Here is a 55,610-nt window from a genome sequence, read left to right as displayed (position 1 = left end):
AGGATAGAATCGATAGGGGACATCAGCATTGTTTCCTTTAGACAGGTTCTTCGCAAAAACAAGTCTAATGAATGCTGGTCGTCCCCCGTTTATGATGTAGAGCCAGACCAGTGCTTGATGTAATAGCGGTCATATTCGATCCGGCGCTGCATCTTGTCCACTGTGTCCGTTTCACCACGCAGGCCGTTGACCTGCGCCCATCCCGTGATGCCGGGCTTGATACTGTGCCTGAGCATGTAGCCAATAATCTGGTGGCGGTAAGCTTCGTTGTGCGCGACCGCGTGCGGGCGTGGTCCGACAAGGCTCATTGATCCGCCCAGCACATTGAACAGCTGCGGCAGCTCATCCAGCGAGGTCCGGCGCAGGAAAGCCCCCACTCGGGTCACACGCGGATCGTCACGCGTGGCCTGCGGGACATCCTGACGAGGTTCGCCAACATACATGGACCGGAACTTGAGAACGTTGATAGGCTGACCGCGCGCGCCGTAGCGCGCCTGCCGGAACAAAACAGGGCCGGGAGAATCCAGACGGATAGCGATGGCAACTGCCAGCATCACCGGTGAGAGCACCACCACCGCCAGGCCGGCGATCAGCAGATCGAGGGCGCGCTTGAAGATCCGCGCCATACCAAAGATCGGAGTGTCATGGATCGCAAGCAGTGGGATGCCAGCCAATTCTGAACCGGCTTGGGTGACGTCCGTGGTCCAACGCGTTTCTGGCGCCATGTAGATGGCCGCGGTCGAATCGTTTAAAGCGTTGAAGAGCTGCTGGCTCAATGGTTGATCGTAGTAGCCGTCAGGCTGAACGATCACCATATCGAATTCCGACGCGTGAATACGCGGCCAGGCTGCTTCGTGCGGACCCAGATAGGGTGGCACTTCGTCGTCTCCCGAAGCGCTGGGCACCGGTTCGGCCGCGTAATAGCCGACCACTTCAATGCCCAGGATGGGCGATCGGCGCAAGCGTTTGTACAAAACACTGGCCAAAGGGCCAAAGCCAAAGAACACGGCTTTGCGCCGATTCGATGGCAAATTATTGAAGCGAAAAATGGCTCTGCGGCCAAAAGCCAGACAGACCATCAGCAGGGGCAGGGTGGCCGCGCACCACCAGAGAATCAGTTTTCTCGCTTGGTATACATCAATGGCCTGATCTCTTAAGAAAACAACGCACAGTACAACGACAAACAACACCCGCAGCCAGCGCAGGATTCCCGCGCGCAGCATCCACCAGACATGTCGGGCCGACACGATCTGCCTGAAGCCGGTAAACGCAAAAAATGCGACGGCGCCTACGACAAGGTAGACCCATTGAAGAGAGCTCAACCCGATGCCTAGTTGGCTCGCACATAGGTAGAGGGGAAGCGTATTGCAGAGTGCACAAACCAGCCCCACCGAAAGCTTTATGGTGCTGACATGCAAATCCGGTTGGCCGGGGCGTAGCATCGAATCCAACAATTTGTCGAAGTTTGAGGCTCGATACCCAAATATCGCCCTCGAAGCCATCATTTTATTGCATTTTTCGACTTTTGAAACTGGACATTTCCAAGTGCAGACGGGTTCGTCTAGATAACCCGTCTGCATCCGCTTGCCGTGCGTCTTGCTACTGTTGTGGCTGAATGCCTGCCTTTTGAGCGAGCGCCTTCCATGTTTCTATGTCGGACTTCAATTGTTCCTGCGACGCCTTCGACGTATTGCCTACGGCCTCTAGGCCTTCCGCGCTTAGCCATTTTTCCATCTCGCGCGACTTCAAAATGGCGACGAAATGCTCATTTAATGATTTGACGGTGTCGGCGGGGGTCTTCGCGGGTACATACAGCCCATACCAGACCGCGGAGTCAAAATCCGGCACACCCGATTCGGCGACCGTGGTCATCCCCGGCCACAAATCACTGCGGTCCTTGGTGGTGATGGCCAACGCCCGGACCTTGCCTGATTCGGCGAATTTTTTGGCCGTCGACAGCGGGTCGATGACAACCTGGACCTCGCCGCCAATCAGTCCGGTGAGCGCGGCGCTGGCGCCTTTATAGGGCACGTGCGTCAGGGGGGCTTTGGAGGCGGACTTGAAAAGTTCGCTGGCGAAATGCACCGAGGTGCCAATGCCCGGCGTGCCGTAGTTGACCTTGTCGGGGTTGGCCTTGGCATACGCGACCAGCTCGCTCACCGTCTTGGCGGGAAGGTCATTGTTGACCAGCAAGGCGAACGGGCCACGCACAGCCGTTGTGACGGCGCTCAGGTCCGTGGTGACATCGTAGGGTAGCTTGGCCTTGATGGCCGGCTCGGTGGCGATGGCGCCGCTGTGCAGCAAAATGGTGGTGCCATCCGGATCCGAGCGCACGGTGGCATCCGTGCCGATGGTGCCCCCAGCGCCCGCGCGGTTCTCGACAATGACAGTGCGGCCCAGCCGCTGACTGAGCTGCTCGGCCAGCTTGCGCCCCAGAATGTCCGAGGTGCCACCAGCCGAGTAGGGCACGATGATGCGCATCTGTTTGCCATCCGGCAGCGACTGCGCATGCGCGCTGGCCGCGCACAACGTGAAACCAGCCAGGGAAAGCGCGACGGAACGATAGAACGGCTTCATGAGTTGTCTCCTGATATTGGTGCTTGTTCTACGGTGTTGCGGGGTGCGGCCTCACGCGGGCCGCGCGCGTCATCCGGGAATATGCAAAACGCCTGCCAAGCGATCCTGATCATCGTCACCGCGTACCCAGACCCGCCAGCCGCGCGGGGCAGGCGACTCGCTGGCCTCCAAGGTGCCGGGCGCGAGCTCGCCGCTGGCGTGCAGTGTCTCGCCGATGAAAACCGGTTTTAGAAATCGGATATCGAGATGGGACTGCGCGAGCCTTGTGGCGTCGAAGTTCTTGTGCAGGCATTGCCACAACAGGCATAGCGACATCGTGCCATGCGCGATCACGCGACCCATCGGCGTCTTCGCGGCGAATGCGCTGTCCAGGTGTAGCGGGTTGAAGTCATCCGTCAGCTCGGCATAGGTGCGTATGGCGTCGGCGGTGACGGACAGTCGGGCGGGCTGTAGCCGGTGAGAAGGAAAGGAGGTCATTACGCTGCCCATATCAAGGTCAGTTCGCCAGAGAAAACCGCGCGGCCATCGGCCCCTTCGCCGATTACGCCGAGCACGACGAAACGTCGGTCGCGTTTTAGCGTTTTGTCCAGACAACGCACGGCAAGCGTGACCGTCTCACCGGGCTTGGGTAAAGACTGCATATGCAGTTTCTGGCCTGCATGGATGTTGCCGGGTGGACGCGGCGCGACCACATGCAGATACGCGCGCATCATCATGATGGTCGCGATACTCGCCTGTTCAGCAAAGCCGCCCGCGCCGTCGGCCTCGGTATCGCCAAACAGAGTGCGCCATCGCTGGACCTGTGTCGCGTCGTAGGTTTCAGTACAGGTGCCTAGGGAGGCGCCGGGCGTGAAGTGCTCGAACAGGATGGGGTCCGCGACAGTTTCAGTCATCATGCCTCTCCCGTTCGGATGACGTGCTGCACGATCGGCAGCACCGACGCTTCGACATCGATGAAGCCGATTTGCACCTTGGCGTCGATGGCGATCGATTTGGCCGCTTCGGCAGTGGCATTGACCATCAAGCGAAACCCCTCGTCCATGTCCACGATCGCGATGACGTACGGCGCCATCGCCTTGAAAGCGGGTAACGGGGCGCGGTGCACAGTGGTGAGAGAGAGCACCTTGCCAATGCCGGCCGAGGCACGCCAATTCAGCGCGTCGCTTTGACAATGCTCGCAAAGCGCGCGTGGTACGCGTTGTACGCTGCCGCAAGCCGCGCAGGTTTGAAAGCGCAGCACGCCTTGCGCGCAGCCTTCCCAGAACGGACGGGTTTGGGCGTCGGGGCGGGGCAGGGGACGCGATGGGGGCAGCGACATGTCAGGCTCCTAGAACGAGGGAACAATGCGCCGACAAAATCCCGCCATCGCCATGGACGAAGGCCAGGCGCGCATCGGGGACTTGACGGTCTTGTGCATGACCGCGCAATTGATGCACCGCTTCGACCGCGTGAAACATGCCGCCGGCCGCGCCAGAGTGTCCATAGGACAGCAGTCCGCCGTGCGTATTGCAAGGCAGCGAGCCGCCCAGGCCCAGCTGTCCGGCTGCGGCGGCCAGACCTGCCTCGCCGCATTGGAAAAAGCCTATGGACTCCAGCTCCACCGCCAGCGTGATGGTGAAGGAGTCGTAGATCTGCGCCACATCGATATCGCGAGGCGACACGCCAGCGCGCGCGAACGCAGCGGCCGACGAGGCCTTGCAGCCGAAATCCACCAGGCTGGGCGCCATGACAATATGCTCGTGCGTATGGCCTTGGCCCGCGCCAAGGATTTCTACGGGCTTGTTCGCACAGTCGTGGCGCGCCTCGGCGCTGCTGACGACCAACGCCGCGCCGCCATCGGAAATCAAACAGCAGTCCAGCATGCGCAGCGGCTCGGCGATGGGTTTGGAGGCCAGTACATCCTCGACGGTCAAGGGCTTGCGCACGTGGGCCTTGGGGTGGCGGCCGGCATGGCGGCGGTGTTCCACCGCGATGGCAGCAAGCTGTTCTGGCGTGACGCCGTATTCGTGCATATAACGCTGGGCGACCAGCGCATAAGCCGCGGGCACGCTAATGCCAAAGGGACGTTCAAATTGGGGGTGACCGACTTCGGCCAATGCCGCCACCGCGCCATCGCGTGACATGCCTGTCAGACGGTTGTCACCCGTCACCACCAGCACATGCTTGCATTGCCCGCTGGCGACTAGCGCGGCGGCCTGCATGATCATGATGCACGCGCTCGCACCTCCTGCCTGGATGGCGAAGCAGGTACCCGGATGGATGCCCAGGTATTCGCAGAATACCGACGCCAGCATCAAGTGCGGCTCTGTGAATGAATAGGCGCACAACACGCCATCGATGTCGTTGAGCGACAAGCCGGCGTCTTGAATCGCGCCGATGGCCGCTTCGGCATGCAACGCCATGCAGCTGCTGCCCGGCAGCTCGCCAACCGCGGTGTCGTAAGCCCCGGTGATGTAGGCGTGCATGCTCATGGCTTGAACCCCATGCCGCGCGCGATCAGATTGCGCTGAATGTCGCTGGTGCCTTCGCCGATGACATACACCAGCGCATCGCGGTGGATGCGCCCGACGGGATACTCGGACATGATCCCGGCGCCCCCGAGAATGCGTATGGCCTGTTCGCTGACATGCACGGCCGCTTCGGTGGCGATCAGCTTGACCTTGGCCGCGGTGGCGCTATCCAGATTGCCCTGATCGACGCGCCATGCGCCGTAGTAAACCATCCATTTCGCGGCCTCCACTTCGGCGGCCATGTCGGCGAGTTTGTGGGCGACGGCCTGGTAGTCGCCAATGCGTTTATTGGCCACGATGCGATCCTGCGCGTAGCTTTGTGCCGCATCCAGCGCTGCGCGCGCCATGCCTAGCGCGTTGGCGGCGACACCAACACGGTTTTCGCTCAAGCACTCCAGAATCACGGGATAGGTGCCCGTGACTTCGCCTAGCAGGCAGTCGTCGGGCACGAATGCGTCCTCGATATGAATGAGCCCAGTTTCCGATGCGCGAATGCCTTCCTTGCGCAGTTTATGGATATCAAAACCAGCGTTCGGCAAATCCACAATAAAGAGGCTGATAGCCTGCGGTGTGAGGTCCGGAGAGGTGCGCGCCGCCACGAGCAGAAAGTCGGCGAAAGGCGCATTCGTGATGTAGAGCTTGCTGCCATTGAGTTTCCAGCCTCCATCTACCTTTTCCGCGCGTGTCTTCATGGCGCGGATGTTGGAGCCGCCATCGGGCTCGCTCAGGCCAAACCCTGAAATTTTTTCGCCGGCGAGGGCGGGGCCGAAATAGCGCGCTTTTTGCGCGGGAGTGCCGATCTTCCAGATCGGCCAGATGCCCAGATGCGAATGCGCCGACCAGCTGGTGGCGAATGCCTGACTCAGATAGCTGAGCTCTTCGCGGACGATGCAGTCGCTGACCTTGTCCAAGCCACTGCCACCATCGGCCTCGGGATACCGCACGCCGAAAAGCCCTAGTTCCCCCCAGCGCTTGAAGACGTCGCGAGGAAACGATTCTGTCTCCTCGGCCGTGGCGACTAGCGGCGCGAGTTCGTCCCTGCACAGCCGACGGACCGTGTCGCGCACGGCCTCATGCTCAGGGGAGAAGGCGAAATTCAGGCTCATCTGGCTGTCTCTAAAATATAAATAAAATTCTGTATAGCGAATTTAGCATCGTTAAATCACCCTGAATATAGGGTTTACGCTCGGTAAATTCCTGTGCATCGCATCATCAATGGAAATACAATTCGTTTATAAGAATAATTAACCGGACTGTTGCGCAGTAAACCAAAGGAGGTCCTGTGTCCGCTATTACTGCATCGCCCGATTTGTCTATGGCAGAGAACGCGCCGCAACCGAGGTCGCGGCTGGCCAGTATTCTCAACGCGCAAAGCGTTGCCGTTGTCGGCGCCAGCGCGGATGCATCCAAAATTTCCGGCAGACCCCTGGCTTACATGTTGCGCAGCGGCTATCGCGGCAAGCTGTATCCGGTGAACCCGTCGCGCAGCGAAGTGCAAGGGCTGACTTGCTATCCCTCGCTAGCCGCGATCGGGCAGCCCGTCGATCTAGCCATTATCGGCACCGCAAGCGCGCATGTCGAAGGTATCGTCCGTGAAGGCATCGCGGCCGGGGTCAAGGCGTTTGTGGTGTTTTCTTCAGGCTTTGCCGAACTCGGTACCGAAGGGCGCGCGATGCAGGAACGGCTAAGCGCACTCGCAAGAGAGCACGGCGTGGCCGTCGTGGGTCCCAATTGCCTGGGCGTCATCAACGGCCATACAGGCTTGATCGCCTCGTTTACCACCGCGCTGGAGACTACACCGCTACGTTCCGGACGGTTTTCTTTTGTGAGTCAGAGCGGGGCGCTGGGCGCGTATTGGTTAGACATCGTGCTGCGCTCGGGCATCGGCGCAGGTCAGTGGATCACCACGGGCAACGAAGGCGATGTAGACGCGGCCGAGGCGGTCGATTACCTCGTCACGGACCCGAATACGGAAGTCATCGGGGTGTATATCGAGGATATGCGCAGGCCCGAGGCCTTCCGCCAGGCTTTGCAGCGAGCGGCGCGCGCCGGCAAACCGGTGATTGCGATCAAGTCGGGGCGATCGCAAGCCGGCGCGGCTGCGGCGGCCTCGCATACGGGCGCACTGGCCGGGGATGACGCGTTGTACGACGCCTGCCTGAATCAATATGGCGCGTTGCGCGTCGATAGCCTGACCGAAATGATGGACGCGGCGCGCATATTCTTGCATCGCGCCACGCCCTTAGGTCGCCGACTGGCTGTCATGAGCGTGTCTGGCGGCGCGGGTGTGTTGATCGCCGATGCCTGCGAGTCGCTTGGGCTGAGTTTGCCGTCTTTGGAGGCCCCCACGGTGCAGGCGCTGACGCCAGTGCTGCCGGCTTTCGTGCACCCGGCCAATCCGCTGGACATCACCGGGAACGTATTGCAGGATACCGCCGTGATTGGCGGGGCCTTTCGGGCGCTGGCCGCCGATCCCGGCATCGACGGCATCGTGCTCTTTATCGGCATGATGCACAGCATCGCTGACGTCTTCGTACGCGAGCTGTCGGATGCGCGGCGCGATATACGTTGCCCTATCATCGTCGTGTGGGTCGGCGCACTCGATGAGAGCATTCAAGCGCTGGAATCCCATGGCATTCCGGTGTTCCTGGATATTCCTCAAGCCATGCGCGCGATTGCGCAATCCTTGCAAGCTCGCGAGGCGCAGCGCGCTGCGAGCGCGCTTCCGGCCATACCAGCGCCGGTTGCGCGGCGTGGGGCCGGGGAGGCGATATCCGAATGGGAGGGCAAGCAGTGGCTGGGGCAATGCGAGGCTATTGCCTTGCCGCGCGGGCGATTGTGGGTTGATGGCGAATTCCGCACAGCGGATGTCCCACCGTTACCGGTCGGAGCCGACGCGGCATCGTCCGTCCGCACTGCCGGCGCGGAGTCCAGCATGGAACTGCCGTATCCCCTCGTAGCGAAGTTGCAATCCCGGCAATTGCTGCATAAGAGCGATGCGGGTGGCGTCATCTTGCCGATCCGCGATGCCGCCGCATTGCAGACAGCGCTACAGCGGCTCGGCGACACGGGCAGAAACCTGGGTGTCCCAGTGCAGGGCGTCTTGGTAGAGGAGATGGTGCCCTTCGATCATGAATTGCTAGTGGGATTGCGGGTGGACGATCGCTTCGGGCCAGTTCTGACCTTGGCGCGAGGCGGGGTCGAGGCCGAGTTGTGGCCCGATGTGGTGACACGGCTGATGCCGCTATCGGCGACGGATATCGAAAAGATGCTGCGCGGGTTGCGCATTGCGCGCTTGCTTGACGGCTACCGGGGCAAGCCACCCGCCGACATCCCGGCCATCGCCCGGCGTATTGCGCAACTGTGCGATTGGTTCGTGCAGCAGCCGATAAAAGAATTGGAAATCAACCCGCTGGCGGTCAAAGGCAGCGACGTGTGGGCGCTGGATGCACTTGTTACGCCGTTCGCGGCATAGAACCGGGATGACGATGCGGCGCATGGCGTCTTATCGTCTGAAGCCAGGGCGGTAAAATCCGCGGCTCATGTCGTGCAGAATCAATGTCCCGGGTGGTGCCTAGCGCGCGCCCGGTCTGCCGGTTTCACATAGGCACAAGGTGTGATAGGTATGGCTGAAGCGCTCGTCGCGACGGAAAAAAGGGTAGGGGCCTTGAGCGCCGGATTGCGCATTCTGCGCCATCTGTCGAGCGCCCCCACGCCATTGGGCGTCACGCGCATCGCCCGCGATCTGGGTCTGAATTCCAGCACCTGCTTCAACCTTTTGAAAACGCTGGTTCAAGAGCGTCTGGTCACATTCGACGAGGATACGAAGACGTATCGAATGGGCCTGGGCTTGGTGGAACTGGCCAAGGGCTCATTAGAACAGGCTTCCTACGTCCGCCTGCTCAAGCCTCACTTGCAGGAATTGGCCAACCGTCACCGCGTCACGACCACACTATGGCAGCGCACCGTCAATGATCGGGTGGTCCTGGTGGACCTGGCCGAGAGCGGATCGACCATGCGGGTACATATGAGCATCGGGCAGCGTCTGCCCCTGTACATCGCTGCGCTGGGGCGCTGCATGGCCGCGTATTCGAACCTCACGCCTGCCGAACTTCGCACGCAGCTAAGCACATTGCGATGGGAGGATGGGCCGAGTTTCGAAGCTTATATGCGGGATGTGCAGCGCGTACGCGAGATCGGTTATGCGACCGATGAAGGACATTTCGTCAAAGGCATCACCACGGTTTCCTCGCCGATTCTGGATGAAAATCGAACCGCGGTGATGGCAATCAGCGCAGTCGGTGTGGCGGCGCGGTTTAGTCCCTCATCGATCCGCTCGCTGGGTGAGGATTTGCGCGAAAGGTGTCACGAAGCAAGCCTGTCGATTTCGGGTGGCAAGGTGGGCCTGCCCAGCTGGCAAAACGACTAAGCCTCGGTTGACCATCCTGGCAGGCTCAGTCAAGATAAATGACTTACGAATCATTATTCATTTAGATCTATGGCTACCCCCGGTCGTCCCAAAAAACAAGGTGAACCCCCGAACCCGGCGCCAACCGTGCCGGATTGGCGTGAAGGCGGCTCGCGTAATGAGCGGGCGCGGCTGATCCGCGAGGCGCTTTTTAACGCCGCTGGCGAGATCGTGGGCGAGCGCGGCTACCAGGACGCCTCCATCACGCTGATCACGCAGCGTGCGGGCGTGGCGCAGGGGACGTTCTACAACCATTTCGAATCGCGCCAGGATATCCTGGACAAGCTATTGCCCGCTTTGGGTAGCAGCATGCTGGAACACGTCGGCCATTGTTCACGCCAGGGCGAGACGTTGATCGAGCGCGAGGTGCTGGGTTTTCGGGGTTTTTTTTCTTTTCTGAAGACGCACCCGCATTTCTTTCGCATTCTGAACGAGGCGCCCAGCTTCGCGCCCAAGGCCTATCAAGCCCATCTTGAGATGGTGATGGAAGGCTACTTACGCTTTTTCCACAAGGGCCGCGAGCGTGGCGAGATCCGCGGATTCACCGAACAAGAGCTGGAAGTCGTAGCCTTTGTGCTGATGGGCGCCCGGTTATATCTGGGCCGCTATGCCACCACAGGAGACAGCCAAGACAGCGAAGTGCCGGACTGGGTGATCGAGGCGTATCGCAAGCTTATCACGCAGGGATTGTCTGGCTTAGGGCAAGCGACGGGTGCGTAAAGCGCGGGGGCGCGTGCGCCGCAGGCCAGAAGCGGATGCTTAGACGATCACGTGCTCGCGCGTGACGATAAAGGGCAGATGCCCATCGGGCAGAAAGCGGGCTTCATCGGCCCGTGTGCGTGCGTAGACCTCGGTCTGTGCGCCTTGCTTCATGTCCGCCGTGGAGTCGAACCAGGTGATGGCCAGGCCATCGTAACGTGGCGTTGAGCCGTCCGCGTATTCCGCCAAGCGAAGATGATTCTGTTCATACCGGCGCATGCCGGGGATGCCCGATGCAAGCGGGCCGTGGTGTTCGCGCCAATAGCGGCGAAACGCGGTGAGGTCCATGCCCGGGCGACAGTTGACGAACTCGACATTCTTGACGCCGTCCCGGGGAATCGCGCCATCGACGATGACATGGACGTCCACCGTCATGATGACGGTTTGGGCGGTATCTGTGAATTCGGCTAAGTCGCGCTGGGCGCGCTGTGCCACGTCCGAATTGCGCGCGGCCAGATAGGCATCTTCCGAATGAAACACCATTTCGCCGATGCCGTCATAGATGCGTTCGCCTTTGACATAGCCCTGTAGCAGCGTATGAGATTGAACATAGCAACGCAGCCCCGGCACTTGCGCGGCACGCGCGGCATGGTCATGCAGCCAGACGCGTTGAAAGTCTTGCACACTCATGCCAGGGCGGCGTTTAAGCAACGTGACTACCTTGAACATATACGCTCCTCGCGATCGCGTCCGTGAAGAAAAAAGACTAGCGCAGGTAAGTGCCGCCATTGACGTCTACCATCGTGCCGGCCAGATAAGAGGCGGCAGGCGAGCACAGAAACGCAAGCACACCGGCAATCTCTTCCGGTTGGCCCATGCGTTTCATTGGGTAGGCCTGAGCATCGTAGCCATGGCCCTCGGTCATGCCCGAGGACACCGGGCCCGGAGCCACACCGTTGACCGTCACGCCATGCGGCATGCCGCGTTGAGCAAACCATCGCACCAGCGCGTGCACTCCACCCTTGGAGGCGGCGTAGTGCGGCCCCGCGCGCAGTCCTCCAGTCCATCCGGCAATCGATCCACACAGCGCGATGCGCCCGTACCCGTGCTCCATCATTGCCGGCATAACCGCGCGCACCAGGTTGATGGGACCGAGCACATTGACCCGCATCACGCGCATGAACTCGACTTCGTTCCAGTCGGGGTCCATCCAGTCCTCGTCGTAAGGGCAGATGCCTGCCGTGTCGGCGAGCGCTTGAAAAGGACCATGCCGGCGCACCAAGTCGTCGACAGCAGCGCGGTCGCTGACGTCACATCGTTCTACGGCGTCCACGCCAGGGAGTCCGTGGGCGATGGCCTCCAGTCGGGCGGGTGGCGCGATGTCAGTCAGCGTCAGTCGCGCGCCGAAGGCGCCGCACAGGCGCGCGGTGGCTGCGCCGATCCCGCCGGCCGCACCGGAGATCAGTACGCGTGTGCCAGCAAGTGGCGGTGTGGAAATGTCCGACGCAGGGCAAGCAAGCATGGCGGGTCCAATCTGAAAATGGGAGGCTGGCAGCGTCCGTCTAGTTACACGGACAGATACCTGTGTTTGATGTCCTCGTTCTGATTCAGCTCGGCAATGCTGCCGCAAAACACGTCTTTGCCTTTATCGATAACTACCGCGCGGTCCGCCAAGCCCAGACAGAACTGCAGGTTCTGTTCGGCTAGAACGATGGTGGTGCCGCGCGCGCGTAAGGTTTGAATCAAGGCGCCGATTTTCTGCACCATGATGGGGGCGAGTCCTTCGCTCGGCTCATCCAGCAGCAAGACGCTGGGATTGCCCATCAGAGCGCGCCCCACCGTCAGCATTTGCTGTTCGCCGCCGGATAGCTGGCCGCCCAACCGGTGTCGCAGTGGCTGCAAGAGCGGCAACATGTCATAGACACGCTGGAGCGTCCATTCAGTCTGGCCATCCGCACTGGGCTTGATGGCGATTGTGAGATTGTCTTCCACCGTCAGATCGGGAAAGATCTGACGGTCTTCGGGCACGAAACCGATGCCCAGCCGCGCGATCGCGTGCGGCGCGCGGCCGCGGACTTGTTTGCCCAACAGCTCGATGCTGCCCGAGCGGGCCGCGACCACGCCGGCAATCGATTTCATGGTCGTGCTTTTGCCTGCGCCGTTGCGGCCCAGCAGCGCCAGGGTTTCCCCTCTGCGCACGTTCAAGCACATGTTGAACAACACCTGACTGCTGCCATAGCAGGCGTCGATGCCCTGCACATTCAGCACCGTGTCCACGGGGACCGGCGTAGCGTTTGGGTGGGGAGCGGTCATACTAGTACCTCCTGCGGCGTACCCAGATAGGCTTCGATGACCGCGGGATTGTTGCGGATGTCATCGGCCGTGCCTTGTGCCAGCACGCTGCCATAGGACAGCACATAGATGTTCTGCGAGATCCGGAATACGATTTCCATGTCGTGTTCGATCAGCACGACGGTCAATCCGCCTTGTTTCCACAGGCCATAGACGGTTTCGATCATCTGTTCCCGCTCTTCCGGGCCCATGCCGGCGACCGGCTCATCGAGCAGCAGTACTTTGGGCTTGAGCACCAGCGCCAGTGCGACGTCCAGCAGTTTCTGGTCGCCGTGAGACAGGTTACCGCTGACCACATTGGCCTTTTTCGTCAGCCCTAACTGCTCCATGACCTCATAGGCGCGGTCGCGCGTTTGCGCCAGCGGAAAACGGCCGGCGAGTTGCGTCGACTTGCCCAAAGGTGACATCAGCGCGCCGCGCAGCGATTCTTCGACTGTCAGTGTCTTAAAGAGTTTGGACACCTGAAAGGCGCGTCCGATACCGCGTTGCACGATCTCGCTGCTGGGTAGCCCGCAGATATCCTGGCCCTCGAGCAGAATACGACCAGCGTCCGGAGCAATGGCGCCTGAGATAAGGTTGAAAAAAGTGGTCTTGCCCGCGCCGTTAGGTCCGATGACGGCCGTCAATGACCCTTTCGGAAAATGGGCGCTAATGTCGGCTGTGGCGACGACACCGCCAAAGGATTTCTTCAGATGCTCGACTTTCAGCATGTGCCATCTCCTTCGTTTCGGGCAGCCGGCACGCCACCATAGGTTTGCCACGGGGCCCCCACCAGCCAGCCGGCATCGACGGCCAAATCCACACCGGTAATCGCCGAGGCCTGCGCGGACGCCAGAAACGCCACCGCATCGGCCACCTCGCGCGGTTCGACCATGCGGCCGAGCGCCGTGGGTTGCGCCAGTTCATCGACATTGCGATCACCGCGATCGATTGCCGCCTGCAAGGCCGGGGTGAGCGTATAGCCAGGAGACACGGCATTGACGCGCACGCCTGAGCGACCCCATTCCGTGGCCAGGCATTGCGTGATCGAAATGACGGCTGCTTTGGCCGGCGCATAGGCGTGCAATGGCACCGAACGTGAGCCTGTGATCGAGGCGATATTGACGATCGCGCCCTGACCGCGCGCGGCCATCCGCGCGCCGAACACGGCGCAGCATAGATACGTGCCGCGCTGATCCACGGCAATGACGCGGTCCCACAGTTCCATCCCGAGTTTTTCGGGCGTGAGCTTGGGCTGGATGATGCCAGCGCTATTGACCAACACATCGACGGGGCCCCGCTCGCTCTCGATGCGGTCGGCCAACGTACGCAGCGCGGCTTCGTCAGTGACATCGCACGCATAAAAGGCCGCCGCGGGCGCGAGGTCTGCGCGCCAGGACCCGGGCAGATCCGCCACGACTACCCGGTCGCCGCGTTCGAGCAATTTGCGCGCGCATGCCAGGCCGATGCCGCTCGCGCCGCCTGTGACAAGACTGACCGATGTTTCTCTCATGGCGAGACTCGCTTATTCCTGAGGTTACGCAAAAACTGCGCGACAAAATCGCTGATACCGCGTTTAAAGCCCAGGGCGAACACCAGCACGATGACGCCCAGCGCCAGGCCATGCAGCTCGGTGAATCGCGTCACCAGGTCGTTAAACAGCAGCAAAAGCGCAGCGCCCACCACCGGTCCAAGAAATACGTGGATGCCGCCCATCATGATCATGAATATTGCCTCGCCCGACATCGTCCAGTAGGCGAATTCGGGGTAGGCTCCCGAGACAAACAAGGCCATGATGCTGCCTGCGATGCCGGCGAATGCGGCGGCGATGATGAAGGCGTAAAGCTTTACCCTCCAAACATCAATCCCCAGGAACCGCGCCCGATCCGCGTTGTCGCGCACCATGCGCAAGGTATACCCAAAGGGTGATTGCAAGATCGCGCGCATCAACAGCAAACTGACTACGCCTACCACGCAAGCGAACCCATACAGTGAAGTGGTCTTGGATAGGTCGATGCCCAGGAACACTGGCCGCGGGATGCCCCCCATCAAGCCCTGGTCGCCCCCCGTGAGCCATATCCACGACAGAATCACGCTATGCAGCAGCATGGCGAAGGCAAGCGTGAGGAACGAGAAGTAGATTTCCTTCAGGCGCACACAGATGGCACCCACCACCAGCCCGAGCAGCGCGCAAAATACTACGGCGCCCAGCATCGCAAGCGGGATCGACGTGCCACCTTTTTGCATCAACAAGCCAAACGCGTACGCGCCGCCCCCGAAGAACATGGCATGCCCGAACGACACCAGCCCGCCGTAACCGATCAGGATATTGAGTGACGTGGCGAACACCCCGAAAGCAGCCAGCCGGATCAAGAAGTCCAGCGTCACACGTGACGTGGTTAACAAGGGGATTGCGAGCAGAATGCCTAAAGCCAGCACCGCCCACAGGATGTCTCGTCCGAATGTTTGATTTCGAATCATGCTCGTGGCTCCCGACCCATCAGCCCACTGGGTTTCAAGACGAGTATGAGGGCCATGGCGATAAACATGACGCCCTCGACAAAACTGGGGAATCCGATCGAGCCGAATGAACGCACTAGACCGATGAGCAGGGCGCCGACCAGCGCGCCGCTGACTGAACCCATGCCGCCGATCACGGTGACGATAAAAGATTCGATGAGGATCGAAAACCCCATGCCCGGCGACATCGAACGTACCGGCGCGGCAAGCGCACCGGCGACGCCGGCCAGTAAACCGCCGCAGGCGAAGACACCCGCGTAGATCAGGCCGGTGTTCAGTCCCAGCGCGGACGTCATCGTCGGGTTATGGGCGGCCGCGCGCACGATTTTCCCCGTGCGGGTTTTGGTCAGGACGGTCCAGAGCACCAGCGCAATCAGGGCAGCCGCCCCGATGAGCACCAGGTAGAACACCGGCACAATGCCGCCGCCAATGAATAGTGGCGGCGCTTGGAAGGCTTCCGGCATCCCCATGGACTGAAACTCAGCGCCCCAGATCAGTTTGACCGCATCGTCCAGTATCAAGATGAACGCATAGCAGACTAGCAGCTGCATCAGGACATCGGCGTTATACACGCGCCGCATGAAGAAGCGTTCGAAGATTAGCGCGAACAGGCCCACGCCAACGCCCGCGATCATTACCGCCGCCAGATAGCTGTCAGTCATGCGATAGCCCGTCAGTCCCAGGTAGGCACCCAACATGTAAAGGGAACCATGCGCGAAATTGATCACGCCCAAGACGCCGAATATCAACGTCAGGCCGGTAGCAACGAGAAAGAGCAGGGCGCCGACGATCAGGCCCGTGCTTGTCTGCGTGACGATGCAAGAAAGCGATGTCACGCATTCAAAGAGTTCATTGGGGTTCAAGCGAGTCTCCCGTGGGTGCAATGGCGCAACAGGCTGACCGGCCACACGCTAAGGCGCGACCGGTCTCTAGGCGTTTAACGGCTTAGCCCCAGCCCTTGCTCTTTTTCCACTCGTTTTCAAGCTCGATGATCTGCTTCCAGTCGCCCAGCACGGGATTTGGCATGTAGGGCTCTTTGTTTTGCAGCAGTCCCCAAGCATCGGCGTAGTCGATAATGGTCTGGTCCTCGGCGCGCATCGTTACCGTGCCATTCGTGCCAAAGGGCGTGTCGATGGTCAAGCCTCGCAGCGCATCGGCCAGCTTTGCGCCGTCGGCGCTATTGGCCTTCTTCATGGCGGCGGTCAGGAAGTTAATTCCCAGGGCGTTTTGCCATGCCCAATTCGTTGGCAGTTCCTTAAATTTCGCCTGATAGGCATCGGACCATGCCTTATTTGCCTCGGTATCAGGCACATTGCGCAGATAGCGGTTGCCGGAATGCAAGTCGGGCGGCACGTTCTTTACGACCGAGAGCACGGTGTAGTCGGCCATATTCACGGCAAAGAACTGACGGTCCTTGAATAAAGCATAAATGCTGCCCTGATCGATGAATGAGCTCAGGTCGCCGCCCCACAGGCACGAGTAGACCGCTTGCGGACGCCCTTGCAGCAGGCGCGTGATGCTTTCGCTGTAGTCAGCTTGGAACAGCTTGACCCAGACCTCGCCCGTGAGCTCGATGTCCTTGTTGAAATGCTTGGCGTATTGGAAGAATTCAGCCGTGGTGTCGCGGCCATAGGCGTAGTCGGGCGAGCAGCTCATCCAGCGTGTCAGGCCTTTCGCCTTTGCCACGTTCGCCGCATAAGCGCCACCGACGATCGCGTCGTGTATGCCCTGTCGCGCGCAGCGGAAGGCATTAGGTATCCGTAGCTTGGGATCGGCTGTCAGCGACGAGGTTTCCGAGTTGGTGTGGATGCAGAACACGCCCAAATCTCGGGCGACTTCGTGCACGGCAAACGCGCCCGATGAAGCCTCGGCGTCCAGCAGCAGCTCGCACCCGTCGCTATTGACCAGCTCGCGCGCCACGCGCGCGGCTTCTTGAGGCTGCCCCTTGGAGTCTCGCACGACCATTTCGATCTTGCGGCCGTTAAAGCCGCCCGCTGCGTTGAATTTGTCGATCTCCAGCATCACCGCGTTGCGCGAGGACAGACCCAGTTGAGCCACCCGTCCCGAAAGAATGGTCGGCATACCGACGCGGATGGGTTTGTTCTGCGCAAACGACATTGCCGGCACGCCGATGGCCGACATGCCGGCAAGCGCAGCGGCGCCCTGGATCCATTTACGGCGTTGCGGTAGGGCAGGCGCCTCTTTGTGTCGTTGAATCATGCTTGTCTCCTGTTTTTTTAAGGCGTCGACCCCCGGACGCCGCGGGCGTGATTCGAATCTGGGTTTATGAAGTGGATTGACTGAGTTGATCTCGCAACACGCGCTTGAGAACCTTGCCGGAAGGGTTGCGCGCGAGGGCGTCCGTGATGATCAGCTGTTTAGGAATCTTGAATCCACCCAGCTTGCCCCGGCAGTGCGCTTGCAGGTCTTCGAGCGTGAGGCTCGCGCCGTCGCGCAGGACCACGACCGCCACGACTCGTTCGCCCCATTTCTCGTCCGGCAGCCCGATGACGGCTGCTTCTTCCACGATGTCGAGTTGATAGATAACGCGCTCAACCTCGGAGGACGCGATGTTTTCACCGCCGCTAATGACCATGTCCTTTTTGCGGTCCACCAGGAACAGAAATCCGTCTTCATCCAGGTAGCCCATATCGCCAGAGCGGAACCAATCGCCAAAGAAGCTTGCCTCGGTACGCTGCTGATCTTGCCAATAGCCCCGGGTGACTTTGGGACCACGCAGACAGATCTCGCCAATCTGGCCGGCGGGTAAGGCGCGGCCTTCCTGATCGCGGATCTCGATATCGACGTGAGCCAGTGCACGTCCGGCCGAGCCGATCTTTTCGATTTCCTTGCCGGCCTGCATCATGGTGTCGCCGGAACACGTTTCCGTCAGGCCATAGGCGTCGATATAGCGCCCGTGCGTAAAAAGGCTTTTGAAGCTTTGAATCCGTTCGGCGGGTGTGCGCTCGCCGCCGCCGATGACCCACTGCAGGCTCGTGACGTCAAAGTCACCGCGGTTTCTTAACGCCAGCAGCCGGTTAAGCATCACGGGCGCAAGCCATGCGCCGGTCAGCCGTTCGGCGTGGATCGCGGCGAGGACTTCCTCTGCGTCGAAATCCCGCAGAACCGTGATTGACCCGCCCACCAGCAGCAGTGCCATCCCTGGCAAATCGAACGCGCCGACGTGATAGAGCGGTCCCACCACAAGCAGACGGTCTTGACGCGTGAGGCCCAACTCGCAGATGTGGTCCAGCGTTTTCCAATAGAAATTCTGATAGGTGTGAATCACGCCCTTGGGGCGCGCCGTCGTTCCAGAGGTATACATCAGCCGGAACATATCTTCCGGCGTGCACGGATGCGCCGCAGTGACGGGCTCGACCTTCGGCTGCAGCGCGCGCGCGTCGTATTGAGCCTCCGGCGTCACGACCAGGGCGGGTGCCGGCCCGACGTTTTCCGCCAGTTCCTCATCCACGCAGACCAGCTTGGCCCGAGCGTGCTGCACGATGTAGTCGACTTCGTCGGCGCTCAGCCGGTAGTTGATGGGCAGAACGACGGCGCCCAGATGACCGATCGCCAGTGTCAGCTCGATAAACGCCGCGCTGTTTTTCATGAGCAATGCCACCACGTCGCCCGGGCCGATGCCGCGCCCGCGCAGTATGCCGGCGACCGCGCGCGTACGCTGCGCCAGTTCGCCATAGCTGATGCGGCTGTGTCCATAGACCAGGGCCAGGCGGTCAGGATCGGCGAGCGACCAATGCTGTACAGAGGAGCTCAGACTCGTCATGATGATCTGCCTTGTGTGCGTGTTCCAATTAATATGATTTCGGCATGCCCAGGTCGTGCATGGCAATGTAGTTCAGAATCATCTCTTCGGAAATCGGCGCAAAGCGGAACAGCCTGCAGTCTCGCCACAGGCGCTCGACATGATATTCCTTGGAATACCCCATGCCCCCCATGGTCTGCATGGCGCGCTCGGTGGTGCGTGCGGCGACTTGCGCGGCCAGCAGCTTGGCGGCGTTCGCCTCGCTGCCATACGACAGTCCGCGGTCGAAGTTTGAAGCAGCTTTGTAGTTCAATAAGCGCGCGGCTTCATTTTCGGCATAGCACTGGGCCAGTGGGAACTGCAAGCCTTGATAGGCACTTACTGGCCGGTCGCCAAACACCTTGCGATCGTTGGCGTAATCCACGGCCAGTTTCAATGCCAATTCGCACGTGCCCACCAGACCAGCTGTCGTGACAATGCGTTCGGTATTGAGCACATCCAGCAGTTCACGCCAGCCACCATGCAGGGTGCCGACGAGCTCGTGCGGATGGATTTCCACGTCGTCGAAGAAGACCGAGCTCGACGCCAGCGTATTCGTGCCCACCTTGTCGATGGCCGAGTGGGTAAGCCCAGGGCGATCCACATCGATCATGAACATCGACAGGCCATCACTGCGCGACCTGGATTCCTCGATTTTCTTTGTACGCGCGACCACCAGCATTTTCTGGGCGCTGTCGACGGCGGTGATCCAGATTTTTCGGCCGTTCAAGCGCCAGCCATCGCCTTGCTGTCGCGCAAAGCTGCGGATTTCCAGGGTGTTGGTGCCGGCGTCCGGCTCGGTCAATGCCATGCAGAAATTCATGTCGCCCGAGATCAGCTTGGGCAAGAGCTCCTGCTTCATTTCGCTCGAGCCGAATTTACTGATCGATACCCCGCCAAAGATCGGGTTGATCATGAACATTTGACCCACCGTGCTACCCGCGCCCGCCGCGGCCAGGTTTTCGATGATAAGCGCCATCTCCAGTACGCCCAGACCCGATCCCCCATATTCGCTGGGCAACGCAACGCCGCACAGGCCGGCATCGCAGATCGCCTTCCAGCATTCGGTGGGAAACTGCTTGGCAACATCGATTCTGCGCCAGTACTCCGGGCCGAAGCGTTCGCCCAGCTGACGCGCCGACGTGGCGATCATGCGTTGTTCTTCTGTGAGTTCAAAGTCCATGTCTGCGGTCTCTAAGTTTTGGGTCCGGGTGAGTCAGAGATGAATGGCGCGGCCGTATGCGTGAAGCACCGATTCGCCGATGGCTTCTGACAGGGTCGGGTGGGCAAAAATGTGGTGCATGAAGTCCTCTTCGGTCGCCTCGAGCTGCTGCGCCAGCGATAAACCCTGGATCAGCTCCGTCACATCAGGGCCAACGAGGTGTGCGCCCAACAGCTCACCGGTCTGGCTGTCGAAAATTGTTTTGACGAACCCTTCGGGGTGATTGATCGCCAGCGCTTTTCCATTGCCATGAAAGGGAAATCGGCCGACCGATAGCAGCCGCTCGGACTGACGTGCTTGTGCCTCGGTCAAGCCAATGCTCGCAACCTGAGGCCGGCAATACGTGCAGCTGGGAATGCGTGCCGGTACCCCAGGGGCTGCCACGCCCGTCCATGCCTCGACGCAGCGTATCGCCTCGTGGCTGGCCTTATGCGCGAGCATGGGCGCGCCGCATATGTCGCCCGCAGCATAGATACCCGGTTCGGCCGTGCGCCCGACCCCATCCACGTCGATACAGCCATTGCGGCAGACCACGCGCGTGGTTTCAAGCCCCAGGTCTTCGCTATTGCCGACCACGCCTGCGCACACTAGCACACGGTCAAAAGACGCGACGCACGTCTCGCCGCCTTCGGTAGACAAGGCGACGTGTGCCGCGGTAGCGTCGACCGCCTGCAGCGTGGCCGAGGTTTGCGTCAATACATTGATGCCGCGCTTCTGAAACGCGCGGGCGACATGATCCGAGATCTCCTGGTCTTCAACGGGCAAAACGCGCGCCTGCGCTTCGATCACCGTGACCTGGGTGCCCAGGTCGGCGTAGAAGCTTGCGAACTCCATGCCGATCGCGCCCGCGCCCACGATCAGCAAGGTCTGCGGCAGCGACGCGGCAGTCAGTGCATGGCGATAGTTCCAGACGCGATCACCGTCAACGGGCAGGGCATCGACCGCCCGGGGTCGCGCGCCAGTGGCAATTAGAATCGCGTCGGCGCGCAGTGTTTGCGGGCTGTCCCCCGTGATCTCTACGATGCCGGGCCCGTTTAATCGAGCCTGCCCGACGATGACCTCGACCTTGTGCTTTTTCAACAGATGCTGCACACCTTGACGCAAGCGTTGCGCGACTTCGCGCGAGCGCTGCACCACACGCGGCAGATCGGCATGGACGCCCTCGGGCACCACCAGCCCCAGTTCTTGCGCGCCACGCAACTGATTTAGCACGTCAGCCGCATGCAGCAGCGCCTTGGTGGGGATACACCCCCAGTTCAGGCAAATTCCGCCCAGGTTTTCGCGTTCAACCAGACGCGTGCGTATGCCCAGCTGGCTGGCGCGTATTGCTGCCACATAACCGGCAGGCCCCCCGCCAATAACGATAAGGTCCTTCGTCGCAGTCATGCTCGGGCCTGCGCGCGCAGCGCTGCAAATTGTTGGAGTACGCGTTCAACGCCAGCCTGTCCTGGCGCATTGACAAACTCCTCCATCGCATCGCAGGAAGCAGTATCCACCCCCACTTCGCTACAAACACGGTGAATCAGCGCGCGAAGTTGACTGCGGTCGTAGTCGTAGTCCTTAGTCGTCATTCGCAAGGTTTCCGTGATTGGCGCCGTACCGTCGTCGAATTCCGCCTCGATCACGCAACTGAGTGTGGCGACGGCCGGATCGCTGACAAGCTCGGTGCATGCAATTAATTGCGCCACATCCGCATCGTCATACACCATCATGTCGCGCAGCTTTGGCGTGCCATGGATCAGGGTCTGCGCGATGCAGAAGGGGATACTCATTAGCGTGCCCGACACCGAATGGAACGGGCCGCGACTGTCCATGCCGGCATAGCCAGTCTCATAGGGGTTCATTCGCACGCGAATACGGGCGGGCCGTTTGCCATCGAGTCGTTGACGCAAGTTCAGCGCGGCATTGACGGGCGTCTGATTGAACGCACACACAGGATAAGGCTTGAACACTACACGATCGATAAACCAGGCTTTTCCAAGCTCGCTCAATATCGCTTGCGGATCACAATCGACGCGCGCAAAGGCTCGAACAAAACCGGCCTTGCCCTCGATGGCATGGGGTGCCGAAACAGAGCCCGCCCGGGCGAGTTCGGCCGCAATCCAGCCGTTACGGGCCGTGATGCCCAGTTGATAACGCCATTCATCCGTGCCGTCTGCGAATGACTGCAGGACGCCACCCGCGAACGAAGCCGCATTGGCTATCGCCGCTGCTGTTTTCTCTTCATCCAGATCCAGCGCCGTTGCCGCAGCCGCGGCCGCGGCCAGTGCGCCATACAGTGTCGACGCACGAAATCCGACTGGTGTCGTATAACCCGCATACGCCTTTTCCATCAGGCCGCCCACTTCATATCCGGCAACTAAGGACGCCAGCAGACGCTCGGCCGGCACGCGCCCGGTCTCGATGGCAGCGGTCAGTAGCGGAATCAAAATCGCGCCCAGGTGGGCCGCGCCGCTCGCATCTTCCTGGGCGCGCCCGTGAAAGAGGGCAGCGTTGGCAAGCGCCGCGCCGAGCATTGATGTCTTGCGTCCGTCAACCAACAAGGTCGCCCCATCGGCGCGCTCTCCGTCGATGGCCAGCGCGGCATCCGCTGCCACTCGGCTGTATGGCGTGTTGAAGCTCGCCAAGCCTATTCCATAGCCATTGAGAAGGCACACGCGGGCCTTTTCCAAGACGCGCTCGGGGATCGCGTCGGGCTCTCTCAGGCGGACAACAAAAGCAGCAAGCGTATGGGTGACAGTCATGGCGGTCCTCTGCGATGGGTTCATATTCGATCTTCCAGGCGGCGCCGCAGGTGGGCCTCAGTTCACAAGCAGCTGCGCCGGCCGGGCCAGCAGGTCCACGATGCGATTCAGGAATTTCAATGCGCTCACGCCGTCCATGATGCGATGATCGGCCGAAAGCACCAGGCCCATTTCCTGGCGTAGCACGGGCTGTCCGGCATCGTCCGGGCGGAACACGCCTTTCACGCTCCCCACGCCCAGAATCATGGCCTGACCCGGGTTGATGATGGAAGTCATATAGGTCACGTTATGCATGCCGGCATTCGATACTGTGATGGCGGGCATGCCCATATCGCGTGAGGTGAGTGTGCCTTGGCGGGCGGCCGCTGTAACTGCGTCTAGACGTCTGGCCAGCTCGCCTATCCCTACTGCGCCGACGTCGCGCACGGCGGGGGCCATCAGACCTTGGTCCGTGCTGACCGCCACGCCCACATCAATGCGTTTGAAAGCCAGAATGCCGTTGTCTGACCATACGCGGTTCGACTCGGGCATATCCGACAAGGCGCGCGCCACGGCCATGACGATGAAGTGGTTCAATGTCAGGCGCACAGGCGGTTGCGCATCGTTGATTTCCTTGCGCAACGCCACGAGCCGCGACACCTCAGCGTCCAGCGCCAGATAAAAGTGCGGGGTTTCTTGCTTGCCTTGCGTCAAACGCCGGGCGATTGTGGTCTGCAGGTTTGTCGCAGCGATGAGGGTGTAGGCATCGTCCGCTTCGACGTCAGCGCCGCGAAGTGGTTCTGCGGCCTCTTGATCCGGCACATCACGCGCGACGATGCGCCCCTTTGGTCCCGTGCCCCGCACGCCATGGAGCGAAACACCGCGCTCGTTCGCCAGTCGTCGGGCCAACGGTGTGGCCACCACACGGCGACCACCTGTTTGCGGTTCGGTGGCGCGGTTATGCAGGGAAGTGGCCGCGTCGTTAGGTGAGGTTGGCGCAGCCCTATCAGCGGTAGCCGAACGCGTGGGTTCAGCCGTCGCGCGGGGCGCTTCGCCCGTCTCTTGTCCCGTTGCCGCAATCCCGTCATCCCAAACGCCGATCAGCGTGCCCACCGGCACCGTCGTCCCTACCGGCACGACGATTTCGAGTAACGTGCCGCTTTGTTCCGCAGGGATTTCGTTGGCCACCTTGTCGGTTTCAACCACGAACAGCGCCTGGCCTTTCTGAATGGACTGTCCGGGCTGCACCATCCAGTCAGCAATGCTGCCTTCTGTCATGGTAAGGCCGAGCTTGGGCATGAGAAGTTCGCGCCGCACGATTAATACCCCTTGAATTCGGCACTGCGTTTGTCAAGGAATGCGCGGCAGCCTTCATGGGCGTCTTGGGTATCCAGTACCAGCCCGATCATGGCTTGCTCATGCGCCAGTGCGGCGCCCAGGGGCATTTCCTGGCCCTGGCGTAGATTGCGTTTGAGCAGCTTGAGCACCAGCGGCGATTTGCTGGCGATTTGATGCGCGAGCGCGAGCGCCTCTTCCATCAACGATTCCGAGGCGACCACGCGGTTGCAAAGCCCAATATCCACGGCCTCTTGCGCCGTGACCTGATTGCCGGTGAACATCAGTTCCTTCGCGCGGCAAAGTGGCACCTGCCGGATCAGGCGTTGTGAGCCGCCAGCCCCAGGAAAGAGGCCCAAATTGATTTCTGGCAGACCCAGCCGCGCCTTGTCCGACACGAGCCGGATGTCCAACGTCAAAATCAGTTCGGTGCCCCCACCCAATGCCCAGCCATTGACGGCGGCGATAGTCGGTTTGTCGGTGTCTTCGAAACGGCGAAACACGCGGTGAATGACCTCGGCGAATTCCTGGTAGTGCGCCAGTCCTAGTCGACTGTCCAGATCGGCGATATCGCCCCCCGCGACAAACGCGCGATCGCCGCTGCCTGTTACTACGATGACGCGGATCGCCTCATCGCGCTCCAGTTCGGTCAGGCCGGCTTCCAGTTCCAACAGAGTAGGAATGTCCAAGGCGTTCAGTGTCTTGGGCCGGTCGATCGTCAACAGCCCCACCGGGCCCTGGCGTGCCACGCGGATAGCAGTGTCCTGGCTCATACGATTCTTCCTTATGCAACGGATTTGCGAAGCGCTTCGCAGATGCGATCGGTGTTGATGGCGTACTCATGTTCCAGGGACCGCGCAAACGGCACCGGCATGAAGGGCGCAGCGACACGCATCACGGGGGCATCAAGTTCATCAAACGCCTCGTCGGCAGCCCAGGCGGCGATCTCGGCACCCACCCCGAACGCTTGTACCGCCTCGTGAACAACGACAAGCCGATGCGTGCGTTGCAGCGAGCGCAACACGCTCGCCTGGTCCCAAGGCTGAATGCTGCGAAGATCGATGACTTCAACCTCGATGTTCTCGCGCGCCAACTGTTCGGCGGCTTGCAAACTCGTGTGCACCGTCGCGCCATAGGTGACCAGCGTGACGTCACGTCCCGGCCGCGCGATGCGCGCCGCGCCGATTGCAATCTGCGCAGCGGTGTCAACTTCGCCTTTGCGACCGTACATGCCTTTGTGCTCGATGAATATCACCGGATCGGGGTCCGCAATGGCCGAGCGCAGCAAGCCATAGGCATCTCCGGGTGTGCTCGGGCACACGACTTTTAGTCCTGGCACATGCGCGAACCACGCTTCGAGGCATTGCGAGTGTTGCGGCCCTGCATTCAGCCCGCCGCCGTGCGGCGTGCGCAGCACCATGGGAACGCTCGAACGTCCGCCGAACATAAAACGTGCCTTAGCCGCCTGATTCACCAGTGCATCCATGGCCAACGTGATGAAGTCCATGAACATGATCTCGACCACTGGCTTGACGCCCGACATCGCCGCGCCCACGGCCAGCGAGGCAAGGCTGGCTTCCGAAATCGGTGTGTCGCGCACGCGCGAGGCGCCGAATTCGTCCAGTAGTCCTCGAGTGGCTTTAAACGACCCTCCGGCAGCGGCGATATCCTCGCCGAGCACGATGACGGTTGGATCGGCGCGCATCGCGTCGGACAATGCCGCGTTCACGGCCTGGGCAAACTTCATCTCAGTCATCGTGATTTCCTTCACGCCACAACGGTGTAGACGTCGCGCAGTGCAGCGGCATAATCGGGCTCCACATCCGCGCGTGCCGCGTCGATGGCCTGGTCCACCTCGGCTTCTACTTGCTGGGTGATCTGAGCGATGTCCTCGTCCTTGAGTCCATGCTGACGCAATAGCGCTTCGGTGCGCGTGACCGGATCGTCGTCGGTTAACGCGGCCAGTTCATCGGCGGCGCGATACTTTTGCGGGTCTCCCTCATAGTGGCCGCGCACGCGCTGCGTGACGCACTCCAGAACGGCTGGCCCGTCGCCTTGCCGTAGCTGCGCGACAGTGCTTTGCGCGGCATCGGCGACGGCCAGCACATCGTTGCCGTCGACTTTGGCATACCGCACCTTGAACGCCGCTGCGATGTCCTCGAGCGCCGCCGCGAATTGACGACTGGTCGGCGAGAACTCCGACCAGCCATTGTTCTCGCACACAAGTAGCAGAGGCAATTTCCACAGGGCGGCCATATTCAGCGTTTCGTGCAAGACGCCCTCGGCCATCGCGCCATCGCCAAAGAACGCCACCGCCACGCCGCCGGTCGCGCGCACCTGATGGGCCAGTGCACTGCCCAGCGCGATCGGAATACCCGCGCCCACGATGCCATTGGCCCCCAGAATGCCGATGTCCATATCAGCGACATGCATGGAGCCGCCGCGCCCGCCGCAGACGCCGCCGGCTTTTCCCATGACCTCTTTGAAAAAATGGTCCAGAGACAGTCCGCGAGCGAGCACGTGTCCATGGCCGCGGTGGGTGGTCGCCAGCGTGTCCTGGTCGGACAACGCCGCACACACTCCAGCAGCGATGGCTTCCTGGCCTACGCTCAGATGAATGAAGCCCGGCACCTCGCCGTCGGCAAACAACTTGGTCAAGCTGTTCTCTACCGTGCGTATCGTTCGGATCACGCGATAGAGCGAGCGAAGTCGGTCGACATGGGCGGTAACGGCCATCTCGTGTCTCCATTTTCGTTATTCTGATTGGTGAATCGTCAGTCATCTTATGGATCGATATCGCACGTGTCAATCTACGACCGTGTCAGTAAAAACCCTAGGATCGTGCTATCGTATTGGTCTGCTTCACCAATCTTTCAACGACGTCGCTATGCCACGTATCAATGTAAAGCAGGGCGAACTCGCTCATTGGCTGCAGCTCATCGCCGCTGAGCGCGAGGCCGGTCTGATTGCGGACGCCGTCCCGTCCAACGTCCGGGAAGGTCTGATCCTCTTGTCATGTGTGACCGAAAGCGAGCAGGGCAAGCTAGTGGTCACCGAAAAAGGCAGGCTGTCGTTGCGTATGTCGGCGCCTGACGCGATTCATTTGGCTTAGTTCGCGGACAACGCCGTCTTTATCAGTTCTATGCCCCGATATGCCCCTTGACTCGATTCAGGTGGGATGGTCGGGTTTTACTCCGTCTTTATCACGCTCACGTCGCGGTTCTGCCTATGCGGGAACCATGCGTCGGACGCTTTCTTGGTTCTGGGTGATACATACCAGCGCAGCAGTGTTGCAAGCCATTAGGGAATCTCCCAGCAGGTTTCGTCACGATTCCTTATGGTTTGAGCGCGGTCATGACCAACTTAACCGGTAAGATGAACTTGCGTGACTAAGACGAGTCCAATTTTTGTATGCCTGGATCCCGCCGAAGTCGCGCGTGGATTCACGCGTTTGGATAACCGACTGGGAGGAAGCATGCAGCATCATGACCAGGAAGTCCTGATCGACGTATCCACGGCAGCCATGGATACCGGCGGATATGGAGTACTGCTGACGGTAACGGCTGAGGGAGGCACCGAAGTGGATGCCGCCTTTTCCTATTTGGGCGACTGCGCATCGTTGCATGAAGCACGAGACCGCGCAGAGATTTTTGCCCAAGATTGGCTAGAAGAAAATCTGGTTCGTTAATGTAGGCATTCGGCAGGGGGCGGCTCGCACGCATAAGTAGTAGTGACTTTGAGTCTGACAACGTTGACTTGTGTGCATCTGAGTTATCGTTGCTACTTTGTGATTTATTGCGCGCGCAGCACGCACCCCTGGCCCGATGGTCAATTCCTTATCCGCAGAGCTTTCCCGTACGATGTCCTCGCTGCGTCGTCATTTCGACGACGTGATTCTGCCTATGTGGACGGGCTCTGGTTTCAATTCAAGTCTGGGGCTGCCCTACGAGTCGCTCAGCGGCGATGTGCGTGAGCCGTTGCCGGTGCAACGGTATCGGGCGATGGCATGTGCCAGACAGCTCTATGTGTACGCCACCGCGCGAGGTGAGGACTATCACGCGCATGCGGCGAGACTCTTCGACGCACTCTTGCATTATTTCCGCGACGTCAAGCACGGCGGCTGGCGATATAGCGTCGATGCCGAAGGACGTCCCTTGGACGAGAGGCAAGACCTCTACACACACGCGTTCATCGTATTTGCCTGCGCTGCGTATTTTGACCGCTGTCACCGCGCCGACGCGCGGCAAGTCATGCTGCAGACCGCGCAGCAGATCGAGGGCCGATTTCGCACGGCCGATGGCACTTATCAAGCGGCGATGTCGGCGGATTGGACACAAGTCATGGCCGGCCCGGCGCAGAATCCCATCATGCACCTGACCGAGGCCTATCTGGCTGCTGCAAGGGTTGCCGAACCGGCTTGGTTTGCTCAGAAACTGCGCAGAACCGCGCAAGAGGTGGCGGATACCTTTCTGCATGCCTCGGCCTTATGCATTACCGAAGCTCCAACACGAGCCGTCGATAATGCTATCGAACCCGGCCATCAGTTCGAATGGTATGCGCTTCTTGCGAACGCACCCGAAGTCTTCGCCGACCTCGTGTTGCCGGTGACACTGCCGCGTGGATGCATTTGGGCACGCGAGCGGGGCGTGATGCCTAAGAGTTCGGGCGTATGCGCGGCCCTGCGCGAAGACGGAAGCATTAGCGACCCAACACAACGAATCTGGGCACAGGCGGAATATGCGCGCTATCTGGCCGTGCTGGGTGATTGGTCGGCGCTGTCCATACACTTGACCCAATTCCAACAGCGTTTCCTGCATGCCGGCGGCTGGCATGAATGCCTGGACTCTGAGGGGCAACTCGTCCGTGCCGATATGCCTGCCACGACGCCTTATCACTTGGCGACGTGCTATGCGGCCCTACCCGAGTCGCAATGACCCCCGGCTAATAATCGACGGAACCTGTCAATAATTGGGAGGATCGCTTACACTTTGCCAATTACGGTAAAGAGGTTGGTATGAGCATTATGTGTCCAGCGTGCCAGGCGATTATGCCGGGCCTGTCCGGAATCAAACCACATGCCGATCTGGGGCATCAGGGCTTTATCTATTCTTCACAGCGAGGGCGGGAAGGTTGTCGGGAAGACCGTTATCGCTGCCTGGCCTGTGAATCCAAATGGCTGCGGGAAACTGATAAATGGGGTACGGACCTGGGGTTTAAACTCGCGCCCTGATGCGCGTGTGCGATCGGTCCGCCGTCGGGAACCACCAATAGCGAACAATCAACGCTAGCAATGCGGTAAAGGACAGCCAAGACGCCCAGTGCCAGAGGCCCGTTCCCAATAAAGCCGCAAGCAACCCAAAAATGCTGATCAACCCCAGCGCGATGGGCCAGCCCCACACAAACCAAAATCGACGATGCGTACTCATGTGGCGGACGACTGCGCGGCAGTGAGTTGATGACGGCGGATGAGTTCGGCGACGCGGGCGTTATTCGCCTTGCGACGCGCGATCCAGAGGTAAAGACCGCTGCCGAGCACGACGATTGTGATCAGATCGAGCAACGCCCACAGAATTTTTAGCGGCATGCCGCCATAGTCGCCAAAGTGCAGCGGGCGTGATATCTCCAGTGCGGTCAGATACCAAGGCATGCGCGCGACCGCACTGAGTTCGCCATTGACGCCATCGACCAGCACGGGGGTGTTGAGTTTGGATGTCAGCGGCGTGTTGCCTTTGAGCCAAACCACGTAATGATGCGGGCTGCCATAGAGATTACCGGGATAAGCGATGAAGGACACTTCGCGACCGGGCAGCGCGGTTAATGCCGTATCGGCAGCGCTTTGCACCGATGCGACTTCCGTAGGTACGCTGCGGCCTTGATAGGGGGCAAGAATACGCGGCAGTTCTGTCGACTGCCACAGGCGGAATAACGGCGTGGACAGTTCGTTGATGACCCCGGTAAGCCCGACCACGAACGCCCACACCAGCGTGACGATGCCGAGCAGATTATGCAGGTCCAGCCACTTTAATCGGGTGGATCGCGCAGCCCGGACGGTCCCGAATTCCAACTTCTTCATGAACGGACCGTACAGCACGACGCCCGATACGATCGCGATCACAAAGAGCAGGCCCATGAATCCCAGGAACAGCTCGCCCGCCAGACCCGCATATAAGTCCACATGCAGCGCGAGCATGATCCCCATAAAGGAGAAACGATCCTCGGAATAGGGCGGGGCGTCATGCAGCACCTCGGCCGTGCGGGCATCGACGCGCACGGCATGGCCCTTTTCCACGGCGGTCCCGAGTTCGGGCACAAAGCCCACCCAAACCTGCGGCTCGTGGTCGTCCAGGTAGACGTAATCCACATATTCCTTGGGATACAGCGCCCTGGCGGCTGTGACGACCTTATCCAGACTGGCGCGTGGCGTGTCGGCAGGCAGCTCGGCAACGGGCTTGCCATCGTCGAACAGATCCTCAATCTCGTGATGGAAAATCAGCGGCAGGCCGGTCAAACAAATGACCAGCAAGAACACCGTGCAGACGAGGCTGGTCCATTTGTGGATGAGGTACCAGGTTTTGATCGTGGCGGCGGCCGGCATGCGCGTTATGATTCGTAGAGACCCAAAAACGCAAAGATAGCACGAATAATACTTATTCTTATCAAGACTCCGTCAGGGGTTGGTAACGGAATGCACAGGAGCGCCGCCTAGTTCATCGCGCCGGAGGAGGTGCCTGCGGAATGGGGATCGCCAAGGCTTCGTTCCGCACCCCTGGTGGAAGATAATTCTCGCGGCTTGGCTGGCTAGCAGCGGGGGCGACCGGGGGGCTCGCGGGTGCGACAGCAACCGGCGCAGCGGGATGAACTTGCGCCGATGGAGGCTGCGGCACCGTGCCGGCAAGCGGCACTTGGTTCCCAGCGGAGGGCGGAGCGACCTGCGACATACCGTTTTCTCCGCCTTCCATTGGTCGAACCTGCGTGGGGCTATTGTCGGCAGGTCGCATGTTGTTCAGGAAATCCGTCAGTTGATCGCCCGTGGGCAGATCCAGAGCCGCAACGGCCTGTCCGGGAGGGAATTCGGTGAAATAGTATTCGCCATCTGCCACCAGTAGTCCGTCTGGACGGGCGCGGCGGGGTTGCTCTGGCATGTTTTTCAGTACGGGCTTGGAATAATCCAGCCATGTCGACAATGCCAGACCGCTCCCGAACGCGTTGCTGCCTAGCGACTTCGGTTGGTCGAATCCCATCCACACCGCGGTCGCCAGTTCGGGCGTATAGCCGGCGAACCAGACGTCCACAGCGTCGTTGGTGGTGCCTGTCTTGCCGCCTAGATCGCTGCGTTTTAGCGTGCGCCCCGCGCGCGCGCCGGTGCCTTTGCTCGCCACGCCGCGCAACATATCGTCCATCACCCAGGCCGTGCGTGGGTCGATTGCGCGCGCGGTTTCATCGCCCGCGGTGACGGGTTGCGCCTGCATCAATACATTGCCCGCGCGGTCGGTCACCTTGGAGATCAGGTAGGGCGGCACATGGTAGCCCCCGTTGGCGAAGACCGCATAGGCATCAGCGACCTGCAGCGGGGTGGCCCCGCCCGCGCCCAGTGCCAGCGGCAACACGGCCGGCCAGCGATTTTTCTCGAATCCAAATCGGGTCAGATAATCTTGCGCATACTGCGGCGTGATGGCCTGCAGGATACGGATAGACACCATGTTCTTGGATCGATACAGCGCTTGGCGCAGCGTCTGCATGGGCTGATAGTCGTTGCCATCGTTCTTGGGCGCCCAGGTACGCGAGCCGTTTGTCAGGACAAAGGGTTGATCGGAGATCTGCGTCGCTGGCGTCAGCCCCCGCTCCAGGGCGGCGGCATAGACGAACGGCTTGATCGTGGAGCCCGGCTGACGAAACGCCTGCGTGGTACGGTTGAACGATCCGCTATAGAAGTCAAACCCCCCGATCATGGCGCGGATGGCGCCGTCTTGGGGAGCGAGCGAGACCAGTGCGGCCTGCACCGTGGGGGTATTGAGGATTTCCCAATGATCACCCGTCTGATGCAGACGCACGATGGACCCACGCTGAATCCGCAGTTGCTCTTTGGCGCGCGGCGAAAGCGCGCGGGCGATGACGGCCAAGGATTTCTTGTCGGAAACCTTGACGATGTCTTTGGCGCTACGCGCAACGACCACCTCACTGGGGCTGGCGGACAGAACGACGCCGGTGAGCAAATCGGCCCGGTCGGGGTGCTCGTCCTGCACATTGTCGAGCACCTCTTCGAATGCTTGCACATCTTCTTCAATGCCGGGCGGCAGCTCGACTTGCCCCTCGGGCCCGGGATACGCCGCGCGACGCGTATAGTCCAGCACGCCCTGACGTACGGCTTGATAGGCGGCGCGCTGGGCTTTGGAATCTATGGTCGTGTAGACGTCGATGCCTCGGGTATAGGCGCCGTCTTGAAACAGATCGTAGATAATCTGTCGGGCCAATTCAGCGGGATATTCGCCACGCGCGTTCAGTTCGTTGTCCCCGGCGCCCCCACTGCCACGGATCTTCAGCGGTTGCTCGCGCGCTTGCTGCGCTTGCTCGGGCGTCAGATAGCCTAACGCCTGCATGCGGCCCAGGACATAGTGTTGCCGGGTCACCGCGCGGTCCAGGTTCGTAATCGGGTTCGAGCGCGAAGGCGCCTTGGGGATGCCGGCCAACAATGCGGCTTCCGCGGGCGTCACTTCGGCCAGCGGCTTGCCCAGGTAAGTACGAGAAGCAGCCTCAAATCCGTACGAACGATGCCCCAGGTAGATCTGGTTCATGTAGAGCTCCAGGATCTGGTCCTTGGTGAGCTCTGATTCAATCTTGAAAGTCAGCAGCAGTTCATAGAACTTGCGCAAATACGTCTTTTCGGAAGACAGATAAAAATTGCGCGCCGCCTGCATGGTTATGGTGCTGGCGCCCTGCGATTTGGACATGTGCAGCAAATTGGTCACCATGGCGCGCGCCATACCCATCCAGTCGATGCCGCCATGCTCGTAAAAATCGTCGTCTTCGGCTGCCAAGAGGGCATGCTTCATGACGTCGGGGATCTGGTCGAATGGCACGACATTACGGTGCTCTTGGCCGAATTCGCCGATCAACTCGCCGTCGGCCGTGTAGATGCGCAGCGGCACGCTAGGACGGTAATCCGTCATCGCGTGCAACGCGGGCAGGTTGGGCCACGTGAGGGCCACAGCCAGACCGATCAATACCGCGCCGCACACGCACAGACCCGCCACGCCCACGGCGATCTGGGCCACGATGCGTTGGCGGAAAAATTGCTTCATGCCACGCCGAGGCGTGGGCTTGGAATTCTCAGGGGTAGTCATTGCTGCTGATTCTAGGCCAGAAGCCTATAGACACGTCCTTGCTCAGTTTGGTTTCCGTAACCAAACGTGGCAGGGCAGTCAGGCCCCGCTGGCGCTCTGGCCTGGCCCAGCTATTGTATGTCCGTGGCTGCGTCCCCACTTTCTGCGTGAAGCACGCTTTCGGTGTCTGGCTTGAGGTGCATGCGCAAGAATGCCTCCATCGCCGCATAGAACTCGAATCTGTTCTCTTCGTTTTGGAAGCCGTGACCCTCGTTGTCTTTGATCAGATATTGCACTTCGACACCTCGCGCGTTTAGCGCTTGCACCACCTGATCGCTTTCGGCTTTGTTTACCCGAGGATCGTTCGCGCCCTGCGCGATCAGCAATGGGGTGCGGATACGGTCCACATGCAACGCCGGCGAGGTGGCCGCCAGACGTTCCCGATCACGTTCCGGGTGTCCGACCATAACGTGCATTTTGTCCAGCATCGGCTTCCAGTAGGGAGGAATCGTGTTCATGAAGGTGAACAGATTGGATACGCCTACGTAGTCCACGGCTGCGGCGTACAGATCGGGGGTGAATGTAATCCCCGCCAGCGTGGCGTAGCCGCCGTAGCTGCCACCATAAATACCGATGCGAGCGGGGTCGGCGATGCCTTGATCGATCAACCAGCGCACGCCATCGGTGATGTCATCCTGCATCGCCCGGCCCCATTGGCCGAAACTGGCTTCCCAGAATTTGCGGCCGTAGCCGGTGGACCCGCGAAAATTCATCTGCAGCACGCAGAGTCCACGGTTGGCGAGGAACTGGACTTCGGCGTCATAGCCCCAGTAGTCACGCTCCCACGGGCCGCCATGCGGATGGATGACACACGGCAGGTTGCGCGGCGTGCGGCCCGCCGGCAAGGTGAGGTAGCCGTGAATATCCAGGCCGTCGCGGCTGACATAACGTATTGGTGCAACGGGCGACATATCCGTCTCGCGGATGGCCGGATTGACGTCCCCAAGTTTGTACAGCGCGCCCGTAGTCGCCTGGAATACATAGCGCGCGCCGGGTGTGCGGTCGTTATAGGTGGCGACGATATAAGTATCTTCTTCGCGGTTCTCGCTGATCAGAGCGATATGGTAGCCAGGCAATTTTTGTTCTAGCTGCCGGTACTGCGACTCGGTCTCGTGGTCGAAAAAGTGACGATGTGGTTTATCGGTGTGGTAGCTAACGTGGGTGAGCTTGCGCTGCTTGGGCGAATATCCCACCCCACCTAAGTCGACCTCGTCGATGGCAAAGACGATGGTTTCTTCCTCAGGCTGCGCGGGATCGATGATGACCAGCGCAAGCTTGTCGCGCCCGCGGTTGCTAAGCGCATAGAGCTTGCGATTATCAGGGGTGAACAGGTGGGGTTGGATGCTGGTGCGGTAATCGGTAGTGATCAGAGGGGTGAACTCAGTGGCTTCATCTTCTCGATAAAGCAAAGTGGTATTCAAACCATCGCTGGAAACTCCGGCGCGAACCTTGCCCGCATGGTCTGTGACCCAGCCGATGACATCGCCGGGATTTTGTGCCACGAGGTCAGAGGCACCGGTGTGGACGTTCACGCGGTAGACATCAAAAACTTGCGGATCGCGATGATTATGTTGGATCAACACATGGTCAGGGTGATCGGGCAGATCATCTATGATCACTGCGCTGGCGCCGTCATACGGCGTGAGGTCCTGCACCGCGCCACTGCGCACGTTGACCGCGACTACATGAAAGTTTTCGTCGCCGCCGAAGTCCTTTTGATAAAGGACTATATCGTTGCCTTTCCAGAAAAAGAAGCTGATATCGCGCGCCGTCTCGCTGGTGAGCCGGCGAGCCTCGCCAACCGGTTTTGCGTTTTCCAGTGCCTGAACGAAGATGTTCATCCTCGCTGGCTGCCCATCCAGTGACACGGGCTGCATGTATCCCAGCGTCTTGCCGTCGTCGGCCAGCTGGAAGGAGTCGCGCTCGGGATTGCGGAAAAAATCCTGTAGCGGGTAGATTTTGGGGACAGGCGCGCTGCCCGCCTCGTAGAGCGCGGCATCATGACCAGGCTCGCCCGGTCGTGGGTCCACCGCCGCGTGTAGCGTAGCTACATTGGCGCAAACAAGGACAGCACCCATCCCGATCCGGGCGGCAATGCGCCGACCCATCCATGAAGCGCTGCCACGCCTGGGCGTGGATTTAACATACTGAGACGTGGTCATCGATGCTTATTCCGTGGGAACCGTCAGGCCGGTTCAGGGCCTGAGGTGTGTGACAAAGAACGCTTCCATTGCTTCGTAGAACTCGAACTTGTTCTCGTCGTTATGGAAACCATGGCCCTCGTTTTCTTTAACGAGATACTGCACTTCGACACCGCGATCTCGCAGCGCCTGCACGACCTGATCGCTCTCGGCTTTGTTGACACGGGGGTCTTGCGCGCCTTGCGCAATCAGCAAAGGTGTACGGATCCGATCCACATGCAGGGCGGGCGAGGTCGCCTCCAGGCGCTCGCGATCGCGTTCGGGGTGCCCAACCATATCGTGCATTTTGTCCAGCAGCGGCTTCCAGTAGGGGGGAATCGTATTCATGAAGGTGAACAGATTCGATACGCCCACGTAGTCCACGGCTGCGGCATATAGATCGGGCGTGAACGTAATCCCCGCCAGCGTGGCGTAACCACCGTAGCTGCCGCCATAAATACCGATGCGAGCCGGGTCGGCAATGCCTTGCTCGATCAACCAGCGCACGCCATCGGTGATGTCGTCCTGCATCGCCAGGCCCCACTGGCCAAAGCTCGCTTCCCAGAATTTGCGGCCGTAGCCGGTGGAGCCGCGAAAATTCATCTGCAGCACGGCAAAACCGCGATTCGCCAGGAACTGCACCTCCGGGTTATAGCCCCAGCCGTCGCGCGCCCAAGGGCCGCCGTGCGGATTAACGATGCACGGCAGATTGCGGGGTTCGCGTCCCGCGGGCAGCGTGAGATAACCGTTAATCTCCAGCCCGTCTCGGCTGACATAACGCACCGGCTGCACCGGCGACATATCCGCCTCGGGAATCGCCGGATTGATCTCAGCGAGTTTATGCAGCGCGCCCGTAGTGGCCTGGAATACATAGCGCGCGCCGGGTGTACGGTCGTTGTAGGCAGCCACGATAAAGGTGTCTTCCTCGCGGTTCATGCCCTGGATGGCCACATCGTAGCCGGGCAGTTTCGCTTCCAGTTGCCGGTACAGCGCTTCCGTTTCGGCGTCGAAATAGTGGCGTTTTGGCTTATCGGTCTGGTAGCCCGCGACCGTCAGCACGCGGCGTTTATGTGAATAGCCCACAGCGTCCAGGTCCACCTCGTCGGTGGCAAAGACCAGGGTTTCCTCGTCAGGCCGCGCCGGGTCGATGGTCACCAGCGCGAGCTTGTCGCGACCGCGATTGCTCAGCGCGTAGAGCTTGCGATCATCGAAGGTGAACAATGCCGGGCTCACGCTGGTGCGATAGTCGGTCGTGATCAACGGCACAAAATCAGACGATTCCTCGTCGCGGTAGAGCAGGGTCGTCTCTAATCCGTCGCTGGTAATGGCCGCGCGGACCTTGCCTGCATGGTCGGTCTGCCAGCCCACGACATTGCCGGGATTCTCCGCCACCAATTCGGATGCACCGGTGTGGACATTGACGCGGTAGACATCGAACACCTGCGGATCGCGGTGGTTATGGCTGATCAACACATGGTCCGGGTCATCGGGCAGATCGTCCTCGATGCCGGCGCGCACATGATCAAACAAGGTCAGATCACGCACCACGCCCGTACGAGCGTTGACGGCCAGGACGTGGAAATTTTCATCGCCGCCAAAGTCCTTCTGATAGAGGATGATGTCGTTGCCTTTCCAGAAAAAATTGCTGATATCCCGCGCGGTCTCGCTGGTCAGCCGGCGTGCCTCGCCAACGGGCTCGGCATCGTTCAGCGCCTGCACGAAAATATTCATACGCGCGGGCTGACCATCCAGCGACACGGGTTGCATGAATCCCAAGGTTTTGCCGTCGTCAGCCAGGCGGAAAAAACCGCGTTCGGGGTTGCGGAAAAAGTCTTGCAACGGATACTTTTTCGGCACGCGCGGGGCCGATTCGACTTGCGCGTTGAAGGTTTGCTTGCGGGTGTTCGACAATTCGGATCTCCTGGTCGCCTGGGCCTAAACGGGACTGATCGATCATGCCATAGCCGGGCACAGGCGTCGAACTGGCGGGGAATGGGGCGATTGCGGGATAATCGCAGCCACGATATGGGAGCGATCATGATGAGATTTGCAGTAGCCGCATTGGCGGTGGCGACCCTTGCCGCTTGCTCGACCGGGCTTTCTTCCGGGGGCAATACGCCAAGCGACAGTGTGACGGTGCAGTCGGACTACCGTTCGGTGTATCAGGCCGTGACCGAGCAGGCGGAGCGTTGTCTACGGGGTAAAGGGCAGGCCTATACGGTGCATGGCACGGTGGACGACGCTAGCCGCACAGCCTTGGTCCGCGTCGAGGCGCCGTTTACGGGAGACGATGTCGCGCGGATGAACATCAAGGGCGAGGGCGACCGTCAGACGCGAGTCGATATCGCGATGTGGGGGCGTGGTATCTGGAATGCGGGCGCGGTGCGTGCCATGCGCGCCGCAGCGATCTATCAGGTGCCGTCGTGCTCGACTTACATGCCGAGCGACCCTGTGCCCGAAGAACGCTCGAAACGTTAGGCGGGTGCTCTAGGAGGCGACAATTCACAGGCAGCGGCCCCGCGAGGCCGCGCCTGTCGTGGGGAACGTTCAATCCCCACCCGGGTGACTTTTCAACACCTTGAAGGAAGCCGAAGCCTTGGCTACCAATTCGCCCGCGGTGTTGCGAATTTCGCCCTCGCAGAACGCAATCGACGCACCGACGCGCAACGCCCGGGCCTCGATGATGAGATCGCCTTCGCCGGGCGCGAGAAAACTGGTGGTCATATCGATGGTGGCCATGCCCAGGTCCGGCTGATGCCCACGCGCGGCCGCGCTCATCGTGAAATCCAGCACGCTCATCATGGTGCCGCCGTGCACGACGCCCCGGCTGTTGGTCAGTTCCGGGCGCATCGGCAGGCGGGTACGGGCATGACCAGGCGCTAGGGTTTCGGGGATCAACCCCATCAGTTCCATCAGCGGGATCGTAAAGCCAAAATAATCAGTTTTCTGTGCAGTCATGGTTCTTCATTACGGATTTACTCTGACATCGTCAGGTCATGTGCATGATATTCTGATTTGCATATCCGTTTGCTGACCGCTTTATCGCTTTTGTCATGTCTTCCCCTACGCGCAAGATCGTCCACGTCGACATGGATGCGTTTTACGCGTCGGTCGAGCAGCGCGACAATCCCTCGCTCAAGGGTTTGCCGGTCGTGGTCGCGTGGAACGGTCCACGCTCGGTGGTCTGCGCGGCATCCTACGAGGCGCGCAAATTTGGCGTGCATTCCGCGATGTCGGTGGCGCGCGCGCAGCGGCTCTGCCCGAATGCGGTCTACGTGCCGCCCGACTTCAATCGTTATCGCGAAGTCTCCCGCCAGGTGCGGCAGATATTCGCGCGTCACACGGAGTTGGTGGAGCCCCTGTCGCTTGACGAAGCCTATCTGGACGTCACGGAAAATAAGCTGGGGTTCCCGTCTGCCACCGAGGTGGCGCAGGCCATCCGCCGGGAGATTTTCGAGCAAACGCGGCTGACCGCCTCAGCCGGTGTGGCGCCGAACAAGTTTCTCGCCAAGATCGCCTCCGATTGGAATAAGCCCAATGGGCAGTTCGTGATCAAGCCATCCCAGGTGCTGGCATTTTTGCAGCCATTGCCGGTGCGCAAGGTGCCTGGCGTCGGCAAGGTCATGCAGACGAAGCTGGAGTCGATCGGCGTGCAGACCGTGGGCGACCTGACGCGTTTCAGCGCCGCCGAGCTGGAGCATCATTTCGGGCGCTATGGCGTGCGGCTGTACGAATTATCGCAAGGGATCGATGAACGACCGGTACAGCCGGATGCACCCCGGCAACAGATATCGGCCGAAACGACGTTGATGGTCGACCAGCATCTGGATCAGATGGGCGAGGTGCTGGACCGGCTGGCCGATAAGGTCTGGGCCGAAGGCGTGAAGAAGGGCGCGATCGGCCGTACCGTGGTGCTGAAACTGAAAACCGATGGCTTCCGCATCCTGACGCGCACCTTGACGCTGGCGCGCATGCCTGCGTCCGCGCGCGATCTTGCCATCGTGGCCCGGCAACTATGCAGCCGGGTGGATCTGCCCGCATCGACCCTTTATCGTCTGGCGGGCATAGGCATGAGCAACTTCGAAGACGTCGCCGAACAGGCCCGGCAAGCCAGTCTGGACCTGTTCGATGACGAGGTGATGGCGGGGTCGAGCTGATGCCGGTTGTGGCACCGCGCATCGCGCCCGGCAGCCGCGATGCGTTGTGACGTGTCGGTAGGGGGGTTTAGCCGTTCAGGCGCTCTTTGACCTGTTTGGACACTTCGGCCATGTCGGCGCGGCCCGCCAAGGCAGGCTTGAGGATCGCCATGATCTTGCCCATCGCGGCGCCACCAGAGAGGCCTTGCCCCGTCACATCGGCAATGGCGGCGGCAATCGCGGCGTCCACTTCCTCGGGCGCGGCGGCCTGGGGCAGGAACTCGCGCAGCACTTCCAGTTCGGCCATCTCCTGCGCGGCGGTTTCGAGGCGACCTGCCTGCTCAAATGCGGCGATCGATTCGCGGCGCTGCTTGACCTGCTTTTCGATGATGGCCGTGACCTCGGCATCGCTCAGTTCTTTGCGTTCGTCGACTTCTTTCTGCTTGACGGCGGCGACCAGGAATCGCAGTGTGGCCAGACGGGCGGTATCGCGCGCACGCATGGCGTCTTTGACGGCGTCGGACAGGCGGGTTTTGAGCGTAGAAGTGCTCATGCTGAAACCTTTGTATGAGTACAGGAACAAACCTTAAGTGTAAACCTTGCGGTTTTGACTCAGACGGTCTGGCCCTGGCATAAACCTTAGGTTATGGTTGCCCGATAGCTTGATATTTGTCGGTAGGGTGTTCCGGTTTCAGAATAGAGCTTTCGATCGCTGTGTAATAAGGGTAGGTCCATGAAAGTATGCGTGATTGGCGCCGGTGTGATTGGCGTGACGTCGGCCTATTTTTTGGCAAGGCAGGGTCATGACGTCGTGCTGGTCGACAGCCGCGCGCAGCCGGCCATGGTGTCCAGTTATGCCAATGGCGGGCAGCTGAGCTATAGCTATGTGGCGCCTCTGGCAGGCCCCGGCGTGCTGCCGAGCGTGCCGGGCTGGTTGCTGCGCGCGGATTCGCCGCTGCGTTTTCGCCCGCGTCTGGATCCGCATCAATGGCGTTGGTGCCTGGAATTCGCGCTGGCTTGCCGCGCGTCGGTAGCGCAGACTTCAACCGCACAGCTGCAGTCCCTGTCGTATTTGAGCCGTGATGTGCTGCACCGCTTGCTGGCGGATGAGCCTATCGAGTTCGGTCATGTGCTTAATGGCAAACTGATCGCGTATCGCAGTCCGGAACTGCTGGAAAAAGCCCGCCGCCTGGTAGCCTATCAGGCCGAGTTGGGTGCCGAGCAGCGCGTGCTGGACGCGAGTGAAACGCTCGCGTTGGAGCCGGCGCTGGCCGGGCTGGGCAGCAATCTGGCGGGGGCGGTCTACACACCCAGCGAAGAGGCGGGCGATTGCCGTCAATTTACGGATGGCCTGTTTCAGCGCCTGAAAGCCCTGGGCAACGTCGAGGTGCAGATGTCGAACCCGGTACGGCGTTTACGCCGTCAGGGGCGCAAGATCGTGGCCGTGGAGACCGCCAAAGGCGATATCAAGGTCGATGCCGTCGTGCTGGCAGCGGGTGTGGGTTCGCGTGAACTCATCAAGCCGCTGGGCGGGGATGTGCCCTTGTATCCGCTCAAAGGGTATAGCCTGAGCGTGCCGATGGCCGAGGGCGACGAGACCGCGCCTCAGATCAGCGTCACGGATTATGAGCGTCGTATCGTGTATGCGCGCATTGGCAAGATTCTGCGCATCGCGGCGATGGTGGACATTGGCAGCCCCAACGCCGATATCGACCCGGCGCGTATCTCGTTGCTGAAGCAACAAGTCAATGAAGCCTTCCCGCAGCTGGATTTGTCAAAAGCCGAGCCTTGGGCGGGCCTGCGTCCGGCCACGCCGACGGGCAAGCCGCTGATTGGTGAAAGTCGGGTCGCGGATAACCTGTGGCTGAATCTGGGGCAGGGGGCGCTGGGCTTTACGCTGGCCTGTGGTAGTGCGGCACTGTTGACGGCTCAGATGTCCGGGTTGCCGTTGCCGATCGACGCAACGCCGTTCAGGCCTTGATGCGGCCGTAGTGCCGCGAATCGCCGGGATGATGTGGGTCGTTTGAGCCGCGCGTACCTGTCCTCAATGAAAATCCCGGCTGCGCGCGGCCAATCCGCCGAGTAAGGACGAAAGATCCACAAGTCTTTGCGCGATGAGATGGCGGATGCCTTGCACGTCCTGCCACGTGCCATATACCCCTAACAGCGTAGCGCCCAGCAATTCGCGGCGTTGACGCTCCATCAGTTCGGCCCGTACCACCACGTTGATCGGGCCGGTCTCGTCTTCCAGTGTCACGAATACCGTGCCCTTCGCCGTTTGGGGGCGCTGGCGCGTGGTCACCAGCCCGCAGGCGCGTGCCAATCGGCGATCGGGATAGGTGTTGAGTACTGCCGCGGTCTCAAAGCGCAGGCTTTGCAGATGTTGGCGCAGCAACGCAAGCGGATGACCGCGCAGGCTTAAGCGCAGGCTGCGATAGTCATCGATGATGGATTGCCCGTCGGTGGGTTCGGGTAGTGCTGGCGTGTCGGGTTCGATGATGTCGGCGTGCCGCAGCAAATCGCGGCTGGTGATGCTGGCGCTGGCCTCCCAGCTGGCCAGCCGGCGCGGACCCACCAGCGTGTGCAGCGCGTCGCCATGCGCCAGGGCGTCCATTTCATGACGATTGAGGTTTGCCCGGCGCGCGAGGTCCTGAGCATGCGCGAATGGCTCCATAGCCCGCGCCTGGACGATACGCCGGGCGGCCGCCTCGGATAAGCCCTGTATTTGATTGAATCCTAAACGAACGGCGGGGCGAGGCATGGTCTGGCTGTCGCGCGATGCCGTGGGTTCCGATGTTGGAGCGATCCCCTCGGCAGGCGATCCAGGTAGAGCCGATTCCAACGTAGCTTCCCAATCGCTCACCATCACATCGACGGGCAACACTTGCACCCCATGCCGGCGCGCGTCTTGCACCAGTTGTGCCGGGGCATAAAACCCCATGGGTTGAGAGTTGAGCAATGCCGCCAGAAATGCCTCGGGCTCATGACATTTCAGCCATGCGCTGTCATAGGCCAGGAGGGCAAAGCTCGCGGCATGGCTTTCCGGAAACCCGTATTCGCCAAAGCCCTCGATCTGTCGGATGATCGAGGCGGCGAACTCCTCGGTATAGCCATTGCGCAGCAAGCCATTGATAAGCTTTTGATTGAACTTGTCGATGCCCCCTTTACGGCGCCATGCCGCCATGGAACGCCGCAGTTCGTCGGCTTCACCCGGTGTGAAATCGGCCGCCACCATGGCGATCTGCATCACTTGCTCTTGAAAAATAGGCACGCCCATCGTGCGCTTGAGCACTTCGCGCACGGCTTCGCTGGGATAGCTCTCGGCCTCGAGACTCTGGCGCCGTCGCAGATAGGGATGCACCATGCCCCCCTGAATGGGGCCCGGGCGCACGATGGCGACTTGAACGACCAGATCGTAGTATTCGCGTGGCCGGAGTCTGGGCAGCATGCTCATCTGCGCACGCGATTCGATCTGAAATACGCCCACGGTATCGGCCGCGCAGATCATGTCATAGGTAGCGGGGTCTTCCTTGGGGATATCAGGCAGCGTCCATGTCTGTCCGCGCCGCAGGCTCACCAGATCGAGCGCGCGACGCAGCACGGACAACATGCCCAAGGCCAGCACATCGACCTTCAGCAAACCCAGCGCATCCAGATCGTCCTTGTCCCATTGCACCACGCTGCGATCGGGCATGGCGGCGTTTTCAATGGGTACCAGCCGCGCCAGATTGTCCCGCGCGATCACAAAGCCGCCCGGATGCTGAGACAAATGGCGAGGAAAGTTGATCAGCGTTTCGGCCAGGATGGCCCAGTGCTTGGCCACCGTCGATTCCGGGTCCAGGCCACAGCCGCCCAGTGTGCGCAGCAAGCCTTTTTTGCTATCCCACCATTGGTGTGCACGCGCGACAGCATTGATCACACCCGGGTCGATTCCTAGTGCGCGTCCGGTATCGCGCAGTACGCTGCGCGGCCGATAGGAAATGACCACACCGGTCAACGCCGCGCGGCGCCGACCGTATTTGCGGTAGATGTACTGGATCACCTCTTCGCGGCGCTGATGTTCGAAATCAACGTCGATGTCGGGCGGCTCGTTGCGTTCTTTGCTGATGAACCGTTCAAACAAGGTCTGGCTACGTTCCGGGTCCACCGCGGTGATGCCCAGGTAATAACACACGGCCGAGTTCGCAGCCGAGCCGCGCCCCTGACACAAGATATGATGATCGCGGGCATACCGCACGATGTCGTAAACGGTAAGGAAATAGGGCTCATACTGCATCTCGGCGATCAAGGACAATTCTTTTTCGATCTGATCGCGGATGGCGATAGGGATTCCGTTGGGGAATCGCCGCTCGGCGCCCGCATACACCTCTTTACGCAGGTAGCTGGTGGGCGTTTCTCCCTCGGGTACGATTTCGTCCGGATATTCGTAGCGCAGCGAGCGCAGCGTAAACGTGCAGCGCCGCGCGATGGCCACGGTTTCGGTCAGCATCTCGGCGGGATAGAGCGAGGCCAGTCGCAGGCGGCTGCGCAGATGTTGTTCGGCATTGGCCTGCAGGGCATAGCCGCACTGCGCGACTGTGCGTTTAAGGCGTATCGCGGTCAGCGTATCGTGCAGAGGTTTGCGTGAACGCACATGCATATGCACATGACCCAGCGCGGTGACCGGCAAACCGGTGCGCTGGGACGCCTGCTGCACCGCCTGACGATGCAGATCGTCGCGGGCTTCATGCAGCAATGTCAGGCCGAGCCAGGCGCGGCCCGGAAAAACCTCAGCGAGCCATTGCGCATGCCGTGCGATGTGTTCAGCGGGCGTCCCATGCTCGGGCGCCAGGATGGCCAGGCAATCGGGCATATTGCGTAAATGCGCATACTCGGGCCCCGGCGCGGTGATATCGTCCAGCAGCAATCGATACGAGCCCTTTTCAGCGCGGGAGCGGCCCAGCGTGATGAGCTCCGACAGGTTGCCATAGCCCTCGCGCGTCTGCGCCAGCAAGACCAGCGACAGGGTGGGAGCATGCGGCGAGGTGCCGGTTTGCAGGCGCAGCGTGCTGCCAACGATCAGCGGGATCTCTTGTTTTTCGGCTTCTATCAATGCGCGCACGACGCCTGCCACGGAGCACTCGTCCGTGATCGCAATCGCCGAATAGCCCAATTGTGCGGCCTGAGTGACCAGCTCCTCGGGGTGCGAGGCGCCTTGCAAAAAGGAAAAATTCGACAGGCACTGCAGCTCCGCATACGCGGGCAGTCCATACGTGGCTTCAACCATAGCGCCCATGCAAAAACCAGCGCGCGTTCTCCGTATCGCGCTCGCGATAAATCCAGTATCTGGCACCCGCCTCGTCTTCGGCCACGAAATAGTCGCGCAGCGTCAGTGCCGCATCCCACCAGCCGCTTTCGATGCGTTCCGGACCCCGCACCAGACGCAAAGTCTGGCCGGCATACACGGGGCGATGATGACGCACCTGGAGCGCGAGTGCGGGCTCTAACAGCCAGAACGGTCGATCCATCAGATCAAAGCGGGGTTGGGACGCGGTGGGCAGAGCGGCCCAGGTATCGATGTGGCCAAGAGGATGGTTGCTAGCCCGGGACACGCCGCCCGCGCCGATTATCGAGCGGCCGGGCGGTACGGGGGTTCCTCGCGCCGACTTCGCGGATACCCGTTTCTGGCGCGAGGCCGTAGCCGGGGCATCCGCTTCTTGCGCAGGCCCCCATCGATTCGCTACCTCCGGCCGATGGTCGGCGACCGGGCGTGGCTGCAGTACGCGCTCGCGCCCCAGGCGCGCGCTCAACAAATCCAGCAGGCGCGCATGATCGGCCAGCGAACCGCCGGGTTCCGGAAACAGGCTGGTGCTGGCCTCGGGCTGTTCCACGGTTTCGTCGACCTGCAGGCATAGCGCGATCGCGGGGGCCTCGAGAGGCAGCCGGCCCAATCGTTCGCGCAGCAGGTTCAACAAGTGATGCGCCTGCCATGCCGGTTGAGCGAGCCGGATAAGCAAGGCGGTGGGCGGCCGGGCGTGGCGGCCGCGTTCATGTTCGATCGACAGCGTGATGTGCTGTACCGCCAGGCGTCGCGCCGTGAGCCAGCCGCAGAGCGGCTCGATCAGTCTTTGTGCCCAGGACAATATCGCCTCGGCATGTTCGATGTAGTCGGGCAGCTCCAGTCGTTGCTGAAAACGCGCGGGGGGCGTGATCCAGAGATGGCATTCGGGTACGGCGCCGTAGGCGGTATCCATGGCCTGCATCAGCTCGGGCCCGCAACGCCGCTGCAACCCCGCGCGCGGCAAGCGGCGCAGCGCTCCTAACGTGCGACATCCGATACTGTGCAGCCATTCCAGCCGCGCCGCGGCGGGTGGCAAGAGCGCGCAAGGCAAGGCATCGAGCTGACGCGTGAGCGTCGCGATGCGCAGCGCGCGACGCGGCCCCCGGGCACGCGGCTGCCGTGCCAATAACCAGGCGCCTTGAGCCGTGGGCGCCATGCCGAGCCGGGCATGCAGATTCATGCCGCGCAGCGTCTCGGCAATGCGCCGCTGCAACCGGCGCGGCCCGCCGAAATACGTCAAACTGGCATCCACCTTTAGCAGCAGGGTATCGGGTTCGGCGACGGCGATCTCGGGGGTGTATTGCAGCAAGGCGAGCGCGGCTTCCTGCAGCAGTTGCTCCTCCGCGACCGGATCACGCGCCAGCAACGGTACGTCTGGCGCAATCGCCGCCGCGCCCGCGCGACGCATGCCCGCTTGGATCCCGGCCTGCGCGGCCGCCGGCGTCAGTGCGAGCACCCGCATCTGATCCAAGACCGCGAAAGCCATATCAAGAGACCAGTGAGGGCGCGTCGCGTCTAAGGGCAGGCTGTGTAGATGGGTGGCGATCCACAGAGGCATGATCAGAGGACTCGAAAACCAAAAGCAGCGGTTGCGCCACGGCGGGGCCACGCCGTTTCAGAATCTGCACGGATAAACCGCCCGGCGCGGGCGATAGCGCCAGGCGCAAAGGCGCGGGCGAGGCTTGTTGTGCCGCCGTGGCCGGCCGCATGACAAAGCACAAGGTCTCGGCCGCTTGCGCGGCCAGATGCAGGCGGCGCAGCGACTCCACCCGCACGCGTGGCAACCAGCACAGCAGCGCGCCGCAACTGCCATGTTTAAGGATCTGCTCGGCCGCCCAGAGCGCATCCATCGGCCGCTCGGGCGCCACCCACAACAGCTGGGAAGGATTCAAGCGCCATCCCTGCCAGCAGGCCACATGCGGCATATGCGGTGGCTGCACCAGGGCGATAGGATGATCCCGGTCTAATTGCGCCACAGCAGGCTGCAGCAGACGGATTTCGCCTATTCCCGCATGCGGCAGGAGCAATTCGATCAACGCGCCCGCAGGCCACCCGCCACCGGGCAATTGGGCCGACAGGGCCGCATAGCCGGTAGCCACGCCACGGGTGGCGCTGCGCGCCAGTTGGGTGGCGCGCCAGAGGGAAGGGTGGATGTGCTCGGGCGCTAACATGGTAATTCCAAAAGACTGTGTAAATATACAGTATTTTGGAATTGCCGCAGGAGCAGAACCCTTCGAAAAAAGCGCGTTCGTCATTAATGCAGTAGGCTTGCTCTGAGCCCCGGCATTAACGGGGCTGTCACAGATCACCTATTGCTGGAGCATATTTATGAGCGAGCCCGAAGGCCTGGAGTTTCTGCCCGAGGCGGACACCGACATCAAGCTGTTGTTTGTCCTGTTGCATGGCGTGGGCGGGACACCTCAGCATCTGGTGCCCCTGGCAGAGGCCTTGCGAGCCGCGTTTCCCGCAGCGGCCATTCTGGTGCCAGCCGGCTTTGAGCCGTATGACAGTGCGCCTTCGGGACGTCAGTGGTTTTCGGCGCGCGGCATCGACGAGGACAATCGCGCCGCGCGTGTCGCTCAGGCAATGCCTGCACTGGTGGAATACGTGCGCGCGGCACAAGCTCGCTTCGGGTTGCTGCAGTCCGACACCGCGTTGGCGGGCTTTTCGCAAGGCGCCATCATGGCGTTGGAAGCCGTGCAGGCGCACGATGGCCTGGCCGGGCGCGTACTGGCCTTTTCGGGCCGTTATGCACGTCTGCCCAAGGTCGCACCGCACTACACGACGATTCATCTGTTGCATGGCGCCGATGATGCGGTAATGAACGTGAGCTACGCGCAAACTGCACAGGCTTGGTTAGATTCCCTGCATGGCGATTGCACCATCGATGTGGCCAGCAAGGTCGGCCACGAACTGCACCCGGCGCTGGTGCAACGCGCGATCGAGCGGCTGCAGACTTGCGTGCCCTTGCGCAGCTGGGAAGCCGCGCTAGGCTTGAATCAAACGCCGCCTTCGGGCGAAACGCTCCATTGAGCCACGGTAGCAACCTTCTGCCAGCCGACGCGCGACCTCAGCCCTCGAAATCCGCCCAGCAGTTCGGCGTTTCGTACAGGCGCACCCGGCTCAGGCGCAGCGAGGCGCCGTAATGCCCGTGATAGTGGGGCGCCAGGCTGCGGTAGATCACCTGGGCCAGGTTCTCGGCTGTGGGGATGCAGTCCAACACCACGGTCTTATGTCCCGGCAAGGTCTCCAGGAAACCGCGCACGGTCTCATCGCCGCGATACACCAGAAAAGCATGATCCCAAACATCGACGATATGCTGTTTGGCGATGGATTTGATTTCGGAGAAATCCATCACCATGCCGTTATCCGATTCACCGGGCGCATCGACGACGTCGCCCGTTAATGTGATTTCTAGTACATAACGGTGCCCATGCAAATTGCGGCACTGACTGCGGTGATCGGGGATGCGATGCCCGGCATCGAATTCCAGCTTGCGCGTCACGGAAATCATCGCGTGCCTCGCAAGGGGTGGGACGTCATCATTACGGAATGCCTATGTATTTATGAGTCTGCAAGCTCAACCGCCACTGCGGATGTTGCAGGCAGTACTGAACGGCTTGCTCGGTATGGACGGCGCGCGCCGGTCCATCCATGGGCTGCAGGAAAAAGTGTTCGAAATCGAGATGCGCGAATCGTTCGGGCAGCGCGTTGGTCTGGGGATAGACGAGCTTAAGCTCGCTGCCGCGCTCGATCACTACAGGCGCGGTTCCTTTGGGGCTGACGCATATCCAATCGATACCCGGGGGCGGCTTGAGTGTGCCGTTGGTCTCGATCGCGATGGTAAAACCATGCGCGTGCACGGCCTTGATCAAGGCTTCATCGAGCTGCAGCAACGGTTCGCCGCCGGTAAAGACGACGTAACGGTTAGCCGTGTCGGCCCCCCACGTTTGAGCGATGGTGTCAGCCAGCAAGTCGGCCGTGGTGAACTTGCCCCCGCCCATACCGTCGACCCCGACAAAATCGGTGTCGCAAAATGTGCAGGCGGCACTCGCGCGATCGGCCTCGCGCCCAGACCAGAGGTTGCACCCGGCAAAACGGCAGAACACAGCTGCGCGCCCAGCGTGCGCGCCTTCGCCTTGCAGGGTCTTGAAGATTTCTTTGGCGGAATAAGTCATGGAAAATGCGTTGCGCCATGGGGCGTTGCGCCATTCGGCGTGCCCCGGCAGGGGTGTTCCTGACGGGAATCGACTATTTTACCGGGATGTAGCCCCGAATCGGTGCGCGCGGGGTGTTTTCACAGTGTCGCAGCCCGCATAAGGTATCCTGCTCCATGCAGTGACCAACAAGGCGCCGTCACGGCGCGGCAGCTATGTACCATATCCAAAATGACCTCTACCTGGACGAGCAGGAGGTCGAATTCAGCATGATACGGGCGCAAGGCGCGGGCGGCCAGAACGTCAACAAAGTGTTCAGCGCCGTGCATCTGCGCTTCGACGTGCACGCCTCCAGCTTGCCGGAGGCCATCAAGACTGCGCTATGCGAGGCGTCCGATCGCCGCGTGTCCAAGGACGGCATCATCGTCATCAAGGCGCAGACCTACCGCAGCCAGGATAAAAACCGCGCCGAGGCGCTGGAACGTCTGGCCGAACTGATCCGTTCCGTCTCTAAACCCGTCAAACCCAGACGGCCAACACGCCCCACGCGCGCGTCGCAGCGGCGCCGGGTCGAAGGTAAAGTTCAACGGGGCGACACGAAACGGCTGCGCGGTAAGGTAGTCGCCGACTAAGGTGCGCCGTCACGCCCGCCATGCAAACGTCAAATCACTATCGCCGATTGCCTCCCCGGCAGCGTTGAATTGCCGCTCATGCAACTCGCCGCGTCCGTCCGCATGTAGCGCCAGTACGGTAGATGCTCTGGTGCCATAGTCCGGGCTGACGATGAACGGACTGCTCAGCAAGCGTTCGCGCGCGAGCGGGATGCCGGTACATGGCAGTTCCGAGTCTATAGCAGGCGTACGGTCGGCCAGCATGGCATACAGGCCCGTCAGATCCGGCTGAACGGTGCCCCCCAGCAGGCGCACGAATGCCGAGCGGGTTCGACGCAGTTTGGGCCAAGGGGTGTCCAATAAATGATTCGATACCGCGTAAACGCCTGGCGTCAGCCGGCGTGGAACGCCTTCGCGATTACTGTAATAAGCCGCCTGCTCCGGGTCGCCCACAATCAGGTTAAAGCCGTTGTAGCGCGCGCCGCGCGCGTGTACGTCGGCCAGATACGCCATGGGATCCCGATCGCTGCGCAAAAACGATTCGACCAGTGCGCCCCGGGACGGGGCGTCGACCAGCAAGCGACGCGGGTCCCGGACGTTGGTGAGAATCGCATAGCGCCCGAATTCGTTGACGCCCATCCACGTGCCGCCGCCGCGTAAATCGCGTCCAGCGTAAAGACGTGGCTGCCCTGGCCAAGCCCCGGCCGCCTGCGCGGGCCGCGCATGAAACTCGTCCCGGTTGGCGGCGATCAGTACCGGCACACCGGGTACATGACGAACAGCGAATACAGCTAAACACATAAGTGATCCAAATCATCTTGCCGCGAGTCGCTACTTACACTTCAGTGCGCTCAGTGCCGGCCAAACGAAAAATAAACCGCATCTTACGCCGTCACTGACTGAGGGAGCGCACCCTCCATGCGTTGCAAAATAATTGAGATTTAGAGGAACTAAGTGAAATTATAAGTCACAAAATGGAGGTCGAATAGCGCATTTTCTTTGAAGGAGTTGGCATGCTGTCTAATGTGGACCCGCGCGCGGTCCTAAGGAAATTCGGTCAAGGCATCGGTATCACCGACCTCGCACTGGATGCCGAGGGCCACTGTTACCTCAGCTTTGATGAGATGGTGGTCGAAATCAGGCTTCACGAGGAAGCCGGGCGCTTTACCGCCTCTTCTCAGATCGCAACCCTACCGCCGAAAGTCGGGGAACTCCTGTTGACGCGTTATCACGCGTTGAACTACCTGGGCCTTGTCATGGGTACCGGCGCGATCGGCGCAGATCCCTCCACCCTCGCGGTCCATTATCTGCAGCACATTCCCCTGCGCGGTCTCGATGAAACCATCTTCAGCAAAGCAATGACCATGATGGTCAACCGCGTCGAAAAACTGACCCACTGGCTCGCAACGGAACCCCCGGAAGCAGCGGTATCCAGCGAAAACGAACGCATGAACGCTTTCATGCTGTCTCTACACGCTTAATCAAGCTAGGAACATGCCATGACCATTACCGTGCAGGCCTTTTGGGACGCGGCCAGAGGGACGTCCGGAGACATCTTACTCACCAAGGACAAGAGCGGGCTCCAAAGTCAATACTCTGGCTTCCTAGGAAGGATCGTATCCTGGTTCCGCGGCATCGGTGCCGAAGAACATCGTGCCGTGAGGGACCATTTTGCCGCCGCGCTGAAACGCGAATACGGCGACCAGGTGATGGACCACCCGCAAGTGCAAACTATGTTGGGCGGTGCCAACTCCGACGGTAAGCCGCTGGCTGCTCGCGTCGTTCGAGATGTAACGCAGTTCGCCGATACGGAACGCAAGAGCAGATATAAACAACAAAATCTGGCGCTAGCGGCTCTTGGGAAAAGCGGTGAGTCGATAGAAGTGAGCGCGCCGTACAAGGACCTTCGCGCCCTCAAACAGGCGGCAGCGAACTTCAATCGCTACGTCGACGCCGCAGGAAAAAGTTCGCGACTTATCAACGCTATGGCGGACTTTGTCAATAAGCCTGACTCTGAACCATTAAAAACGCTCGCGGGCGCAGACGGTACGGCATATGTAAATTTCGTCGACGCGTTCAAGTCCGCCGGTGGTGGCGAGGATGTCGCCAAGGCTGCGTCTAGCGAGCGACTACAAGCCAACTGCGCCAAGTACGCGCCGAACGATTCACCCACTACGATTCGCGATGCCGCGCAGTTTGCATCGTCGCAGGTGCTTAGTGAGCTCAAGCAGCACTGCGATCAGCTGCTCTCGGCGAAGCCCGCCGAACTTGCCAGCGTTGCGAAGAGCATAATCGCGCACACCCGGGCTCGACAGGACGGTATGTTCGAGGCGTATCGAATGCTGTCGAAGCCGGGAATACTTGAGGGCCTTCCCCAATCGGATGTTGCCCTGTTGCGCGGGCTCAAAATGGATCTGGAGACTCGTCTGTTACAGATGAGGAACCCCGATGGGCCCTATCAGCAGCTCATTGCTTTTGCGGCCATGGCTGTCCAGGACCCCTCGAGGTTCCGATCCAGGCTAAATCCGCTGGCAGGCGGCAACATCCCCATACGGTTGCCTCGCGCGGGTAATGGAAACAACAAGCTGCTGGTTATCTCTTCTTCTTATCCAGACCTCGATTCGATGAAAGTGGCGGCTGGAAAATTCAGCCGTTTTATCGATTTTGCAGGCAAAAAGGCGCTGCTTGTCGCCGATATGACCAACTATATAAACCGGCCGGATGCGGACTTATTAAGCCGCTTGCGCGAGAGCGAGCCATCGCTAGGCCGTTTCGTGCAGGCGTTCGACGACGGTCTTAGCGACCCGCGCTTCTCGCAGGCGGCGCTAAATGACACCGTCAGGACGAACTGCATCAAATTGCGCATAGACCCGATGGGCGCGGCGGTTGAGAACGCCCTGGTGGCCGCTACGGTGCAAATCCCGACCCGTTTCAAAATGCTTTGTGACGAACTGATCGCGGCCGATCCGCAAAATACGGGATTCGCGCAGGGCAAGAGCGCCGAAATCCTCAGCGTCGCCGCTGCGCAGATAGCAACGATAGAAAACGGCATCAAAGTGCTTTCGAATCCGCGTGTCTATCAAGCGTTGCCCGATAACCGACTGCCGGCGGTATCCAGCGAGGACCGCGCGATCCTGGCAGAGCTGAAGGGCGGGCTAGAGGAACGGCTTGAGCAGATGAAAGACCCCGAAGGGCCGTTTCAGCAATTCATCGCCTTTGCGGCGATGGTCGCTCAGGACCCGGCGGGCTATTTGTCATCTCTCCCCGCTGCGACAGAGACCACTGAAATTTAGTGGAACAAAAATCTTTTCTGTAGTCACTCATTGCGTGAGAGAGACATTAATCCTAAGGACTAACCATGCTGACACTTGCGAACCCTAATGACATATTGACCAACTTTGGCAAGAGCATTGGTATTGCGGATATCGCCTTCGACCAGGACGGCCATTGCTGTCTAGGATTCGACGATCTGGTCGTGGACATCGCGATTAGTGAAGACAACGAACACTTCATTATTTCATCAAAGATCGCGACCGTACCGATTGACGCGCCTGTATCCGTACTGACGGGATATCTTTCGCTGAACTACATCGCGCTGTCGATGGGCATTGGCGCTATCGGTCTGGACATCACCAAGCGCCTCGTTCGATATGTCGATCGCATCTCAATGCATGATCTGGATGACGAGGCCTTTCTTGGCGAGATGACGCGATTCGTTAATCGGACCGAGAAGTTGGTGTCGTGGTTGTCGGCGGCGCATTTCGATAATGCCGCGTCTGGCGGTGCGGAAAAGATCACCGACTTTATTAAGTCTCTCTGATATTAACAATACAGGATAGGGAGTCATCGAAATGGCTATCAGTTTGGAAGCTTTCCGCAACGTCGCGACTAAAGACACGAACGTTCTTGAACTCAAAAACAACAATACGACGGTCCAAAGACAAGGGACCTTGTCAGCATTGTTTGGGAAAGTGGTCTCGTGGCTGACGGGCACCGACCAGCTTGCTGAGCATAAGGCCGTCAAGCAAGAGTTTGTCAATGCCCTGCGGAATCATTATGGTGCAAGGGTGCTGGAAACCGATGGGATGCGCAAGCTGTTGGAGCAATTGATGGCCCCCGACGACAAACCGTTGACCGCGTACAGAGCGTGTAACATCATGGCCAGTGCCGACTTCCATGCCAAACCCTTTCATCATCAGAAGCCGCTGTCAACGATCAGCAGCGCCCTCAAGGGAGCGTCGTCGTATGAGCACATCGGCGAATTGTACGAAGCGGCAACTCAATTTGGCGGCCAGGTCGATTTTCGGAACAAGAAGGCGCTGGTGCTCGAAGCTATCGCACAACACGTGGCGAACCCTGATCCCAAGGGGTTAAGAGAATTGAGCGAAGCTGCAGGACCGCACTATGCGCGTTTTGCGGGTATTTTCGGACGCAACGACATAAAGGAAGACGTGCTCGAGTCTCTTCAGAACAAACTGCTAAAAACCGATGACCCCGTGAAAGCCGAGGAGCATATCGCGGCTGTTATGAAGGCATATGGCAGGGCTAAAACTGACGTCGTGAAGAATATGTCGAATCTCACTAGTGAATTGCTTCAAGCAGAGAATCGCGGCGACGTCGAACTAGTGAGTGAACGACTTATGAGAACAATGACCCAACAATGCCAGGATATATGGGAGGGGGAGAAGGCGCTGAAGGAGCTGATTAATACAAAGGGGCTGCCGCAGGGTGACGTGCAGGCGCTCAGGGATTTGAAGAGTGCGCTGGTAAATCGGCTGGACGAAATTAGCCACCCCGAAGGGCCTTTCCAACAACTTATCGCGTTCGCCGCGATGGCGGCTCAAGCCCCTGAAGAATTCTTGGTTCCGTTGCATAGCGAGGCCCCGAAACCCATCGTACGCGGCACTGTCAGCTTAGAGGCCGGGGGCGCGGATGGTGATAGGACGGTGCGTTCGGCGTATGAAGATATCGACGCGCTAAGGACGGCGGCGGCCAATTTTCGTGAAAAAATTGGCTTTAAGAATGGGAAGTTCGAGGCGTTGAGCGACCTGTTGCAGTATATCAACCAGCCTGACGAAAAGGGCCTTAAGCGGTTGCGTCAGGTCGGTGGGGAAAAATTGGTGCAGCTCGGCGAAGCCTTCAAAGCACATGAAAACGATGGACGAAGGGTCGAGGTAGCGCAAAAAACGCGGGTAAAGGAAAACGCAGTTGCCTACTTGAACGGCTTGCGAGAAAAACCGAGCGAGTCGCCGGCCACAGTCTGGAGCACCTTTGTCGGCTCGGTCCCTCAAACGTTTGTACAACATCAAATAACGATAGCGGAATTACTCCGTGCGCGTGACGTGAAGACCGTCGAAAACATAAGTCGCGAGTTAGTAGGCAGAATGCAAAACCAAATGATCCGCACGCAGTACGGTGTCGCAGCACTCGCGGATGCCTCTTTATACGAGGGTCTTTCGCTGGACGATAAAGTACAACTTCGAGGCTTGCATAGCGCAATGGAGGGGCGACTGGAAGCGATGGGTGATCCCGAGGGGGGGTGTCAGAAATTCCGTGTTTAAGGCGGGTTAAAAATCAAATGGAAGGACGGACGAAGCGATCCTCATAGAGGATAGCAAACTGGATCATGGCCTGTTTCC

The 55,610-nt window shown here is 60.4% G+C and carries 52 protein-coding genes; 16 read left to right on the top strand and 36 right to left on the bottom strand.

Annotated features, from left to right (window positions below; translation table 11 throughout):
• Window positions 1-89: 89 nt before the first annotated feature.
• From GOQ25_RS05595 to GOQ25_RS05565, 7 genes are all read right to left on the bottom strand, one after another.
• A complete protein-coding gene (locus GOQ25_RS05595) occupies window positions 90-1,580 on the bottom strand; it encodes an undecaprenyl-phosphate glucose phosphotransferase (RefSeq protein WP_236844498.1) in 1,491 nt (496 codons plus the stop codon).
• Window positions 1,581-1,599: 19 nt separating this feature from the next.
• The gene (locus tag GOQ25_RS05590) at window positions 1,600-2,577 is read right to left on the bottom strand and encodes a tripartite tricarboxylate transporter substrate binding protein (protein ID WP_160349466.1); all 978 of its coding nucleotides are present in this window, start codon (window positions 2,575-2,577) and stop codon (window positions 1,600-1,602) included.
• Between the two features lie 69 nt (window positions 2,578-2,646).
• Window positions 2,647-3,054 carry a MaoC family dehydratase gene (locus GOQ25_RS05585; protein WP_160349465.1) on the bottom strand — a complete coding sequence of 136 codons (408 nt, stop codon included), beginning with the start codon at window positions 3,052-3,054 and terminating at the stop codon, window positions 2,647-2,649.
• Window positions 3,054-3,473, bottom strand: coding sequence for a hypothetical protein (locus GOQ25_RS05580; RefSeq protein WP_236844497.1), 420 nt, complete (start codon window positions 3,471-3,473; stop codon window positions 3,054-3,056). Before GOQ25_RS05580 ends, GOQ25_RS05585 begins: the two co-directional genes overlap by 1 nt.
• Window positions 3,470-3,895: a Zn-ribbon domain-containing OB-fold protein gene (locus GOQ25_RS05575; protein WP_160349464.1), complete on the bottom strand. Its 426-nt coding sequence runs from the start codon at window positions 3,893-3,895 to the stop codon at window positions 3,470-3,472. The genes GOQ25_RS05580 and GOQ25_RS05575 overlap by 4 nt, the downstream gene beginning before the upstream one ends.
• Before the next feature lies 1 nt (window position 3,896).
• Entirely contained in the window at window positions 3,897-5,048 is a 1,152-nt protein-coding gene (locus GOQ25_RS05570; RefSeq protein WP_160349463.1) for a thiolase family protein, read from the bottom strand.
• On the bottom strand, window positions 5,045-6,193 hold the full coding sequence (locus tag GOQ25_RS05565) for an acyl-CoA dehydrogenase family protein (RefSeq protein WP_160349462.1): 1,149 nt from the start codon (window positions 6,191-6,193) through the stop codon (window positions 5,045-5,047). Before GOQ25_RS05565 ends, GOQ25_RS05570 begins: the two co-directional genes overlap by 4 nt.
• A gap of 209 nt (window positions 6,194-6,402) precedes the next feature.
• Between GOQ25_RS05565 and GOQ25_RS05560 the strand changes: the two genes are divergently transcribed.
• The 3 genes from GOQ25_RS05560 (at window position 6,403) to GOQ25_RS05550 (ending at window position 10,275) form a co-directional block, all read left to right on the top strand.
• The gene (locus GOQ25_RS05560) at window positions 6,403-8,562 is read left to right on the top strand and encodes an acetate--CoA ligase family protein (protein ID WP_160349470.1); all 2,160 of its coding nucleotides are present in this window, start codon (window positions 6,403-6,405) and stop codon (window positions 8,560-8,562) included.
• A gap of 150 nt (window positions 8,563-8,712) precedes the next feature.
• Window positions 8,713-9,516 carry an IclR family transcriptional regulator gene (locus GOQ25_RS05555; RefSeq protein ID WP_160349461.1) on the top strand — a complete coding sequence of 268 codons (804 nt, stop codon included), beginning with the start codon at window positions 8,713-8,715 and terminating at the stop codon, window positions 9,514-9,516.
• A gap of 69 nt (window positions 9,517-9,585) precedes the next feature.
• Window positions 9,586-10,275: a TetR/AcrR family transcriptional regulator gene (locus GOQ25_RS05550; RefSeq protein WP_160349460.1), complete on the top strand. Its 690-nt coding sequence runs from the start codon at window positions 9,586-9,588 to the stop codon at window positions 10,273-10,275.
• Window positions 10,276-10,314: 39 nt separating this feature from the next.
• Here the strand turns inward: GOQ25_RS05550 and GOQ25_RS05545 are convergent, their stop codons facing one another.
• The 16 genes from GOQ25_RS05545 to GOQ25_RS05470 all read right to left on the bottom strand — a co-directional run bounded on the left by GOQ25_RS05545 (window position 10,315) and on the right by GOQ25_RS05470 (window position 26,923).
• Window positions 10,315-10,983 carry an EthD domain-containing protein gene (locus GOQ25_RS05545; protein ID WP_160349459.1) on the bottom strand — a complete coding sequence of 223 codons (669 nt, stop codon included), beginning with the start codon at window positions 10,981-10,983 and terminating at the stop codon, window positions 10,315-10,317.
• Between the two features lie 37 nt (window positions 10,984-11,020).
• A complete protein-coding gene (locus GOQ25_RS05540) occupies window positions 11,021-11,776 on the bottom strand; it encodes an SDR family NAD(P)-dependent oxidoreductase (RefSeq protein ID WP_160349458.1) in 756 nt (251 codons plus the stop codon).
• Window positions 11,777-11,820: 44 nt separating this feature from the next.
• Entirely contained in the window at window positions 11,821-12,567 is a 747-nt protein-coding gene (locus GOQ25_RS05535) for an ABC transporter ATP-binding protein (protein ID WP_160349457.1), read from the bottom strand.
• A complete protein-coding gene (locus GOQ25_RS05530; protein ID WP_160349456.1) occupies window positions 12,564-13,316 on the bottom strand; it encodes an ABC transporter ATP-binding protein in 753 nt (250 codons plus the stop codon). The genes GOQ25_RS05535 and GOQ25_RS05530 overlap by 4 nt, the downstream gene beginning before the upstream one ends.
• Window positions 13,310-14,098 (bottom strand): SDR family NAD(P)-dependent oxidoreductase, encoded by a 789-nt coding sequence (locus tag GOQ25_RS05525; RefSeq protein WP_160349455.1) that lies wholly within the window; start codon window positions 14,096-14,098, stop codon window positions 13,310-13,312. Before GOQ25_RS05525 ends, GOQ25_RS05530 begins: the two co-directional genes overlap by 7 nt.
• Window positions 14,095-15,066, bottom strand: a complete 972-nt coding sequence (locus GOQ25_RS05520) for a branched-chain amino acid ABC transporter permease (RefSeq protein ID WP_160349454.1) — start codon at window positions 15,064-15,066, stop codon at window positions 14,095-14,097. The genes GOQ25_RS05525 and GOQ25_RS05520 overlap by 4 nt, the downstream gene beginning before the upstream one ends.
• Window positions 15,063-15,968 carry a branched-chain amino acid ABC transporter permease gene (locus GOQ25_RS05515; protein WP_160349453.1) on the bottom strand — a complete coding sequence of 302 codons (906 nt, stop codon included), beginning with the start codon at window positions 15,966-15,968 and terminating at the stop codon, window positions 15,063-15,065. Before GOQ25_RS05515 ends, GOQ25_RS05520 begins: the two co-directional genes overlap by 4 nt.
• A gap of 82 nt (window positions 15,969-16,050) precedes the next feature.
• Window positions 16,051-17,325: an ABC transporter substrate-binding protein gene (locus GOQ25_RS05510; RefSeq protein ID WP_160349452.1), complete on the bottom strand. Its 1,275-nt coding sequence runs from the start codon at window positions 17,323-17,325 to the stop codon at window positions 16,051-16,053.
• Between the two features lie 64 nt (window positions 17,326-17,389).
• Window positions 17,390-18,889, bottom strand: a complete 1,500-nt coding sequence (locus GOQ25_RS05505) for an AMP-binding protein (RefSeq protein ID WP_160349451.1) — start codon at window positions 18,887-18,889, stop codon at window positions 17,390-17,392.
• A 28-nt stretch (window positions 18,890-18,917) separates the two neighbouring features.
• Entirely contained in the window at window positions 18,918-20,090 is a 1,173-nt protein-coding gene (locus GOQ25_RS05500) for an acyl-CoA dehydrogenase family protein (RefSeq protein ID WP_160349450.1), read from the bottom strand.
• Window positions 20,091-20,123: 33 nt separating this feature from the next.
• Window positions 20,124-21,515: a dihydrolipoyl dehydrogenase gene (gene lpdA, locus GOQ25_RS05495; protein WP_160349449.1), complete on the bottom strand. Its 1,392-nt coding sequence runs from the start codon at window positions 21,513-21,515 to the stop codon at window positions 20,124-20,126.
• Window positions 21,512-22,873 carry an MmgE/PrpD family protein gene (locus GOQ25_RS05490; protein WP_160349448.1) on the bottom strand — a complete coding sequence of 454 codons (1,362 nt, stop codon included), beginning with the start codon at window positions 22,871-22,873 and terminating at the stop codon, window positions 21,512-21,514. The genes lpdA and GOQ25_RS05490 overlap by 4 nt, the downstream gene beginning before the upstream one ends.
• 57 nt (window positions 22,874-22,930) lie before the next feature.
• Window positions 22,931-24,151 carry a dihydrolipoamide acetyltransferase family protein gene (locus GOQ25_RS05485; RefSeq protein WP_202109338.1) on the bottom strand — a complete coding sequence of 407 codons (1,221 nt, stop codon included), beginning with the start codon at window positions 24,149-24,151 and terminating at the stop codon, window positions 22,931-22,933.
• A 20-nt stretch (window positions 24,152-24,171) separates the two neighbouring features.
• Window positions 24,172-24,960: an enoyl-CoA hydratase/isomerase family protein gene (locus GOQ25_RS05480; RefSeq protein WP_160349446.1), complete on the bottom strand. Its 789-nt coding sequence runs from the start codon at window positions 24,958-24,960 to the stop codon at window positions 24,172-24,174.
• Between the two features lie 11 nt (window positions 24,961-24,971).
• A complete protein-coding gene (locus tag GOQ25_RS05475) occupies window positions 24,972-25,943 on the bottom strand; it encodes an alpha-ketoacid dehydrogenase subunit beta (RefSeq protein ID WP_160349445.1) in 972 nt (323 codons plus the stop codon).
• 11 nt (window positions 25,944-25,954) lie between these two features.
• A complete protein-coding gene (locus tag GOQ25_RS05470) occupies window positions 25,955-26,923 on the bottom strand; it encodes a thiamine pyrophosphate-dependent dehydrogenase E1 component subunit alpha (RefSeq protein ID WP_160349444.1) in 969 nt (322 codons plus the stop codon).
• A 151-nt stretch (window positions 26,924-27,074) separates the two neighbouring features.
• Between GOQ25_RS05470 and GOQ25_RS05465 the strand changes: the two genes are divergently transcribed.
• From GOQ25_RS05465 to GOQ25_RS19755, 4 genes are all read left to right on the top strand, one after another.
• Window positions 27,075-27,299 (top strand): hypothetical protein, encoded by a 225-nt coding sequence (locus GOQ25_RS05465; RefSeq protein WP_160349443.1) that lies wholly within the window; start codon window positions 27,075-27,077, stop codon window positions 27,297-27,299.
• A 363-nt stretch (window positions 27,300-27,662) separates the two neighbouring features.
• Window positions 27,663-27,875 carry a hypothetical protein gene (locus tag GOQ25_RS05460; RefSeq protein ID WP_160349469.1) on the top strand — a complete coding sequence of 71 codons (213 nt, stop codon included), beginning with the start codon at window positions 27,663-27,665 and terminating at the stop codon, window positions 27,873-27,875.
• A gap of 136 nt (window positions 27,876-28,011) precedes the next feature.
• Window positions 28,012-29,121: an AGE family epimerase/isomerase gene (locus GOQ25_RS05455; RefSeq protein ID WP_160349442.1), complete on the top strand. Its 1,110-nt coding sequence runs from the start codon at window positions 28,012-28,014 to the stop codon at window positions 29,119-29,121.
• Window positions 29,122-29,201: 80 nt separating this feature from the next.
• Window positions 29,202-29,417 carry a hypothetical protein gene (locus tag GOQ25_RS19755; protein ID WP_336603779.1) on the top strand — a complete coding sequence of 72 codons (216 nt, stop codon included), beginning with the start codon at window positions 29,202-29,204 and terminating at the stop codon, window positions 29,415-29,417.
• Here GOQ25_RS19755 and GOQ25_RS19480 read toward each other — a convergent pair.
• The 5 genes from GOQ25_RS19480 to GOQ25_RS05435 form a co-directional block, all read right to left on the bottom strand.
• Window positions 29,401-29,613 carry a hypothetical protein gene (locus GOQ25_RS19480; protein ID WP_236844495.1) on the bottom strand — a complete coding sequence of 71 codons (213 nt, stop codon included), beginning with the start codon at window positions 29,611-29,613 and terminating at the stop codon, window positions 29,401-29,403. The two genes, GOQ25_RS19755 and GOQ25_RS19480, sit on opposite strands and share 17 nt — an antisense overlap.
• The gene (locus tag GOQ25_RS05450; RefSeq protein WP_160349441.1) at window positions 29,610-30,782 is read right to left on the bottom strand and encodes a PepSY domain-containing protein; all 1,173 of its coding nucleotides are present in this window, start codon (window positions 30,780-30,782) and stop codon (window positions 29,610-29,612) included. Before GOQ25_RS05450 ends, GOQ25_RS19480 begins: the two co-directional genes overlap by 4 nt.
• 112 nt (window positions 30,783-30,894) lie before the next feature.
• A complete protein-coding gene (locus GOQ25_RS05445; protein ID WP_160349440.1) occupies window positions 30,895-33,528 on the bottom strand; it encodes a penicillin-binding protein 1A in 2,634 nt (877 codons plus the stop codon).
• Window positions 33,529-33,638: 110 nt separating this feature from the next.
• Entirely contained in the window at window positions 33,639-35,729 is a 2,091-nt protein-coding gene (locus GOQ25_RS05440; RefSeq protein ID WP_236844494.1) for a S9 family peptidase, read from the bottom strand.
• Between the two features lie 33 nt (window positions 35,730-35,762).
• Window positions 35,763-37,658 carry a S9 family peptidase gene (locus tag GOQ25_RS05435; RefSeq protein ID WP_160349439.1) on the bottom strand — a complete coding sequence of 632 codons (1,896 nt, stop codon included), beginning with the start codon at window positions 37,656-37,658 and terminating at the stop codon, window positions 35,763-35,765.
• A 126-nt stretch (window positions 37,659-37,784) separates the two neighbouring features.
• Between GOQ25_RS05435 and GOQ25_RS05430 the strand changes: the two genes are divergently transcribed.
• Window positions 37,785-38,225 carry a BPTD_2524 family lipoprotein gene (locus GOQ25_RS05430; protein WP_160349438.1) on the top strand — a complete coding sequence of 147 codons (441 nt, stop codon included), beginning with the start codon at window positions 37,785-37,787 and terminating at the stop codon, window positions 38,223-38,225.
• Between the two features lie 69 nt (window positions 38,226-38,294).
• Here GOQ25_RS05430 and GOQ25_RS05425 read toward each other — a convergent pair whose 3' ends face one another.
• The gene (locus GOQ25_RS05425; RefSeq protein WP_160349437.1) at window positions 38,295-38,705 is read right to left on the bottom strand and encodes a PaaI family thioesterase; all 411 of its coding nucleotides are present in this window, start codon (window positions 38,703-38,705) and stop codon (window positions 38,295-38,297) included.
• 95 nt (window positions 38,706-38,800) lie between these two features.
• Between GOQ25_RS05425 and dinB the strand changes: the two genes are divergently transcribed.
• On the top strand, window positions 38,801-39,904 hold the full coding sequence (gene dinB, locus GOQ25_RS05420) for a DNA polymerase IV (RefSeq protein ID WP_160349436.1): 1,104 nt from the start codon (window positions 38,801-38,803) through the stop codon (window positions 39,902-39,904).
• A 67-nt stretch (window positions 39,905-39,971) separates the two neighbouring features.
• On the opposite strand, the gene GOQ25_RS05415 is transcribed toward dinB, so the two are convergent.
• Window positions 39,972-40,436 carry a GatB/YqeY domain-containing protein gene (locus GOQ25_RS05415; RefSeq protein ID WP_160349435.1) on the bottom strand — a complete coding sequence of 155 codons (465 nt, stop codon included), beginning with the start codon at window positions 40,434-40,436 and terminating at the stop codon, window positions 39,972-39,974.
• A 180-nt stretch (window positions 40,437-40,616) separates the two neighbouring features.
• Here GOQ25_RS05415 and GOQ25_RS05410 point away from each other — a divergent pair, with 180 nt between their 5' ends.
• The gene (locus GOQ25_RS05410; protein ID WP_160349434.1) at window positions 40,617-41,864 is read left to right on the top strand and encodes a D-amino acid dehydrogenase; all 1,248 of its coding nucleotides are present in this window, start codon (window positions 40,617-40,619) and stop codon (window positions 41,862-41,864) included.
• A gap of 63 nt (window positions 41,865-41,927) precedes the next feature.
• Here GOQ25_RS05410 and GOQ25_RS05405 read toward each other — a convergent pair whose 3' ends face one another.
• Genes GOQ25_RS05405 through imuA form a run of 3 tightly spaced genes read right to left on the bottom strand, consistent with a single transcriptional unit; the run spans window position 41,928 to window position 47,374 of the window.
• A complete protein-coding gene (locus GOQ25_RS05405) occupies window positions 41,928-45,149 on the bottom strand; it encodes an error-prone DNA polymerase (RefSeq protein ID WP_160349433.1) in 3,222 nt (1,073 codons plus the stop codon).
• A complete protein-coding gene (locus GOQ25_RS05400; protein WP_236844493.1) occupies window positions 45,142-46,761 on the bottom strand; it encodes a DNA polymerase Y family protein in 1,620 nt (539 codons plus the stop codon). Before GOQ25_RS05400 ends, GOQ25_RS05405 begins: the two co-directional genes overlap by 8 nt.
• Window positions 46,691-47,374 carry a translesion DNA synthesis-associated protein ImuA gene (imuA, locus tag GOQ25_RS05395; protein ID WP_160349432.1) on the bottom strand — a complete coding sequence of 228 codons (684 nt, stop codon included), beginning with the start codon at window positions 47,372-47,374 and terminating at the stop codon, window positions 46,691-46,693. Before imuA ends, GOQ25_RS05400 begins: the two co-directional genes overlap by 71 nt.
• Window positions 47,375-47,531: 157 nt before the next feature.
• Here imuA and ypfH point away from each other — a divergent pair, with 157 nt between their 5' ends.
• The gene (ypfH, locus tag GOQ25_RS05390; protein WP_160349431.1) at window positions 47,532-48,236 is read left to right on the top strand and encodes an esterase; all 705 of its coding nucleotides are present in this window, start codon (window positions 47,532-47,534) and stop codon (window positions 48,234-48,236) included.
• Window positions 48,237-48,273: 37 nt separating this feature from the next.
• On the opposite strand, the gene queD is transcribed toward ypfH, so the two are convergent.
• Window positions 48,274-48,717 (bottom strand): 6-carboxytetrahydropterin synthase QueD, encoded by a 444-nt coding sequence (gene queD, locus GOQ25_RS05385; RefSeq protein ID WP_160349430.1) that lies wholly within the window; start codon window positions 48,715-48,717, stop codon window positions 48,274-48,276.
• A 31-nt stretch (window positions 48,718-48,748) separates the two neighbouring features.
• A complete protein-coding gene (gene queE / locus GOQ25_RS05380; RefSeq protein WP_160349429.1) occupies window positions 48,749-49,381 on the bottom strand; it encodes a 7-carboxy-7-deazaguanine synthase in 633 nt (210 codons plus the stop codon).
• A 194-nt stretch (window positions 49,382-49,575) separates the two neighbouring features.
• Here queE and arfB point away from each other — a divergent pair, with 194 nt between their 5' ends.
• Window positions 49,576-49,992, top strand: coding sequence for an alternative ribosome rescue aminoacyl-tRNA hydrolase ArfB (gene arfB, locus GOQ25_RS05375; protein ID WP_160349428.1), 417 nt, complete (start codon window positions 49,576-49,578; stop codon window positions 49,990-49,992).
• 9 nt (window positions 49,993-50,001) lie between these two features.
• Here arfB and GOQ25_RS05370 read toward each other — a convergent pair whose 3' ends face one another.
• Window positions 50,002-50,772 (bottom strand): NRDE family protein, encoded by a 771-nt coding sequence (locus tag GOQ25_RS05370; protein ID WP_160349427.1) that lies wholly within the window; start codon window positions 50,770-50,772, stop codon window positions 50,002-50,004.
• A 212-nt stretch (window positions 50,773-50,984) separates the two neighbouring features.
• Here GOQ25_RS05370 and GOQ25_RS05365 point away from each other — a divergent pair, with 212 nt between their 5' ends.
• The 4 genes from GOQ25_RS05365 to GOQ25_RS05350 all read left to right on the top strand — a co-directional run bounded on the left by GOQ25_RS05365 (window position 50,985) and on the right by GOQ25_RS05350 (window position 55,532).
• Window positions 50,985-51,452 carry a type III secretion system chaperone gene (locus tag GOQ25_RS05365; protein WP_160349426.1) on the top strand — a complete coding sequence of 156 codons (468 nt, stop codon included), beginning with the start codon at window positions 50,985-50,987 and terminating at the stop codon, window positions 51,450-51,452.
• A gap of 18 nt (window positions 51,453-51,470) precedes the next feature.
• Window positions 51,471-53,264 carry a hypothetical protein gene (locus tag GOQ25_RS05360; protein WP_160349425.1) on the top strand — a complete coding sequence of 598 codons (1,794 nt, stop codon included), beginning with the start codon at window positions 51,471-51,473 and terminating at the stop codon, window positions 53,262-53,264.
• A 65-nt stretch (window positions 53,265-53,329) separates the two neighbouring features.
• On the top strand, window positions 53,330-53,791 hold the full coding sequence (locus tag GOQ25_RS05355) for a type III secretion system chaperone (protein ID WP_160349424.1): 462 nt from the start codon (window positions 53,330-53,332) through the stop codon (window positions 53,789-53,791).
• Window positions 53,792-53,822: 31 nt separating this feature from the next.
• Window positions 53,823-55,532, top strand: a complete 1,710-nt coding sequence (locus GOQ25_RS05350; RefSeq protein ID WP_160349423.1) for a hypothetical protein — start codon at window positions 53,823-53,825, stop codon at window positions 55,530-55,532.
• Window positions 55,533-55,610 lie beyond the last annotated feature (78 nt).

Origin of the sequence: Bordetella sp. 15P40C-2 (assembly GCF_009763235.1) — a bacterium.
Classification (GTDB): Bacteria; Pseudomonadota; Gammaproteobacteria; order Burkholderiales; family Burkholderiaceae_B; genus Bordetella_A.
Note: the sequence above shows the minus strand (reverse complement) of the source record. Positions and strands in the feature narration are given on the sequence as shown.

Bases quoted from the DNA above. Each gene is read 5' to 3' on its own strand.
- GOQ25_RS05430 (WP_160349438.1), top strand. From the start codon at position 37,785: ATGATGAGATTTGCAGTAGCCGCATTGGCGGTGGCGACCCTTGCCGCT.
- GOQ25_RS05535 (WP_160349457.1), bottom strand. From the start codon at position 12,567: ATGACCGCTCCCCACCCAAACGCTACGCCGGTCCCCGTGGACACGGTG.
- GOQ25_RS05580 (WP_236844497.1), bottom strand. From the start codon at position 3,473: ATGATGACTGAAACTGTCGCGGACCCCATCCTGTTCGAGCACTTCACG.
- imuA (WP_160349432.1), bottom strand. From the start codon at position 47,374: ATGTTAGCGCCCGAGCACATCCACCCTTCCCTCTGGCGCGCCACCCAA.
- GOQ25_RS05400 (WP_236844493.1), bottom strand. From the start codon at position 46,761: ATGCCTCTGTGGATCGCCACCCATCTACACAGCCTGCCCTTAGACGCG.
- GOQ25_RS05450 (WP_160349441.1), bottom strand. From the start codon at position 30,782: ATGCCGGCCGCCGCCACGATCAAAACCTGGTACCTCATCCACAAATGG.
- GOQ25_RS05360 (WP_160349425.1), top strand. From the start codon at position 51,471: ATGACCATTACCGTGCAGGCCTTTTGGGACGCGGCCAGAGGGACGTCC.
- GOQ25_RS05440 (WP_236844494.1), bottom strand. From the start codon at position 35,729: ATGACCACGTCTCAGTATGTTAAATCCACGCCCAGGCGTGGCAGCGCT.
- GOQ25_RS05545 (WP_160349459.1), bottom strand. From the start codon at position 10,983: ATGTTCAAGGTAGTCACGTTGCTTAAACGCCGCCCTGGCATGAGTGTG.
- GOQ25_RS05590 (WP_160349466.1), bottom strand. From the start codon at position 2,577: ATGAAGCCGTTCTATCGTTCCGTCGCGCTTTCCCTGGCTGGTTTCACG.
- GOQ25_RS05370 (WP_160349427.1), bottom strand. From the start codon at position 50,772: ATGTGTTTAGCTGTATTCGCTGTTCGTCATGTACCCGGTGTGCCGGTA.
- GOQ25_RS05510 (WP_160349452.1), bottom strand. From the start codon at position 17,325: ATGATTCAACGACACAAAGAGGCGCCTGCCCTACCGCAACGCCGTAAA.
- GOQ25_RS05570 (WP_160349463.1), bottom strand. From the start codon at position 5,048: ATGAGCATGCACGCCTACATCACCGGGGCTTACGACACCGCGGTTGGC.
- GOQ25_RS05500 (WP_160349450.1), bottom strand. From the start codon at position 20,090: ATGGACTTTGAACTCACAGAAGAACAACGCATGATCGCCACGTCGGCG.
- GOQ25_RS05350 (WP_160349423.1), top strand. From the start codon at position 53,823: ATGGCTATCAGTTTGGAAGCTTTCCGCAACGTCGCGACTAAAGACACG.
- GOQ25_RS05460 (WP_160349469.1), top strand. From the start codon at position 27,663: ATGCAGCATCATGACCAGGAAGTCCTGATCGACGTATCCACGGCAGCC.
- GOQ25_RS05485 (WP_202109338.1), bottom strand. From the start codon at position 24,151: ATGCCCAAGCTCGGCCTTACCATGACAGAAGGCAGCATTGCTGACTGG.
- GOQ25_RS05560 (WP_160349470.1), top strand. From the start codon at position 6,403: ATGGCAGAGAACGCGCCGCAACCGAGGTCGCGGCTGGCCAGTATTCTC.
- GOQ25_RS05425 (WP_160349437.1), bottom strand. From the start codon at position 38,705: ATGACTGCACAGAAAACTGATTATTTTGGCTTTACGATCCCGCTGATG.
- GOQ25_RS05565 (WP_160349462.1), bottom strand. From the start codon at position 6,193: ATGAGCCTGAATTTCGCCTTCTCCCCTGAGCATGAGGCCGTGCGCGAC.
- GOQ25_RS05575 (WP_160349464.1), bottom strand. From the start codon at position 3,895: ATGTCGCTGCCCCCATCGCGTCCCCTGCCCCGCCCCGACGCCCAAACC.
- GOQ25_RS05540 (WP_160349458.1), bottom strand. From the start codon at position 11,776: ATGCTTGCTTGCCCTGCGTCGGACATTTCCACACCGCCACTTGCTGGC.
- GOQ25_RS05405 (WP_160349433.1), bottom strand. From the start codon at position 45,149: ATGGTTGAAGCCACGTATGGACTGCCCGCGTATGCGGAGCTGCAGTGC.
- ypfH (WP_160349431.1), top strand. From the start codon at position 47,532: ATGAGCGAGCCCGAAGGCCTGGAGTTTCTGCCCGAGGCGGACACCGAC.
- queE (WP_160349429.1), bottom strand. From the start codon at position 49,381: ATGACTTATTCCGCCAAAGAAATCTTCAAGACCCTGCAAGGCGAAGGC.
- GOQ25_RS05595 (WP_236844498.1), bottom strand. From the start codon at position 1,580: ATGCAGACGGGTTATCTAGACGAACCCGTCTGCACTTGGAAATGTCCA.
- GOQ25_RS05530 (WP_160349456.1), bottom strand. From the start codon at position 13,316: ATGCTGAAAGTCGAGCATCTGAAGAAATCCTTTGGCGGTGTCGTCGCC.
- GOQ25_RS05465 (WP_160349443.1), top strand. From the start codon at position 27,075: ATGCCACGTATCAATGTAAAGCAGGGCGAACTCGCTCATTGGCTGCAG.
- GOQ25_RS05410 (WP_160349434.1), top strand. From the start codon at position 40,617: ATGAAAGTATGCGTGATTGGCGCCGGTGTGATTGGCGTGACGTCGGCC.
- lpdA (WP_160349449.1), bottom strand. From the start codon at position 21,515: ATGACTGCGACGAAGGACCTTATCGTTATTGGCGGGGGGCCTGCCGGT.
- GOQ25_RS05475 (WP_160349445.1), bottom strand. From the start codon at position 25,943: ATGACTGAGATGAAGTTTGCCCAGGCCGTGAACGCGGCATTGTCCGAC.
- GOQ25_RS05505 (WP_160349451.1), bottom strand. From the start codon at position 18,889: ATGACGAGTCTGAGCTCCTCTGTACAGCATTGGTCGCTCGCCGATCCT.
- GOQ25_RS05520 (WP_160349454.1), bottom strand. From the start codon at position 15,066: ATGATTCGAAATCAAACATTCGGACGAGACATCCTGTGGGCGGTGCTG.
- GOQ25_RS05490 (WP_160349448.1), bottom strand. From the start codon at position 22,873: ATGACTGTCACCCATACGCTTGCTGCTTTTGTTGTCCGCCTGAGAGAG.
- queD (WP_160349430.1), bottom strand. From the start codon at position 48,717: ATGATTTCCGTGACGCGCAAGCTGGAATTCGATGCCGGGCATCGCATC.
- GOQ25_RS05455 (WP_160349442.1), top strand. From the start codon at position 28,012: ATGGTCAATTCCTTATCCGCAGAGCTTTCCCGTACGATGTCCTCGCTG.
- GOQ25_RS05365 (WP_160349426.1), top strand. From the start codon at position 50,985: ATGCTGTCTAATGTGGACCCGCGCGCGGTCCTAAGGAAATTCGGTCAA.
- GOQ25_RS19755 (WP_336603779.1), top strand. From the start codon at position 29,202: ATGAGCATTATGTGTCCAGCGTGCCAGGCGATTATGCCGGGCCTGTCC.
- GOQ25_RS05415 (WP_160349435.1), bottom strand. From the start codon at position 40,436: ATGAGCACTTCTACGCTCAAAACCCGCCTGTCCGACGCCGTCAAAGAC.
- GOQ25_RS05480 (WP_160349446.1), bottom strand. From the start codon at position 24,960: ATGAGCCAGGACACTGCTATCCGCGTGGCACGCCAGGGCCCGGTGGGG.
- GOQ25_RS05550 (WP_160349460.1), top strand. From the start codon at position 9,586: ATGGCTACCCCCGGTCGTCCCAAAAAACAAGGTGAACCCCCGAACCCG.
- GOQ25_RS05470 (WP_160349444.1), bottom strand. From the start codon at position 26,923: ATGGCCGTTACCGCCCATGTCGACCGACTTCGCTCGCTCTATCGCGTG.
- dinB (WP_160349436.1), top strand. From the start codon at position 38,801: ATGTCTTCCCCTACGCGCAAGATCGTCCACGTCGACATGGATGCGTTT.
- arfB (WP_160349428.1), top strand. From the start codon at position 49,576: ATGTACCATATCCAAAATGACCTCTACCTGGACGAGCAGGAGGTCGAA.
- GOQ25_RS05525 (WP_160349455.1), bottom strand. From the start codon at position 14,098: ATGAGAGAAACATCGGTCAGTCTTGTCACAGGCGGCGCGAGCGGCATC.
- GOQ25_RS05355 (WP_160349424.1), top strand. From the start codon at position 53,330: ATGCTGACACTTGCGAACCCTAATGACATATTGACCAACTTTGGCAAG.
- GOQ25_RS19480 (WP_236844495.1), bottom strand. From the start codon at position 29,613: ATGAGTACGCATCGTCGATTTTGGTTTGTGTGGGGCTGGCCCATCGCG.
- GOQ25_RS05585 (WP_160349465.1), bottom strand. From the start codon at position 3,054: ATGACCTCCTTTCCTTCTCACCGGCTACAGCCCGCCCGACTGTCCGTC.
- GOQ25_RS05445 (WP_160349440.1), bottom strand. From the start codon at position 33,528: ATGACTACCCCTGAGAATTCCAAGCCCACGCCTCGGCGTGGCATGAAG.
- GOQ25_RS05555 (WP_160349461.1), top strand. From the start codon at position 8,713: ATGGCTGAAGCGCTCGTCGCGACGGAAAAAAGGGTAGGGGCCTTGAGC.